Raw genomic sequence first — 55,695 nt, forward strand, 5'->3', positions numbered from 1 at the left:
TGGTGTGTATCGCTTTCGCTGCCGTAATAACAAAGACACGCTGTATCCATTGGCTGATATTAAAGAGGCGCTAGAGCAGCAGTTAGACAATTTATGTGAATTACGATTTTTAGAGGATGAACTAGAGTACTTACGTGGTTTGCGCTTTATGCGCTCAGACTTCGTTGACTATCTAGAATTGTTTAAGTTGAAACGTCGTTTTATTACCGTCAGTACGGATGATAAAGGTCGCTTATTTATCGATATCGAAGGGCCGATGATTCAAGCGATGTTCTTTGAAGTGTTTGTACTCGCCATCGTTAATGAGCTGTATTTTGATGCGCTATCGAATGCCAGTGTGATTGAAGAAGGTCAGCGCAGATTGGATGAAAAAGTCACATTGTTGCATCAATATGCGACAGAGCAGGCAAAATGTGATGCTAATACGCCGCCATTAATCATCGCTGATTTTGGTACTCGTAGACGTTTTAGCAAAGCTTGGCAAGCCCATGTGGTTGAGACTTTGCATAAAGCGGAACCAAAAATAGTGAGCGGTACTTCCAACGTGTATTTAGCGAAAAAGCTCGGAATGACGCCAATCGGTACGATGGCACATGAGTTTATGCAGGCATTTCAGGCTTTGGATGTGCGTTTACGTGATTCACAAAAAGCGGCGCTTGAAGCGTGGGTGCATGAATATCGTGGCGATTTGGGTATTGCGCTGACCGATGTCGTTGGCATGGATGCGTTTTTACGCGATTTTGATTTGTATTTCGCTAAGCTGTTTGATGGTTTACGTCACGATAGCGGCGACCCGTATATCTGGGGTGATAAGGCGATTGCTCATTATAAAAATCTTAAAATAGACCCAAGAACGAAGATTTTAACCTTTAGTGATGGCTTAGATTTGGATAAAGCTTGGGATTTACATCAGTATTTTAAAGGTCAAATAAAGACCAGCTTTGGTATTGGTACTAACCTCACCAACGATATGGGTATCACCCCAATAAATATTGTCTTAAAATTGGTTGAATGCAATGGGCAGCCAGTTGCTAAGCTGTCAGACAGTCCAGGCAAGACCATGATTAATAACGACACGTATCTTGCCTATTTGCGCCAAGTATTTGAAGTCGACGAGCCTGAATAGAATTGACTTAACTTAACTGTCGCTATTCTCTGTTTTATTTTCTTCTTCAGCAAAAGCGGCATCTAGTGCTTGCTGTACGGCATTGATACGGGTTTCGCAAACGCGATAAGCAGCAATTGACTCTTCCACTGTGGTCATCAGATTATCAATATCTGGCTCATCTTGTTGCTGTAATTCAGCGGCATTGGTTTTTAGAATATCATAAGCCGCCTTAAAGGTTTTTGGGGCGGCCTTTTTGCGTTTGCGAGTAGGGGTTGTCATAAGGTTTCCTAATTTTAAAATAAAGTCTTTGATTAAGTTGAATCGACGGTAGGTTGTACTTCTTATTTATTAATATTTACGTCAATAATCTGTGCTTTCGCTTTACCGTCCTTTAAGAGGATGTGCACCGTTTGTTCTGGATGGAGCTGCGTACCGCTGGTCAGTATTTGCTTGTCTTTTGCATCAGTAAGCATGGTATAGCCTTGCTTGAGCACCCGAGAAGGACGGTGCAGGAGCACAATATCACGCAGATGCTCGCTATCACGCTGTGCTTGTATTAACTGCTGCTGTGCCGAATGCATAATCGTTTTTTGGTTATTTTGACTGGCGCTAGTAGCCACTGTTAACTGCTGATAGGCCGCCGCTTGAATCTGTGTGCGTAGCTCACTGGTGAGTCTGGCGGCTTGCTTGACCTGTCGCTGGGCGCTTTGCTGAATACTACGCCACGCATAATCACTGTCTTTTTGCAGAGCGGTTAATTGACCAATCGTTTGTGATTGTATTTGGCTCAACTGGCGTGTCGTTTGTTGTTCAGCGGTGTTTAATTGACGCTGAGCAGCTTGTTTGATTTGCGCTTGGTATTGCAGCGTTTGAGTGACGAGCTGGGCTAAATGCGTCATGATAGCGGCAATCACCTTTGATGGGGTATCAAAGCTAGTATGCGCGACTTCATCTAAGATAACTTTATCACGCTCGTGACCAATGCCAACCCAGACAGGGATGGGCTGCTCGGCAACCAATGCTGCCAATTCATAATCATTTAGATAGGCTAAATCACCGACCGCACCGCCGCCACGAATAATGACTAATAAGTCTGGCAGGTGCTCATAAGTGCCGTAAAACTGCTGTTGGGCGTTAACGATTGCTTGGCGGATTTCGCTTGGCGCATGATTACCCTGAAAGGTCGCGTTATGATAATGGAAATGACAGGCACCTGTGCGCGCTAAGCGATCAGCGTCGGCTTGAAAATCACCTAATCCGGCGGCTTTTTCAGGGGCAATGACCAGCACATGCTCAATATCAAACGGAACAGGCAGCTGTTGATTCAGGTTTAATAAACCTTCTCCTGTCAAGCGATCGACCATCTCTGCATATTGCCGCGCCAAGTCGCCTAACGTGTAGCTAGGGTCAATATCTTCAATAGTGAGAGAGAAGCCATATTGCGCATGGAAGCCTGCGGATACTTTGAGCAATACCGTCAAATCACGATCAAGCGGCATACCTGTTGCGCGCTCAAATTTTGCTAAGACGCGTGCTGCTTTAAAGCGCCAAAGATTACCGCGGCAGCTAGCAATGACCTTACCGTCCTCATCTTTTTCTGCCAATTCAAAGTAATAATGCCCGCCTTTGCTAGATAGGTTGCGAATTTCTGCTTTCACCCATACACGGTGGTTAAAGGTCTGTTTGATAACCATATCAACGGCTGATAAATAGTCACTCAACCGCAGAACGGTATCTTCTAAATTGACTTCTATATTATTTTCTTGCTCAGCTAACTCGGCTTCCAAGGTCGCTAAATCTTTAGCAGGCGCTAATACCTTAGCTGGTTTCATATTTGACAGGTTGGGTTTGCGCATAATAATAGACCAAAAGTGAGGGAGCTTAAAAACGGGCTGTTTATAGAGTAAGAGTCATAAAAAATCAGAAAGGGTAGTTTACCCCAAAAGCGAGCACACAAAAAGAGAAGCCAACCGATCAGCGACTAATATATTCTTATCGCTGATTGGTTGGCTACATACTTTATTAAATAACAAGCCGCCAAATAAGTGCTTTATGAAATAATAATTATTTTATTGGCAACGAAAGTTGATTTTATACTCGTAATCGTCGTCACGTGATAAGTTCGGCGAGCCCGTACCAAGGATCGTACCGAGGACAGCACTGGCTTGCCCAATCATCCGACCAGTATTTTCATCTAAAATACCGTTATAAGTGACTTTGTCATCGACGATAATAACTTGCTTACCTCTGCAAGTCTTTTGTGCGCTGTCTATCGCATTTTGCTGTGCTTTTACTTTGCTATCGGCGATGCCAGTCGTCTCATAAATAGAGTTGGCACGCTGGATAACTGGTGATGAAGGCGTAGTTTGGCAAGCACTTAGGGCGAGTGCTGCCGCCAAAGTAGCAGTCAGTGCAGCGGTTTTATTAATAGTATTCATAAACGATTCCTAATGTCTGTCAGTCTTACATAAAGTTGAATATCACAGCAAAGTTGAGGATGCGCCATGCACGTATCCGTCCATAGGTGGCTCAACAACTATGATGAATCTACCCTATTCGGCTCTGGGGTGTCTAGTCGGTTATTGTGTGCGGTATTGCAGAGACCGCACATATTTATCATATATTCATAGGCGACGTTTACTTATGATGAGCGAAAATGAAAATAAGCGGTACTATGACACAGCAAATCACTTGAAATATAAACCATATCTAGGATAATTGACCTATCCATTTTTAATCAATAAGTCATTTTATGCCATTAATTCCTGCTCCTGCTGGCGTGCTCGAAGTCGACGCGCTTTGGCAACAAGACAATCCTAACAATCCAAATACTGATACAGTGGCGTTACTGTGTCATCCCAATCCGTTATTCGACGGCACGATGAATAATAAAGTGGTAACGACGATGTATCGCTTTGCTCGTGATAATGGTATGCACGTGGTACGCTTTAACTTTCGCGGTGTCGGGCAGTCGACTGGCGAGCACGATTATGCGGATGGTGAAGTCGTAGATGCAATGACCGTGCTACAATGGATTGCAGAGCAAACCAATGCGCGCAAGTTATGGTTGGGTGGTTTCTCTTTTGGCGGTTATGTGACAGCACGGGTGGCTGAGCAGGTACTTGAAGCCCCTAATATTTGGGGGCTAGGCGATTTTGAGATTACTAAAATCGCCCTTATTGCTCCATCCGTTGAAAAAAATGACAGCAGTGATATAAGCTTGCCAGCCGATAAAACTTTTGAGATTTATGGCAATGCTGATGAAGTGATTGACCCTGATAATATGCAAGCATTTGCGGAGCGATTAGGAATTGCTGTTAGCGTTGTAGATGGCGCAGGGCACTTTTTTCATGGGCGTCTGTCAGAATTGAAAGGCTTATTAGAAAAGCATACCTTTGGTAGCGACTCTTAGTTATTACCTAGGGCGTGTCATCAATTAGCACATGAATACATTTAGTGGTCTTAAAATGGCTAAATTTTGCTAAACATCGTCAGAAATTTTGTCAATATGTTCATATTAACGGCAATTTCTTCCTTGTTTATCTACAATTTTTCTCATTTTAAGCCTCACAATCTAATTGATGACACACCCTAGTAATATTAGGATAGAGAACCGCTATCAAGTAATGAGCTCTGATCGCTTCATTTTGACGAGTTCATGCAGAATCAACCATTACCTTACTATTTATTTTGTCTAATGATGAGTCGTATTATGAGTTTATCTCCATTGCAACGTTACGAGCAAGCCGTCAGTACAGATGAGTTTACTCGAGATGAGCAGCAATTTAAGGCCATGAGCTATCTTGATGAGATACATCATCAGCTCATCAATAGTGCGCCACAGAAGAAAGGCTTTTTTAGCTTTTTAAAGTCCAAGCCGACAGCACCAACGGGGTTGTATATGTGGGGCGGGGTAGGTCGTGGTAAAACATGGATGATGGACATGTTTTATGATTCATTGACCATTGATCGCAAGATGCGTCTGCATTTTCATCATTTCATGCAGCGCGTTCATCAAGAGCTAAACAAGCTGCAAGGTGAGAGTGACCCATTAGAAAAAGTCGCCGACATCATTTATGCAGAAGCGGTTATTATCTGTTTCGATGAGTTTTTTGTTTCTAACGTTTCTGATGCCATGATTTTGGGTGATTTATTTACCATGCTGTTCAATCGTGGTATTACCTTGGTCGCCACCTCAAATATTGAGCCATCAGGATTGTATAAAGACGGCTTACATCGTGACCGTTTCATGCCCGCTATCGCTGAAGTGGAGCGTCATACTACGGTGATGAATATCGATTCTGGTATCGACTATCGTTTGCGCGTATTGCAGCAGGCAGAGCTATATGAATCGCCTATGACGAAAGCGAATCATCATTGGTTAGCCAACCGTTTTGCCAGTTTATCTAATAATCAAAAAATCAGTAATGAGCCGATTACGATTAATGGTCGCGAAATTAGAATTAACGCTCGCACTGAGGATATTTTATTCTGTGATTTCCGTCATTTATGTATGGAGCCACGATCAGCATCTGATTTCATCGAAATCGCTAAGCAGTTCAGCACAGTATTGGTCAATGCCGTGCCTGCCTTAGACGATGACTTACGTGATCCGACCCGTCGGTTTATTTATCTGGTTGATGAGTTTTATGATCGCCGTGTTAAATTGCTAGTTAGAGCGCAGCAGTCGATTTTGGACCTATATCAAGGAGAGAAATTGGCGTTTGAGATTGAACGGACACGCTCGCGCTTGCTTGAGATGCAGTCAGAGGATTATCTGCGCATGGAGCATCGGGTCGATGATGCGGCATAATCAAAGCCTCTTCATAGCCGATGGTAATCTACAAGTTGTCGATTAAAGCACTCATGGTCTTCTAATTAAATCATTCACACTCAATATTGATATATATTCGTTTTACATAACGTGTTTTTTGACAGTATTGAGAGCCAACCAAAGCATTGGTTTTTTGCATAAAAGATAATAATAAATAAGGAGCGGTAATGACTACATCCGACGAAAATGATAAAAAACTGTCGACCAAAGATATCACCACAGATAGTATGCCGATTAGCAGTGAAGAAATGATTGGTTGGATCAATTCAAGGCGCAGTATGGGTAATTTGGATTTGCCCGCACCGACACATGCCCAAATCGAAACAGCGATTGAGTGTGCGGCGACAGCGCCAGATCATAAAAAACTGCGTCCATGGCGTTTTATAGTGACACAGGGGGATGCCCGTCATGAATTGGGCAATGCCTTGGTCGCAGCGGCTAAAGCAAAAGCGGTGCAAGAGGGCGAAACGCTGTCCGAAAAGGACATCGCAAAAACTCAAGCCATGCCATTAAGAGCGCCCGTCATCATCACGGTTGTCACAAAAATACAAGCGCACAAAAAAGTTCCTCCTTTTGAACAAATGCTAAGTGCGGGAGCGGCTGTACAAAACCTGATTTTGGCGCTAAAAGCTCAAGGTTTTAGTACAGTGTGGCGTACGGGACTGCTATGTAATGAACCTGCTGTTAAATCATATTTTGACGTTGGTCCAGATGATTATGTGACGGCGTTTGTTTATACTGGCACCAGCCCCAAAAATGAACCCGCCCGTAAACCGATTGATATCGAGTCTTTAGTGCGATTTGAGTCATAATATATCTAAGCGCTGTTTAGTGGCGCTTTTCTCTTGATGAATACCGCTCTCTAAAAAGACAGTCGGTCGTATAGCAAAAAGATAGATAGCCTCAATACTCTAAGCTCTAAAGCGTCATAAGTCATGATAAATAAACCATGATAAATTCTATTAATAATAAATCAGCCAATACGGATAACAGCAAATGACCAGCCCTAATGATAGCAATAAAGACATCAGTAGCGATAATGCTGAGGTGAATACGAATGCCCCTGAAAAGCAAAACAGTCTGCTGGCAGGTATCATCGAACGTGCTACCAAATCGGGTATTGGTCGTAAAAAACTCAATCCTAGCGCGGTAGAATCAGCAGTGGCAAAAAACATGGCGGATATTCACAGTAATCCTACCAAGCTACGTTTGGCGTTTTTAGGCGGTGGTAGTTTTGGCACAGCAATGGCAAACTTGGCTGCACGCAATGGCTGTGATACCACGCTGTGGGTACGTAACAAGCGTACGGTAAAGGCGATGGTAAAAACGCAGACCAATAAAAAATATTTACCAGGTTATAAGCTTGATGACAGCCTTAAATATAGCCATGACTTGGCAGCAGCCGTCAAAGATAAAGACATTATCTTTATTGCGGTGCCTGGTTTGGCTTTTCGTGAGACCCTAAAGAATATTGCACCATTTATCAGTGGTCAGTCTATTGTGTCATTGACCAAAGGTATGGAAAAAGATACTTTTGCCATGATGAGCGACATTATTAAAGATGAGCTACCTGAAGTGAATTTTGGTGTCATGTCGGGGCCAAACCTTGCGATAGAGATCATGAAAAACATGCCATCGGCGACCGTTATCGCCAGTGAGTCTGAGCCATTGCGCCATGCCGTACAAGCCGCATTACATAGTGCGTTTTTCCGAGTGTTTGCCAGTGATGATGTCAAAGGTGTGGAGCTTGGCGGTGCGCTAAAAAATATCTATGCGATTGCAATGGGAATGGCAGCGGCTTATGATGTCGGTGAAAATACCAAGGCAATGATATTGACCCGTGCTTTGGCAGAGATGAGCCGCTTTGGGGTTGAGGCGGGTGCGAATCCACTGACATTTTTAGGGTTGTCTGGTGTGGGTGATTTATACGCCACTTGTAGCTCAGAGCTCAGTCGTAACTATCGTATCGGCAACATGCTCGGTCGCGGTATGAGTATTGAGGCCGCGGTGAAAAAACTCGGTCAAACGGCTGAAGGGGTTAATACTATTCAGCAAGTGCATGAGAAAGCCACCAAGCAAGGCATCTACATGCCTATTACCCATGCATTGTATGCGGTCATTTATGAAGATAAAGCAGCATTAGGTGTGGCGTTACATCTCATGGAAGCGGGCTTCCGTAGTGACGTTGAATTTGTAATGGCGCATGATCATAGTAATGCGGCGCTAACTGCGCAGATGAAGACATCAAGCGATAGCACTGATTATGAAAGTGGCGATACTGACAGTAAGTAAAAACCCCAATGTTAAATGATGACTTTGTTCTAAGAATGATTATTCTGCAAACAACGTCATCATGATAATGCATAAAGGAAGGTTATGAAAATTATACTAGTACGTCATGGTCAAGCAGAAGATGAATCACGTCCAGACAGCGCGCGCCAGTTAACTGGCTTTGGTCAACAGCAAGCAGTGCAGACGGCAGAGTATGTGATGACTCACTATCATCCTGATTATTTTGTCGTCAGTCCTTATGATAGAGCGCAGCAGACGCTAGCAGCATTTCAAACGCGCGCGCCCAAGGTTCCAGCAATCGTACAGGAAAATATCACGCCTTCTGATGATGCGCGTCAAGCTTTAATAGATATTGCGAATATTGACGCTGAGTGTCTGGTAGTGGTGTGTCATATGTCTATCGTTGCTTATATCGCTGGTCTATTAACCGGTGATTATCCTGAATCATTTTCTCTTGCAGAAGCAAGGATGTTTGAGATGGACTTTGTAATGGCAGGTATGGCAAAAGAGATTGATCGTTTTGTGCCCGAGCAGCCGTATTGAGATTAGGTCGAATCGTCAGTGATACTGTTGGCACTTAGTCTATTGACGCTTAGTGGTGTTAAACTGGTTAAAGAATGAAATTGTCTGAATCCTACCTTTAAAACAGCTTTAATAATTAAGGACACGCTTAGTGTTACATGTTTGGTTACGAGCGCAGCATAGCCCGCTAGCTGTCTGGCATGAAGATATTCAGCAATGGCAAACGGTTGATGGTTGGCAACAGCTGCAAACGATCTATGGTAATTATAAAACCAATGCGCAGAAGACTTTGTGTCTATATTTTCCATCAAGCCATATATTGCAGGTAGATACTGAGCTGAATGCGACTCAGCTTAAACAGCTAGGCAATAGCGGCAAGCAATATTTGTTTGAAGAGACATCCTTGACCCCTGTTGAGCAATTGGCGATTCGGCAAATCAGTGAAGCCGATAATCACCAACTGTATGCACTGGCGCAAAGCGATATCGAGTCATGGCAGCAGAGTGCTAAGCTTGCTGGCATGAGCATAACGGCGTTACTGCCTGATTTTTTATTGCTGCCAACGCCGGATGAAGGGGCAGGTCAGCAAGTAACACTGTATCAAGATGAGCAAACCATGCTACTGCGTCAGTCATTGCGACAAGGTATGGCTGTCAGTTATTTGCCCTTGATTTTTGAACGTTTCCCGCATTTAAGTGAAGTGAATATATTGCCGCCCATAACGGCTTTAGATGATTTTTCAAAGCCAACAAATTCGGCAATGCCCACGAGCTTTATGACAGAAACGGCCGCGCTTGTTGCAGATCACCAGTTATTATTAACCACATTGACCACGACGCCCAAGCCTGTTGACAGCCCTGAGCGTCACGCGCTTAACTTCTTTATTAAATCAACGGACTCAAAGCTCTCACCGTATTTGCGTGTGGCAGCGATGGTCGCGTTATCGGCACTGGTATTACAGATGGCGACCGATGGCCTGGAGTGGTATCAGTATAATAAGGCGGCGGTAGCGACCAAAGCTGAGATTGCGGCGCAGTATCAAGCTTGGTTTCCAAACGAGCCATTAAGCTCGCGCACCAAACTGCAAGTGCAATTGCAACCAAAGCTGCGCAGTGACAGCCAAGCACCAGCCTCTCATATGGCAGCATTGACTCGCATATCCCCGTTAATCAAACAGTCTTCACTGCGGGCACAAGCGTTAGTGATGCAGCCATCAGCACTCAGCTTTACCTTGATTGCCCCTGATCGTAATAGTCTTGATAAATTTACGAGCACACTTGTTGCGCAGGGTTTAAATGCCAAGCTTGCACAGGTAGACAGTAATGAGCAAGGGCAGTTTAGTGGTCAAGTTACGGTGAATATGGTAGAAAATAATGACACGACGCAAACCAATGTAGCGGCATCATAATTTATTTGCCAACTAGGCAACGGTAATAAATAGGCAGTGGTAATAAAAGTCAAAAAGGTTGGAAGATGAAACGATTGCAGCGCCGCACCAAACGTAACAACATCACGTCAGAGACCAGTAACAGTATTGGAACCAATGTGCTGTCAACGCGTGTAAATAATTTTCAACAGATGCTATCGTTACGCTGGCAGGCACTTTCGCCGCGTGATCAGTTGGCACTGGCCGTACTGTCTATCTTCTTATTATTGTTCATTGGGGGCTATGGTGGTTATAGTATTCATCAAGCGGCAAATGACAGTAAGCGCGACTATCAAGAGCAAGTGGCGGATTACTTTTGGTTGCGTGCCCAAGCTGGCAATATCGATAGTAATGCGATCAATGCGGCAAACACGGCGGATGGTGAAGCCGCCATGCCACCTGCCAATATTATCAGTGCATTGTTAAACAACTCAGGTATTGCCAACGCTCAAGTCGTTGCGACGGGTGATGCTGTGCAACTGAGCTTCAATCATGCCAGTCAAGCGGTGGTCAGCACCGCACTTGGCAAACTCGAACAGCAAGGTTGGCAGTTCACTCAGCTATCGATACAGCAAGACTTGATTACCAAAGCCATTCAAGTACAGGCGACTGTCACCTCATAAATCGATATGCTGTGGAAACTGGAAGTATTTTACTCCTTATCTACTATTGCCCCAAATTAACTGATCATCAGTTTCTAAAATAACCATTTGTCATTAGCGTCATTGAAAAATTGCACGTTTGACACAATTAATTAACTATCACACAGCCAGAGATGGATATTTAAGATGAATCAATCTTCTGATCGCAAACCTGACACGCATAGCCATCAGCAGACCAGAACTGCTGAACACCAGAGTAATGCGTCAGTTGAAGCTGCATTTGATCATGAAATGACTCAGCAAAGGCAGAGCTATGGGGCGAGTGACAATATGAGCACTGGTAAGCGCCGTTCTTTAATCACTTATAATCACATTACTTATTTTTTATACGTAATCAGCTATTTTACCGCTGGATTACTGTGGGTTGTACCAATTGTGATGAACTATGCGAAGCGCCATGATGCAGAGGGTTCGTGGTTGTCCACGCATTTTGATTGGCAGATTAAAACCTTTTGGTATAGCATCGTATTTTTCTTCTTAGGCATTATTATCATTACCTTTGCATTAGGGGGTTTTGGCATCAGTATGCTGGCTGATAGCAATAATATTGCCATTGGTTCGGTATTATTAGCGGTATTTGGCCTGCTAATCATGATTTTTACCTTCATATGGCATCTTTATCGTATCGTCCGTGGTTGGATAGCCCTGACGGATGGTCGTCCTGTACCTTAGGGACTGTAGAATACACCTGTCAGTTCCTTAGCCAATATGTAGGTATAACTATTAGCACTCTAATACAGAAATTTAGCGCATGAAACTTTGCTCTTATTTCTGTTAAGCTGATATAATCGCAGCGCTTGATTTTATTCGCACTATTCACTCACTATTTCTTTCGAGCAGGGTCTGCCATTACTATGTCTTATGCCTTACTTCGCCCTTTTTTGTTTAAGATGGATCCAGAGCACGCCCACGAGATGACCTTATCTTTATTAGATAAAGCTCACAAAGCACGTGTTTTAGGTTTGGTATACGGTCAGTCAATGCAGCCCACAGACTGTATGGGCTTGCAATTCGCCAATCCGGTCGGCCTAGCGGCAGGACTGGATAAAAATGGTGATTATATTGATGCGTTGGCTGAGCTGGGCTTTGGTTTTATAGAAGTGGGCACGGTCACGCCAAGACCGCAAATAGGCAATGATAAGCCAAGGTTGTTTAGAATCAAGCAAGCGGACGCTATCATCAATCGAATGGGTTTCAATAACCAAGGTATCGATTATCTGATCGAAAACGTCAAGCGCTGTCAATACAAAGGCAATATTGGGATTAATATTGGTAAAAACGCCGATACGCCAGTAGAGCAAGCCGCCGATGATTATGTCTATTGTTTAGAGCGTGCTTATCCGCATGCCTCCTATATCACCGTTAATATCTCCTCACCAAACACTAAGAATTTGCGTGATTTACAAAGTGGTGAGGCACTGACCCAGCTTTTGCATACGATCAAAAATCGTCACAGCCAATTAGCCACTGAATATGGTTTTTATGTGCCACTGGTATTGAAAGTTGCGCCTGATCTAGAGCCGCTACAAGTGGACTATATCTCGCAGCAATTGCTCGATTTTGAGATAGATGGGTTGATTGCGACCAATACAACGTTGAGCCGTGTTGGTGTTGAAGATTTACCTGATGGTGAGCAAGCAGGTGGTCTATCCGGTCGCCCAGTCAGCCACATTAGTACCCAAATTTTACAACAGTTCTCCGATCAGCTAGATGGTAAAGTCGCTTTAATAGGCGTCGGCGGTATTGACAGTGGTGCAAAAGCCGTCAAAAAAATCGAAGCGGGTGCAGATATGGTGCAGCTCTATACGGGGCTCATTTATCGTGGTCCTGGGCTGGTACAGTCTTGTATTCAAGCAATCGGTGGCTATTACGACGCGATGGAGCTATAGCGGATTAATGTCCCTAGCTCATTACCTATCAGATACACAAGACGACTGTCTTTTGAGCTGAGTCATCAAAGATTAATGTGTCACAAAAACGAAAGTAAACATCAGATAAAAATCAATAAGGTATGAGGCGTAGAACATGAGTGGTCTGGATATCGTGATTGCTATTGTTGTTTTGATCGGCTTATGGCGCGGCTTTCAAGTCGGATTGATTAAAACAGCCGTTGGTTTAGTCGGTTGGTTTATTGCCTTGATTGCTGCCACGCGTTTGGCAGGAGTGGTTTCGCCGCAACTATCAGGCATGGTACAAAACCCTGTTTTACAAATGGCAATGGCATTTTTATTGGTAGTGATAATCATATTGGCAATCATGCACTTAGTGGCATTTGTATTTTCAGGCGTGCTTAAAACCTTACGCTTGGGTGTCGTTGACAAAATGGCAGGTGGTGTACTGGGTGCTGCTAAAAATGTACTGATGGTCTTAGTTGTGCTTAGCGTCAGTGCGCCGTTACTGGTGCAAATGCCACAATGGCAAACGTCAGTGCTCGCACCTGAGCTATTGCCTTATGCCCCGATGGGTAAAGCGTTGGTCTCAGATGTGTTAGGTATGGCTTGGGATCAAGTCAATCAGTCGTAAGTATTTTTACGGTTAACCTTTAATGTCTCAATGATTCGATGCTGATAGCTTAGGTTTATGGTGCTAGAGTTTATCGTTTCTATCATATCCTCTTGGTAAGTTATCCTTGATAAAAAATTATTTAATCGCATTTAGAGATCACAAATGCCAATAAATAGTGCATTTTGTTAATAGTCAAAAGATAAATATTCGTTAAATTCTGAACAACAATCATCAGGTCGTCGGTGAGTAACAGTACGCATTTTTGATAAGCTACTGTTAGCAGTCTTGCCACTATTGTAGTACTAATTAATGAGTCAAAATAGGATATAGCTATTATGTGTGGAGTCATTGGAGTTGCAGCTCACGAACCAGTCAATCAGATTCTTTATGACGGTTTGACGATGCTACAGCATCGTGGGCAAGATGCAGCGGGTATTGTCACTTTGCAAGATGGACGACTTTATCTACGTAAAGAAAATGGCATGGTACGTGACGTATTTATGAATCGTCATATGATGAAACTGGTTGGTAAGTTCGGTATTGGTCACGTCCGTTACCCAACAGCAGGCACGTCAAGCAGTGCCGAAGCTCAACCATTTTATGTCAACTCACCTTATGGTATTACTCTTGCACATAATGGTAACTTGACCAATGCTGAGAGTTTGGCCAAGTCTTTATACATCGAAGATCGCCGACATCTTAATACCGATTCAGATTCAGAAGTATTGCTAAACGTACTTGCCCATGAAATGCAAAACTTGGGTAAAACCAAAGCAACGCCTGCTGATATCTTTGAAGCAGTCACGGCTGTATATGGTCGCGTCGAAGGCGCTTATGGCGTGGTCGCTCTGATTACTGGTCATGGTTTGCTCGCATTTCGTGATCCAAACGGTATTCGTCCGCTTATTTTCGGTAAGCGCATGGCACCGAATGGCGGCACCGAGTATATGGTTGCCTCAGAGTCAGTTGCACTGACAGGATCAGGATTTAGTATTATCCGTGATGTAAAACCTGGCGAAGCCATATTCATTGATTTAGATCATAAATTACATACCCATCAGTGTGTTGAGCAGCAAGAATACACGCCTTGTATCTTCGAATATGTGTATTTTGCCCGTCCAGATTCTATCATGGACAACATCTCAGTTTACAAAGCACGCTTACGTATGGGTGAAAAGCTGGCTGATAAAATCCTTGCTGAATGGGGCGAAGATCACGATATCGATGTGGTGATTCCTATTCCGGATACCTCGCGTACGTCAGCGATGGAGCTGGCACTAAAAATGAATATTAAGTACCGTGAAGGGTTTATGAAAAACCGCTATATCGGTCGTACCTTTATCATGCCAGGTCAACAACAACGTAAAAAATCAGTTCGTCAAAAACTCAGCGCCGTACCACTTGAGTTCAAAGGTAAAAACGTTCTTTTGGTTGATGATTCTATCGTTCGTGGTACCACTTGCCATGAAATCATCCAAATGGCACGCGATGCTGGCGCGAATAAAGTATTTTTTGCTAGCGCCGCGCCACCAGTTAAATATCCAAATGTCTATGGTATCGATATGCCAGTACGCAGTGAGCTTATTGCCTCAGGTCATACGGTAGAAGAAGTACGCGATATCATTGGTGCTGATAGATTGATTTTCCAAGATTTGGACGACTTGATTGATGCAGTAAAAGATACCAAGTACAGCAAAGTTGAAGGTTTTGATTGTGCCGTATTTAATGGTTGCTACATCACTGGGCAGATCAATGAAGCGTATCTTGAGCATCTACAAGAGCAGCGCAATGACACTGCCAAGACGGGCAAAAAAGGCGTACAAATAGTGGCTGATACCCCAGTTGATATGATGGGCGTCGAAGAGCTTTAAGCTCTCAATTTCTTAAAAGTATCAGTTTTTTGCAGCACTTTTAGAAAGTAAAAGGCTGGATTCTCATAAGAATCCAGCCTTTTTTTATTTTAAATATAGTTCAATTACAGGGTTTAAAATTATTCATATGAACTATAGTCAGAGCACTTTTAAACCGCTACGGTGTTACCCGCCCTAGATGTACTCAGTGTACTATCTGCGGTCGGTCGCCTTGTAGCGATTCTAAAATTCCTTGACTATAGAAGCTGTTATCCATTCACGTGTTTATCAGTTTTCTAGTATCCACTTAAAAAATTGGTAAATACCCATAGTAAGCCATTAATGGCGGCGATGCCAACGACCATACTGACCAACAGCTGACGGCTGATATGATAAACGAACAACACCAAAATAAGGGCACCAATTTGTGCCATCAATAAATGTAGTTCAGCACTATTTAGCCCAGTCGTTGCCGATAAATTTTGATAAGAAAGGCTGGTCAAAATAAGCAATACCATGACTGATAGTGGCAAGCTCTCATTGAGCCGATGCAGCCAAGGTGTGTCTAACAACTTTCTGGGTATTAAGGCGGGTAGCGCGCGGGTAATAAAGGTCACGGCGGCCATCGCAAAAGTTGCAAAAATAAGGTAACTATTGGTCATTGTTGGCTCCCATCATATTACGCTGCGTCCAAAACCCACGAGCTAAAATCAATAGCATACAGATGGTGATTGCCACCAATAACAACCAATTACTAGTAAATAAGGATGCCACCGCTAAAGAAATGACAGCAATAGCAATGGGGAAATAACGTTTGATACTTTGGAACTGCTCATAAGCTAAGATTGCAAACAGACAGACTAAGGCAAAATCCAAATGTGGTACTAAATCGCTCAGAGTACTGCCGATCATGACACCAACCGTGCTCGCTAGTACCCACCAGCTTTGATTAAATAAGCTCAATGGTAGTATCAACGCTTGTCTTGACTCATTAGGTAAACTGGTCATAACAGAGAAAGTTTCATCAGTCAGGGCAAATAGGCAATAGGTTTTGGCAAGCTTATGTTCTGGTAGGTATTGCAATAATGGCATACCATAAAATACATGACGTAAATTAATAGCGGCAATATTGGTTGCGATGCTACCAATCGGTAAACCAGCGCTCAGCATCGGCAAACAAGCATATTGAGCGGCGCCCGCATACAGTACAATACTCAACATAATCGTTGCCCACACAGGGATACCAGCAACTTGTGCCAGCACACCAAAGGCGATACCCGCAGGTAAATAGCCCATCGCCACAGGTAGGCTTTTTTTGAACCCCGCCGCCCAGTCGTAGCTGGTCTCATGCTGTTGATGTAATTCTTTTGAATGAGTAGTCACATGACATCCTAATTTTTGCTGTTTTTTGGTTATTATTAATATTTTGCGGAAAGATTAATGTTAGAAAACTGGTTTTAAAATGAAGCCTAGCCCGAGCAATGGCAAAAACACCCTAGCAAAAACACACTGGATCGAAAGAACATTACACAGTCGGCTGGAGCTTTTCATAGCTGGCTGTTTGATGAGCTCGGTACAAGAAGCCACCCAAAATAATCAGCCGAAGTAATAACAAACACCACACGCTTAGCCAAATACCAGTCATATCCCACTGTTGGTAGAGCACCCAGCTGAGTGGAAAAAAGATAGCGGCGAGTATCAAAGCTGCGTTACGAATCACATTGCCGGCAGTTAAGCCAAAAAATATACCATCTAGCCAATAGGCACCAACGCCAACGAGAGGTAGTAATACTGCATAAAGGTGGTACTCATATGCCAGCGTAAAAACGGACTCGATATTGGTCATAAATTGCAAATATGTTGGCATCGCAAGCCACCATATCGCACTTAACATTATGGCTAGACCATAACTGACGATACCGGTGCGCTTGACGATAGTACGAAAACGTGGCCAATCCCGTCGTCCTGCTGCTTGACCGCTTAATGTTTCAGCCGATACCGCCACGCCATCGAGAGCAAATGCTGAGATACTTAATACTTGAAGCAAAATAGCGTTGGCGGCTAGGATGACGTCACCACTTTGAGCCGACAAGCGGGTAATCCAAGCGAAACTCAACGTCAAGATTAGAGTACGGATAAAAATATCTTTATTTAATGAAAATAGCCTAAGCATTCTGTCTTTAGAAAAATGTTGCTTGTTGACAGTGAATAAGGCTTGCCAAGATATTTGCAAATGCTGACGGCTGAGCCACAACGCTAGTATCACGCCTAGCCAAAAGGCAATAGTGGTTCCTAACGCCACCCCAACCAAGCCCATCTGCATACCGTAGACAAAAAACAAGGTTAGAATGATATTCAGCATAGCGATAAAGCCTTGCTGGTAAAGCATGTAGCGAGTCTTACCTTGACCAGCAAACCAACCAATAAAGGCAAAGTTCATTAGCTCAGCGATGACGCCCCAAAAGCGTACATCCAAATAAGTCTTTGCCGCTTGCCCACTTTCGGGGTTGGCTGATAGGGCTTGCAAGCCAAAATCTATCAACCAAGGCTTTGCCAGTAACAGAATGCTCCCGATAGCAAACGCTAATAACAAGGCACGTTGCAAGATTGATAGTAGGGGTGATGGGGTTGACGCTCTTGTGGTATGAGTAGAATTATCAACATGATTGACCGATTGTCCTAGCGCTTGAGCCGATAGCCCAGAAGACGCATATTGCAAAAAGTTAAAACTCACGAGCAATAAAGACAATAACTGTATCGCTAAGCCCATCCCAGCAAGTTTAGCCGTGTCATTCATGTTACCCACGATTGCGGTATCGATGACGCTTTGTAGTGGCATGGCTAGGTTGGCCAATAACACGGGCAACGCAATAGCAATGATACGTGTATAGCGAGTATCAATCGGTGGCATAGCACTAGGTGGCGAGGTGGTCATTGGCATTTTTGGCTCGTTTATACTTAAAACCCAACAAGGATTGAGCGTAGAATATTTGCTATTTATGACAAACACAGCTACAAAGACAAAAGCACCTAGACTCATTATTCATGAGGCAGGTGCTTTGATTTAAACGTTACTACTGTTATTTATGGCAGACTTTATAGTCAAATTTATATAAATTAAATAATACCATTAAACACTTATTCAAACATTTTTGGATCATTAAACGTGACAATTTCTTCTTCAAACTCAGGCTTTACTTTCACAATAAAGTCATCGCGTGATAGACCCATACGTAATGGAATCGAGCTTGCAATATACGTTGATGAGTAAGTACCAGCAAGCAGACCAATGAAGAGCGCTACTGAGAACCAATATAGTCCATCACCGCCTAAGAATAGCATGGCAAGTACGACCAGTAAAACAGTAGAAATGGTCATAATGGTACGGCGCAGCGTCTCTGTCAAAGACAAATCAATTGTCTGGCGCGGCGTGATACCGCGAACGCGTCGGAAGTTTTCACGGATACGGTCATAAACAACAATCGTATCGTTCAATGAGTAACCAATCAATGCCAAAATAGCAGCCAATACGGTTAAGTCAAACGGGAAGCCAAATAACGCAAAGACCCCGATGGTGACAATCGCGTCATGGAACAGCGATAGTACCGCGCCCAGTGCCAGCTTGAATTGGAAACGTAAAGCGACATACCCAAGCATACAGAGCAATGCTAATACCAGCGACATGACTGAGTTTAAGTAGACTTCGTTACCAACTTGGCTACCAATAATATTAACGTTACTGATTTCAACATTATTATTAGGCAGGGTTAATGCTTTAGTCAGGCTACTGTTAAGGCCATCTACGTTATCAGACTGTGGCGGCAGGCGTACGAGGAGTTCTTCTCGCGTACCGAGATACTGTACCACGGCATCATCAAAGCCATTATCGGCCAATGCTTGTACGACTTCAACTTGCTCGACAGGTTGCTCGTAACGCACATCTGCGGACACACCACCCGTAAAATCAAGTCCTAAGTTTAGACCGTTTACTGCAATCGCAATGATACTACCAATAACCATCAATAGAGATAAAAGTGCCATTGGCTTTTCTATCTTCATAAACGGAATAATACGCTGATTGCCAACGGCTTTGATACCGCCTTCAGCGATTGCAGCCGCATCATCAGCGGCATCACCTGATTCTACATCAGGATTGGCTGCTTGGGTGGCCAGTGCTTGACTGTCTTTACCCGCATCCTTACCACTGCTCAGAGCTTTGTCTTTTTTTGATTTAGCGGTAGTCGGGTTGTTGGCTTTGGTATTACTACCTTTACCATCACGGCGTGGTTTTTTACGGCGGCGTGTGCTGTCGTTATTTACCTCGCTGTTTGAGCCACCTGAACCATTTCGATCTGGATTGTTCTGCTGTTCTAAAGGGTTATTCTTATCGATCGCCATAATGTTCTCCTAACCGATGCTCAAACGTTTGATAGATTTACGCTTACCATAAGCAATTTGTACCAACGCACGTGTGACCAAAATCGCGGTAAACAGTGAGCTGACAATACCAATAGCGAGCGTAATCGCAAAGCCTTTAATCGGACCAGTACCAATCGCAAATAGGATAAATGCGACCAATAAGGTTGTAATGTTGGCATCGAAAATACTACTAAAGGCGCGATCAAAACCTGCCACGATGGCGGATTTTGGCCGTACCCCGTTTGCTAGCTCCTCACGTATTCGCTCAAAGATTAGTACGTTGGCATCGACGGCCATACCGATAGTCAAAACGATACCGGCAATACCAGGCAAGGTAAGTGAAGAGCCTAAGATTGACATAATAGCAATGATGATAATAACGTTCACGGCCAGCGCCACGTTGGCGATCACACCAAACAGACGATAGAAGATAATCATAAACGCAAAGACTAATAGATAACCAACCTGCGTAGAGAATAGACCTTTATCAATATTTTCTTGACCTAATGATGGGCCAATAGTGCGTTCTTCTACAAAGTACATCGGTGCGGCAAGTGCGCCTGAGCGTAGCAGTAGTGCAAGCTCGGCAGCTTCCGCGCTACTATCTAGCCCAGTAATACGGAAAGATGAGCCAAGGACCGCTTGAATATTGGCACGGTTAATGACTTTAGTCTCAGCATAAGGTGTTCTAACTTCGACAGTTTCGCCAGTCTCTGGATCTTCTTCGTAAGTGATTCTTTGCTTGTTTTCGATGAACAACACTGCCATCTGTTTGCCAACGGCGGTACGAGTGGCATTTTGCATGAGCTTACCACCAGCACTATCTAAAGTAATGCTCACTTCAGGAGAGCCGCTTTCATCCACACCAGTTTGAGCATTGGTGACTTTATCACCAGTGACAATCGCTTGACGTTCAAGCAGTACCGGCGGACCATCAAGTGTCTCAAACGGGAAAGCTTCGGTACCCGCTGGAGGGATACCGCCCGTATAGTTTTCGCTGTCTTCCGCAACCATACGGAACTCAAGGTTTGCGGTGCGCCCTAAGACACGTTTTGCCTCAGCAGTATCTTGTACGCCAGGAAGCTCGACGACGATACGACTGGCACCTTGTGATTGCACCAAGGCTTCAGTCACACCAAGCTCAGCAATACGATTGCGAAGGGTGGTCAAGTTTTGATTAACCGCATAGCTATTGATTTCATTAAGCGTTGCATCGTTGTACGCTAAAATCAGTGCAGGACCTTGCTCATCAATAGAGGATTGCAAGCTAAACGTATTGCCCATTGAGCCTTGCAAAACATTCTGTGCACGGTTACGAGCATCTGTATCAGCGAAATGTAATACCACACTTCGATCTTCGGTCTTAATGCCTTTGATCGCAATTCGCTCAGCACGTAGCTCGCGACGCATGTCACGACTGGCACTGGTCAAACGCTGTTCAAGCGCCTTATCCATATCGACTTCTAGTACAAAACGCACACCGCCACGTAAATCAAGGCCGAGCTTCATCGGTTTTGCACCGATATCACGTAGCCACTGCGGCGTCGTTTGCGCCAAGTTAAGCGCGACGACATAGTCTTCGCCTAGGTTTTGACGCAGTACTTCCTGAGCTTTGAGCTGATCGACTGGATTGTCAAGACGTACCAGTGCACTGTTGCCCTCAAAGGTTCCATCGTGGTTATTGATGCCAGCCTCTTCAAGCAAGCTTTGAGACTCAGTCAAGATACCTTCAGACAGCTGTGTGCCTGCAGCGGCGCTTGTAATCTGCACGGCAGGTTCATCAGGATAGAGGTTAGGAGCAGCATATAGACCGGCAATGATTAGCACGACGGCAATAAGTAAGTATTTCCAAGCGGGATATTGCATAATCACTTCTTTAGGTTGATAAACGACTGGCGACGTAGGCCACAAGTTAGCAGATGGGAAGTTAGCGATAGCAATGGTTGAGTGCTGTATCTAGCAGTCGTCATCATGCACCATTGCGATCATCCGCGATGATAGTAAAACAGTAGAGCAAATAATACAGACGTATCTTTATATAGTCATCAAAAATATATAGTCAGCAAAATATCACTGATAAAACCAATAAAGACAGCATGGTCAAAAGCATAAACATAAATTGTCTATACTCTATGAGACTGTTTTTACATCATTGCTCTATAGCGAAAAATGACCGTAAATAAGGTACGGTCATTCTTAGGCACTGTATTAATCACTATATTTATTAATGAAAGATGAGGGCGTGTCCTCAATTCAATCGATTACCCTCTAAATGGGCTAAAAATGGCTAAATTTTGCCAAACATCGTCAAATAGCTTATTAATATCTCGATATTATTTGCGCTACTTTCCTTGTTTAACGGCAATTTATTTCATTTTTACCACCATTTTTAAAATGAGGACATGCCCTAGTAATCATCAATAAAACGCGACTAATATTTCAATCAATCATTAAACGCTTTCGATTGTGCCAGCAGGTAACACTGAAATAACAGAAGCACGTTGTACTTTGACATCAGTATTATTGTTCAGGCTGACCACCGCATAGTCACCTTCAATGGCTTTGATACGGCCCATCAAACCACCAGCAAAAATAATTTCGCTACCGACAGTCAATGCATTGACCATGGCACGATGTTCTTTGGTACGCTTAGATTGCGGACGAATCACTAAGAAGTAAAAAATCGCAAAAAAGGCAACAGGCAATAGTATTTGACTAAATAGTGACATAGCACCAGCAGCTTCTGGTGCAGCATGGGCAGCTTGGATAAATAACAACATAATTTCTCTCAGTAAGTCATAGATAATAATAAAATTAAACGCATAGTAACAAAAAATCCCAGACTTGGTAACTGTTAATCATAGGCTGAGTATGTTTTTCTTAAGGTAATGGCATGCTAGCGGTCATTACTTTTCGCAGCAATATTTTTACCACATCATATAAGTGACGCCAAAGCGCTGAGAGTATAACAAAATTCAAGCAGCGAATGGATGCTAGGTAGTAGTAGCGTAGCAAAAGGTATGGTCAAGGATACCAAAAAACAAAGACTTAACAATAGCGTCTTATTGTGAAATGGCATCATCAATGCTACTATCAAATGGCAATAATTCCCTGCATTTAGCACACGGTTTATTAGTATATAATAGATCCTATTATCTGCTGCTAAATCAGTTTTGAGCAGCGAGTTACCATCGTTTTAGCAGATAACTAATAGCTAATTAATCATGTTTGTTTTGTTGTTTGCCTTTAATAGCTTAGTATCGTTTGCTCATTATATTATTATCCCTTTTACTTTTTTTCTGTTTAGGTTACCTAACTTGTTTACCACTTTTATGTTTGTACCTCGTTTGTGTCGTCCGCGCGCTTGTAAAGAAGCGTCTGCTAAACCTCCTCCGACATCACGCTATTCAAAGCGTCTTCGTCGTACCAATTCAATTGCTGGGTTATTAGCGCTGACGGCGATGCTGCTATTGCCATATCCAGCTTTTGCCGCTGATGCTTTAGCAGAGCCGACCGCGATCAGTGTGTTATTACTCATACTTTTTGTGGTTGTCGCCATCGGTATCTCGTTTGTCTGTTCATTGGCTGAGTCTGCATTACTGAGCATGACGCCGTCTTATATCGCTGATGTTCAAGAAAGCAATCCGAAAAAAGCAAATATGCTAAGACGCTTAAAGGTTGATAACATCGATCAGTCATTGGCGGCTATTTTGACTTTGAATACAGTGGCTCATACATTAGGTTCTATCGGTGCTGGTGCCCAAGCCACGATTGTGTTTGGTAGTGCATGGTTTGGACTGTTTTCTGCCATTATGACCTTGGCGATTTTGTTTTTATCTGAAATTATTCCAAAAACGCTTGGGACACTGTACTGGCGTCAACTAAGCGGTATGGTCGCTTATTTCGTTCGAGGCATTATTCTGCTGTTGTATCCACTTATTTGGATATCAGAAAAGTTAACCAAATTGCTAGTACGTGGCAAAGAACCCCAAGCATTCAGTCGTCGTGAATTTGCGGCACTTGCCAGTATCGGTGAAGAGTCAGGACAGATTGACCCATTAGAATCGCGCATTATTCGCAATTTGCTGGCATTTGGTGCGATTAAAGTCGAAGATATCATGACCCCGCGTTCGGTGATGTTGGCGTTTGAAGAAAACAAAACAGTCGCTGAATTATTGGTTGATCGCCCAAAACTGACATTTTCACGACTGCCAATTTATGATGGTGACTTAGATAACATCACAGGTTTTGTATTAAAAACAGACATGTTATTAGCAAAAGTAAACCATGCGATGCACAAGCCATTGACTCAGTTTAAACGTGACATTACTTTTGTTTTTTCAAAAATGAAACTGTTTGATTTGTTAGAGCTGATGCTAAAAAACCGTATTCATATTGCGATTACAGTCGGTGAGTATGGTGAAGTCAAAGGTTTGGTTACTTTAGAAGATGTCTTTGAGACTTTATTGGGACTTGAGATTGTAGATGAAATAGACCGCGTCGAAGACATGCAAGCACTGGCTCGACAAATGATGGACAGACGAGTAGAGCGATTGGGTATGAAGCTTAGTGATGATGAACAACAATACGAAGATAATAGTACGGACGCTAAGTAAGCTTCCGTTTGGCTTATTAAATTGAGATTGGATTGACAGAAAGCGATCTAAAATTAGGGCGAAAACAGAGTCGTGTACTGCGTAAGTGGCTCAGTTAGTATATTTTTTATTTATAGTAGAGATGGGCAGTGACTCATATTTTCAGAAATAATTGTGCCATATGATTGGTATTTTAGTATTCGCAATAATTACACAGGGTGTCACATAGCTGTGAGAATTGAATGATAGTCTCACTCTATGGTAAAAGTACGCTGTCATCATTAATAAGTAGGTGATGATTAAACAGATATTTTTCACAAGTAGAATGAAGAGGGCACACGCTAGCCAGTGCTTGCTTCATTTATCACGATGTTAATGAGTAATAAACGACTACTATATTTAATCAATAAAAAACGTTAGTCATCAAAAGATGGCAACAACGATAACAGCATTGCTAAGGATTATGATGAAACGATTATGGGGAAAAGGGCTTTTGGCATTATTGCTAAAAAGTGCCAGCGTGGCGGCGGTAGTGACCGTTGTAAGTACTGTGAGTATCAGTGCACAAGCGGCAGCCATGACCGAAGCTTTGGTGCAGAACTATATAGCAGCAATGAAGTCATCAGCGAATAGCCAAAATGTCAATCAGGTCGCGCGTCTTGTCTCTGACGATGCACTGATTTCATTATCTAGAAAAGGTAAGTCTACCAGTTTAGATAAAGATGCTTATTTGAAGTTGTTGCAAAATAGTTGGAATAACACCTCTAATTACCGTTATGATATTTCTGTGGATAACATCGTTATTACGGGCGATCAGGCCAAAGCCAATGTCACGACCAATGAGAGCTGGGTAAAAGATGGTAAAAATGTCTCATTTGTCACTACCTCAAGAGTGACGCTGACGTTATCGACTGGTAATGCGGTGCTGCTACGTGCCGTATCACAAGTAACGATTAATTAATCGTTACTCGACTAATAACTCAGTACTGGCTAGTCAGCAATTAGACATTATTAACAATTAGGTATTAATGGATAAGCATTGATTAAGAAATGTCTTGATCAGTGGATAATCAAATAAGATAGTGCATTAATCAGGCTCTTCGAAAGCTAAGCATTCCATCATTAATAGCTATGCAGATTCACAATGTTGAATAATTAAATGATTGATTGCATTTCGTGAATGGTCTGAAAATTGACTCAACTTATGATGATTATCTTTTTATATTAGACTGGTCTTTGCTTCACATTGCATACTATACTAGCAAGCAACTTTATCTTATCACTTTCTGTCGTTAGGAAACTTCCAATATCATGTCTACTGTGCTATCAAAATCTCACTCATTTATTGCGTTGCCATTGACGCTTGCGGTATCAACTCTACTTATCAGTGCTTGTAGCAATACCTCAGCGGTAAAAAAGGGTGCGACCAATAGCTCATCTGTTATTACTAAACGCCCAGCTACTAAAGCGCCTGCAGCAAGCAGCAGTACGGACTATTCAACGGCATATTTAGATGCAGATAGTTTGGATGAGTTAGCCGATTTACTCGAAGCCACTGACATGACTATGGTGGAAGGCAACAAACTTGCTATTCAGCAGTATGGTGATTTATGGAGTCGCTTACGTGCTGGCTATCGTATGAATGGCGGTCAGCCGACTTATAATCAGCGTATTGAAGGGCAAAAAAGCTGGTTTACCAGTCGACAAGACTATTTAAACCGTTTAACTGCACGTGCCAGTCGCTATATCTATCACACTGTACGAGAAGCTGAGCGTCGTAATATCCCGACAGAGCTGGCTTTATTACCTGTTATTGAGAGCTCTTACGATCCAAGTGGTACCAGTAGTGCAGCAGCAGCAGGCTTATGGCAGTTCATTCCAAGTACGGGTCGTATTTATGGTTTGAATCAAAGTAGTACCTATGATGGTCGCCGTGATGTCATCGAATCAACTCGCGCCGCTTATGACTTCTTGACCGCACTGCATAACCAGTTTGGCAGTTGGGAGTTAGCATTGGCCGCTTATAATGCGGGTCCTGGTCGCGTGCAAAAGGCCATTGATGCTAATAGAGCTCAGGGTTTACCGACAGATTATTGGTCTCTGAGATTGCCTACTGAAACGATGAACTACGTGCCTCGTTTCTTGGCGGTAGCGGAAATTGTTGCCAAGCCTGAGCAGTATGGTGTCTATTTGCCAGCTATTGCCAACCGTCAGCATTTCCGTAGTGTGCCAGTGAACTATGGTGTTAGCTTAGCTGAAGTTGCGCAAATGACAGGCGTGAGCTACGACGAATTAGAAAGGCTAAATACGGCCTTAACGTCAGGGCGTGTTGATTCTTCTGGTCCCCAGCGTATTATTATTCCTAATGATGTGAGTCTTAATACCGATGTTAAATTGAGCTCATTGAGAGGCAATGGTACGGGCAATATACTGGCATCGAGTAATACAAGCACACCAAGTAGCACGACCACGACGCCAAGCTATAATAACAAACCCTATACTGGCTCTTCATTACCATCGACAGGTAGCGCCTTGGCTGATTATGCTGCAAGCGCTAGTGTGCCGCAGCAAACGACCAGTTATATATCACCGTCAGTCACGCCTACTAGCAGCTCTGTCTACAGTAATAATGCCTCGGTGCGTACTGAGCCACCATTGAGTACGGCAGAAACCAACAAGATCAATGCTGAGCTAAAAAGCAGCAACAGTCTACCGACTACCTCTGCTCAAATTACACAGAATAATACGATTGTCCAAGAACCACCATTGAGCAAAGAAGAGCGTGATTTTATTGCCAATCAAATTCGCAGTAACACGCCTGAAACCAATGTAATCAATGCTGATGGTAATATTAATTTATCCGCAGTACAGACGCAGCAGTCTATTCTAGAAGCCAGTGGCGAAGAGAAAAAGCTTAGCTTTGCAAAAACATCAGTAAGCAAGCCAAAACCCCAAGGTGCACGTACCACTTATACCGTTAAGCGTGGTGATACCTTGTCTAATATCGCCAGTCGTGCGGGTGTCAGTTGGCGCGATATCGCTGAATGGAATCAAATAGATGCCAGCTCTAAGCTGCTATCAGGCAGTACCTTATACTTATACAATGCAAAAACCATCGAACCGTTGAGCACAGCTAACAATACCGTAGCAAGCCAACCAGAGAGCTATGTAGTACAAAGTGGCGATACGCTGATTGGTACTGCTAACCGCTTTGGTCTATCGGTGACTCAGTTGGCAACCTACAATAATTTGAGTAGTAGAGCGGATCTACTACGTGGTCAAAAGCTATGGCTGATACCAGGTAAGGTGACTGCGCCAGTGACCACACCTGCCGCTCCCTCGACCAAGCCAAGTAAATCAAGCACCGTTACTAAGAACTATAAAGTAAAAGCGGGCGATGGCTTGATTGCTCTCGCACGTCAGTTCAATGTTTCAACTGATACACTTGCCAGCCTCAATAATATGAGCACTACAAGCTCACTATATGTTGGTCAAACGCTAAAAGTACCTGCAAGTGTCGATTTCGATGCAGCAAACACCTCAAGCGCTAGTAGCCGTAACAGCAGCTCAAGTTCGGTGGCAACCACCAATTACAAAGTAAAATCTGGCGATACTTTGATCGGCATTGCCAATAGCGTAGGTATCAGTCCAGCTGAGCTTGCGGCGGTGAATAGCAACTTTGATGCAAAAGCACGCTTACAACGTGGTCAAACCATCAAAGTACCCGTGTCTAAAGGATTGGTTGATCGTCAGCTAAATGATAAAACTGTCAGTTATAAAGTAAAATCAGGCGATACGTTAACAGGCGTGGCGCAACGTTATAATATCGGTCTTAGTGACTTGGCAACAGCGAACAACCTGAAAACCAACTCTAATTTGATACTCGGTCGTACGATTACGATTCCTGCCAGTGGCAGCGTTGTAGTGACCTCTAGTAGCAATAACCAAAGCAGTAGTACGGCTAGTAGCACTGCCGCGACTAGCACAGCGAGCAGTGGCAAAAAATTGGGCAACACCGAGAGCTATAAAGTTAAATCTGGTGATGGTTTGATTGCTTTGGCACGTCAATTTGGTGTTTCGATAGACGACTTGGCTGCGACCAACGATCTCGCGACCAATGCCCAGTTACAGCGTGGGCAAACGCTTAAAGTACCAAAGCTCACAGTGAGCTACACCGTTGGGTCAGGAGACAGTTTGATTGGCTTAGCACGTAAATATGGCGTCTCTACGCAAGAGTTGGCTGAGATGAATAATATCGCGGCGGATACGATGCTACAGCGCGGTCAGCGCTTGACCGTACCTAATCGTTAAGAGTAAGCGGCTTAGTGAAATAATAGCCAAGTAAATACGATTAAGACAGATTATTCTGCACAAAAAAGCTGCTCTTTATAAGAGCAGCTTTTTTTTATCTGTGACATTCAATTCTCAAAATATTTAATAATATTTATCAACTAGACGGTTTGAGTTTTGATAGTCTCAAGATAACTTCTAATATTGCTAACATAATGCATCGCTTGACCATAACGACTATTGGCAGCTTTATTATCAGCTAAGTACGCATAAACGTTCGCCCAGCTTTTATCATCAATACCCTGATCTCGCAGTTTACGCTGAATACTCTTGACTGCATTTGGTCCCATGTTGTAGCCGGCAAGCGCAAACCAAATACGATCTGTCTTTGGCACATCAGCAAAGTCATCTTTCATTTGCTCTAAATAACGCGCGCCGCCGCCGATACTTTGGTAGGGATCGACGCGATCTGAGACGCCCATTGCTTTGGCTGTATTATTGGTCAACATCATAAGCCCACGCACGCCCGTTGGCGATACGGCATTGGCATCAAGGTGTGATTCTTGGTAACCCATGGCCACCAATAATTCCCAATCATGATTATAATTGCGTGCTTGCTCTTCAAAAGACGATTGATAATCAGGCAGTTTTTCAGTCAACGTTTTTTGGAAATGATCTTGGCTATAGGCGTCTTTTAGCAAGTTTTGATTGTAAAAGGCAGCAAGTTTTTGTGTGTTTTTCAGCTTAATGCTGTCACATAAAAAGTAACTGGCTTTTTGTGATAATGGGTCATTGGATGAATTGAACGTCCAACTGACTTTTGGATGTAAACCATTCTTTGTTAAGCTGGCGTCATAGCCGCAACTGATGTTGATAGACGATAAGTTAAACTTGCTCTTTAACTGTGTACTGGCCGTTGTCAATGCCATGTCTACCTCGCCCGATCTCAGCGCCTTTAGAGCAGTTTCTTCATTGGCATACGCTTTTAGATCGATATCAACGCCAAGCTCGTCAGCATAAGTACGTACCAAATCAAAACCAAAGCCATGTTGAAAACCGTCAGTCGCAAAATAAGTGCTGTCACCGGGGACGGCAGCGATGGTTAACGTGCTTTCTAGCATGACGTTATCATAGGCTGGCACTGGCGCACGCATCGTCGTCAGACTCTCAGCAGGTAAAGAGAGAAGGGCAATACTAGAAACTTGCGCCAGCTTTTTGGTTCTAGAAAAACGACTCGATGTCGTCGGGGTAACGGATGAAACGATGTTACTTTTAGTGTTCGGTAGGCGTTTAGATGGACGCAGTAAATAAGAAATACGGCGTCTAGCCCCTTGCGCAGATACTTTCACACGATAAGTAATACGCTGCATGGATGTCTCCTGATTTTAGCCATCCTGCTTACCGTAAAACGCTTGTGAATGTATGCTTATAAAGTAGTCATACATCGATGTCGCATTTTAGACAACCATGCACTTCTCAATAGGATAAGTGCGTCGTCATCTTATTTAATAATAGTGCCGCTAATGAATTTTTATCAGATGTAGCGGTGCAGTTTTTAATTAGCTGGTTATCTACTGGCGTATTCGGTGTATCAGGTAAGAGGGCTAAAAAATCTCTCAAAATATCAATATAAAACATCGATATAAAGTATCAATATAAAATATCGATATAAAGTATCAATACAAAATGATGAACGCATAACACCGCGAAGGATATAAATCGGATGATTCCTTCATCGATGCATAGATGGGGCTAAGAATAAAACAACTATATATTAAACATAGGTAAGGTCATGAACTAAGTTATTGAGACAAAACAAAGAATGAGCGGGGTGCGTATGCACTCAGCTTTTCTGTGCTGATATTAATGACCATGTCCTCTTTAAATCATTTGTAATAGAGTCAACAGTGATTAATTTTTTGTCCAGCAATAAGGGTAAGCAAGTCGCTATTTTCATTACTAATAAAAAAATGATAGAAGATTTACTCAAACATTCTATCAGTCAGCGGTTGCTAACCCAGTATCGCGACACTTAAATCAAGACATACCATGCTGCTGAAAATATATCACGCACAGTGTGTCTATTAGTAAATCGTCCAAAACCTCGTTATCTATATGACCTCAATAGCTACACAACATAGTGAGATTTTAGGCGGTTATACTCATTTAAGTACCATAACCGGAAGCTGTAATAAATGGGAAGCCTCATGACAAGACATTCTTTCTTCAGATATTAATATGCGGATATTCCTTGGATTATTCAAGTGTGGTTAAGAAATTAGCGATAAAACTTAACAATTGGGCTATAGACGGTTAAAAAGCCCCTTGTTATTGATACACTATTGAAAATTGCAGCCGCAAAAATCATGCCTATTGGGCAACCATACTGATTTTTATTAGCCTTGTTTTCCGAAAATTATTCTAAATTTAGATAGCTATTAGATAGCTATGAGTAGAGTTGAGGAAACAGTTTAAGCAGGATTATCAATATCTACAAAGGTCACGGGTATACCAAATGCTTGAGAAACTATGTGACCGAGTGCTTGAATACCGCCGCGTTCTGTCGCGTGATGTCCACAAGCGAAATAATCAATGCCTAGCTCACGGGCAATATGGGTGGTACGTTCTGATATTTCGCCAGAGATAAAGGCGTCACAGCCCATCAATGCAGCTTGTTCGATCATATCTTGTGCGCCGCCCGTACAAATGCCCACGTGTTCGATAATTCTGTTATTATCGATATGAGCGCTTGTACTATTCGGTGCGCTATAATTGGCAGAGATATGCAATGGCAATCGTCCTAGCGTCTGGGTAATGTGAGTAATGAGGCTTTGAGCATTCTGCGGGGTACAAGTGGCGATATTACCCACTGGATGCGACTCACTAGGGTATAAAGCGCCGATAACGGTCATGTTTAATGCGTCAGCCAACTTGGCATTATTACCAATGACGGGATGGGCATCGAGCGGTAGATGATAACCAATCAAAGAGATACCATGCTGCATAAGTTTACGGATACGCTGACCTTTCATACCAGTGATGGGGGCAGGTTCGCCTTTCCAAAAATAACCATGATGCACCATAATGGCGTCTGCATTGTCAGCAATAGCCGCATCAATCAACGCCTCACAAGCCGTTACACCAGTGATGATGCGCTTGATAGGTCGACCCCCATCTACTTGTAAACCATTAGGGGCATAATCTTTAAAAGCATCTGCTGATAAATAGTCATCACAGAATGTGGTCAGTGCTTGAACGGTAATGGCGGTATCTGAGGGCTCGGTTGCGATATTGTGTGTGGTCATGGTATTCCCTTATAATTGATTCAGTGGGGCAAGCATTTATGGCTAAGATATGGCTTTTGATAATGAGTATTTTAACATGTGGCTACAGTAGGATAGACAATCCTACTCACTGAAATGGTACACGATACGTTACAACTGGGTAGTATTGGCGGTTATAATTTATACATGTAAGCGTGCCGTATAGATAGTGCAAAAAAACAACCATCTAGTGGACTGTGAACGTTTGTTAAATGCTGCTCAATGCGTCCTAATATATACCATGCTTCTTACCTTATTCATTTTCGTCTGTTTGTATCAAATTTATAGAGGTTTTATATGTCGTCATCTCGGAACACCAGCAGCAAGGCGTCTGTATTAAAATGGTTACCTTGGGTTTTATTGCTAGTCGTGATTGCCGCATTTATTTGGTTGTTTGCGAGTATGAAGACGGCATCAGAGCAGGCATGGGAGCCGCCCAGAACCATGCCTGCTGAGCAGCAAGCGTCAGCACCGGTTTCTGATACACCCGCAGCGATTTCTTCTTATCATAATGCGGTTGCTCGCGCCTCACAATCAGTCGTGAATATCTACACCACGCAAACGATGGCAGAACATCCTTATATGAATGATCCTGTGTTGCGCCGCTTTTTTGAGTTCCATGGTGCACCGTCAGAAGAGCAGGGCAATACCAATTTAGGCTCTGGGGTGATTGTCTCAGAAGATGGCTATATCGTGACCAATGCCCATGTGATCGAAAAAGCCGATGAAATTACGGTCGCCTTTAATGATGGTCGTAAGAGCCGCGCTAGAATCGTTGGTACAGATCCAGACAGTGATTTGGCAGTGATTAAAGTAGATATGACCGGTTTGGCACCACTTGGTTTTCGTAAAGAACCTATCCGAGTTGGCGATGTCGCATTAGCGATTGGTAATCCGTTCGGTGTCGGTCAAACGGTAACGCAAGGGATTATCTCAGCGACAGGACGTACTGGGCTTGGGGTCAACAAGTTTGAAGACTTTATCCAGACCGATGCAGCGATTAACCCAGGTAATTCGGGCGGCGCACTCGTTGACGCTTTTGGTGAATTAATTGGTATTAATACTGCCATTTACTCACGCTCTGGCGGCTCTATGGGTATCGGTTTTGCTATTCCTACCGCTATCGTTGAGCAAGTGATGAATGCCATTATCAAAGATGGTAAGGTGAGCCGTGGTTGGTTGGGGATTGAGATACAGTCACAGTTACGTGACCCAACGCAGCTTGAAACCTCGACTGGGGTAGAAGTGCTTAATGTTGTTCCTAAGAGTCCTGCTGCTAAGAGTGGTCTGCGTATCGGCGATATTATTTTGACGATTGACGGTGTTGAGATGACGGATGCCAATACCTTGATTCAGTATGTCGCTCGTAAAGCACCGAATACCACGCTGAATGCGCAAATATTACGCCGTGGCAAAAATGCCCAAGTTAAAATCCTGTTAGAAGAGCGTCCAGCGCAAGAGCCGATGGAACGTCCGGTCATGATTCTTGATGAAAATGTTGGTGGTATAGAAGATCCAAATTTACAAGGTGAGAGACAAGACGTGCCGATGATGTCAGAAGCCGAGCGCGACCGTATGCGTGAAGAGCTGTTGCAGCTGTTTGAAAGAGATGGCGCGCCTTTATAAGGTCATTCTTCATCACATAAAGCTCAATCAAAATAAGCTTAATCAAAATGGTTTGAACGGTTTATAGACAGTAAAAAAGCGCGTTATCTTGAAGATAACGCGCTTTTTGTTTCGAATTTTTTAGCACTACTGTTGTTAGTATTACTCTATAGTAGGCTCGTGATTGATATAAATCACACCCTGCACACGGCAACAGCAGGGCAGGATCTCGTCTTCATCAATCATGGCAAGGGGCGCAAACGGATAGTCAATGACGTGTGAGCTGGCGATACGCTTTATTCGGCAACTGCCACAATAGCCTTCTTTACATTGATAATTGATATCATGTCCAGTGCGTAGCAATCCATCCAGCAAGCTTTCGTCATCATGCAAGTAAAATTGCTTCTTACTCGTCATTACCCAAGTCATAGTCTTATCCTGTTTGTTTCCCTATCATTCTGTACTTTCTAAACTATAGTCAATCCTATATAAATCAGATACGGTGTCAGGCTCGCTTAGTCTACTATTTGTAGTACTTTCGCTCGCCTTCCTTGTATCTAAATTATATGGAAACGACTATATACTCTTTTAAAAACTATTTTTTAAATGAACACATAAGCTCTAAAGCTCAAAATCATCAAAATCGCTGTCTGATAAATCTGAGTCAATCTGACCTACCAAATATGAGCTGATTTCCGTCTCTTGTGGAGCAACTTGTACGTTGTCAGAAGACAACCACGTATTAATCCACGGGATTGGGTTTGATTTAGAATTCGGGAATGCGACTGGCAAGCCAACCGCTTCCATACGTAAATTGGTGATGTATTCAATATATTGGCAAAGAATGTCTTTATTGAGACCAATCATTGAGCCGTCTTTGAATAGATAGCCTGCCCATTCTTTTTCTTGCTCAGCCGCTTTACGGAATATCTCGATGCTTTCTTCATAGCATTCTTTGGCAATGTCGACCATCTCTGGATCATCACGACCGATGCGCATGAGGTTAAGAATATGCTGCGTACCGGTTAAATGTAGCGCCTCATCACGAGCAATCAGTTTAATAATCTTGGCATTACCTTCCATTAACTTACGCTCGGCAAAGGCAAAAGAGCAAGCAAATGACACATAAAAGCGAATGGCTTCTAAGACGTTGACTGCCATCAAGCACAAGTAAAGCTGCTTTTTCAGCGATTTTAAATCGACGGTAATTTGCTTGCCATTGATCGTGTGCGTGCCTGCACCGTATAGGTTGTATAGCGATGAGTTATAATACAAGTCATCGTAGTACTTGGCGATGTCGGCGGCGCGCTCTAGGATATGATCGTTTTGCATAATGTCATCAAAGACGATAGCAGGGTCATTGATAATATTACGAATGATATGGGTATAGCTGCGCGAGTGAATGGTCTCAGAAAACGTCCACGTTTCAATCCATGTCTCAAGCTCAGGAATCGATACCAATGGCAGTAGCACCACGTTTGGGCTACGACCTTGGATAGAGTCGAGTAGCGTTTGATACTTTAGGTTACTGATAAAGATATGCTGTTCGTGTGAGGACAAATTGCCGTAGTCCATACGATCACGTGATACATCGACTTCTTCTGGACGCCAAAAGAACGACAACTGCTTTTCGATCAATTGCTCAAAGATTGGGTGCTTTTGTTGGTCGTAACGCGCCACGTTGACCGGATTACCAAAAAACATCGGCTCTGTTAGCGCATTGTTTGGCGTTTGGGAAAAAATCGAATAAGTCATGAGACTGCCTTTATCATTGATATGGTTATTAAGTTATAGGGTTTTGACTAGATTTGGTTTGAATGAATTATATTACAAGTGCTCTAAAGATATCTGTTCTGACGTCTGTCCATCATTCATATACGCTTTAAATATCTCACTCAGCTCGCTATCGTCCAAACCTTCCAATTCATCGATCGCACTCTTACGCAGCGCACTCAAGCCATCATCATCTGATAGTTGCTGCATTTCTTTCTGTACGTCTTTTTTAGTCGTTCTCTTTACTGGTTTTTTCAATACTTTTGTGGCGACTTTCTTTAATGCTTCTGGTTTTGCTGCTGTGCCTTCGCCTAATTGCTCACGGACGTCTGCGATGTCGACTTCCACTTGTACGATATGCGAGCCACCATCGTTTAGGTCTGAAAATACGTTTGGGATAAACAAACCACCGTCTTTGATGATTGCGGTATATTGCACATGACCTCCGTCGTTTTAGTTCTATCTGTATGTTTTAATTATAACAGTAGCCAATCCCGCCTACCGCTTGTATCTGCTTTGTCGCTGGCGTGCAGTCTATCGTGTCTGACCGCATTCCTGTTGTCTCGATACTACGCTCAGTCACGGACTGCATCGCCATCGTCGTCAGCAGGATATCGCTATAGTCGGGGCTAAACGACCGTGTTAGGACGTCTCTCTTTTTTCTTAATGACTCTTCCGTTTGGACGTAAGCTGTAGGGTGTGCCTCGCGCACCTTTAAACACAATTTCTATATCATCGGTGCGCTGGGCGCACCCTACAACCGTTTAAAATAATAGTTAGATGTCGAAATATTCGCTCAACCTACGCTTATTAGCTTTCAAAACAACAATTTAAAAACCTTCTTAACTTTCTATGCCTTTTACTACTTATCAAGGGCGTAAATTGTCTCATATTATCTGCACTAAACAACTTAAAGCCATCCGTAATAATACAATGAGCTTCACGAACACTATCATTTAATTTTTCATTCTCTTTGATCATTTTGCTAAGTTCTTTGAGAGTTGTCTTGTCCTCATCAAAATTATTTAAACGCTCAAGAGCTATTTTGTTATTTAGAATGATGGTTTTAATTTTGGTTCTATTAGTAAGATAGTTTAGACCTTTCAAATCACCTAAGTTATCAGAAATATAGAAAGGATTTTGAACGTCTTTTCCTGTTCTAACCTCTTCAAGCTCAATCTCAGGTTTTGTAGCTCTACGCTGTATTGCAATAATGGAGCTCTTACTATGTTTCATTTGTTCTAACTTGTCGTATAGCCCATCAAGACCTTCAGACTTTATAGCTCTATAAACGCTCTAAATCCTCTTCCAATCAGCTTCTATTTCATTTAACTTTCTATAATTTTCAGCAATATTTAATTTAGCTAACTTTATATTCTCGATTTTGTTTGAGTAATCAATCTCTTTGCTAAGTTTGTTGCTCAAGGACGTAAAGTTTTCTCCAAAATACTTCTTGCCACAGTCATTTCCTAAATTAGTCAACCTACCAGATTCAGTTTCAACAATACATCCAATGTTATGAGGTGTGCGACAATTTGATAAACCGCATTTACCCTTGTTTGGAAGTTCATATTTATTAATAACTTGCTTTAATTTTTCCTTCTTAGGATCTAATGAGTCGGTATATCCACTCATTTTATAAATATCATCCCAAGTATTAATTCTCAAAAAATGCTTTTTACTAACTGAGATATTCAAATTCTTATCCTTCTTAGCAACTTATACTTAATAGTGCTAAGGTGTCGAAGCACCCTAACACTAAACCATTGAGGTCATACCAAACACCTATGCTATTTTTCTAGCACTAGCGTGTTCAATGTTTAAGTTTATGTATCCGTTAAGTCCATTTCCTATTCTAGCTAGCTCTATCATTTTGTTAACATGATTAGAACCAGTTATAGAATAGTTATACAGATACATACCACCTTTCTTAAAACGCACAATTATAAAATCGTCACCGACCTCATATGCGCTTATACCAGAGTTACCATCGATATCACGATATTTCTCCATGCTCACTTCTCCTGAGCTGAAACATTTGCGACTATCAATTCACGGTTTATTTGGACAAGGGGTAAGTTTTAAATTAGAATAGCTGCCTAAGAACGGAACGTTATTCTATTTGCTTATCACTTGTGAAAGTCGATAGCCTTAACTTCCTGATAATGAATATTGGCGTATTTATTATCTCCAATGGCAAAGATGAGAAATCGTCTTTGCCATTTTTATTGCCTGATACTTGTAGTACCAAACAAATTTTAAAAACTTTCAACTATATAATAGTGATGGATAACGAGCTTAACCTAAACCCGCCACCCATCAGAAATTCTATTTAAAGAATTTCTCTTGCGAACCTAAAATTGCAGTGCAGTTTTTTAACGGTTCTCAAATCTTACAAGCCCCGCCAGCACAATCATCTTCCATATCCGCTTGCGCATCGTTCGCACCATCACGAGTGTTATGATAGTACAAAGTTTTCACGCCAAGCTTATACGCGTTTAATAAATCTTTAAGCAATATCTTCATTGGTACACGGCCGCCTTCATAACGAACCGGATCGTAGTTGGTATTGGCAGAGATACTTTGATCGATGAATTTCTGCATGACAGCGACCAGCCTTAGGTAACCATCATTGTTTGGCATTTGCCATAGTAGCTCATACTGATTTTTTAGCTTATCAATCTCAGGCACGACTTGCTTTAAGATGCCATCTTTTGATGCTTTGATAGAGACCAGACCGCGTGGTGGCTCGATACCGTTGGTTGCGTTGGCGATCTGACTAGAAGTCTCAGACGGCATCAAGGCGGTTAGGGTAGAGTTGCGCAGACCGTGAGTGGTGATTTCAGTACGCAGCGTTTCCCAATCGAGATGTAGCGGCTCTTGGCAGATTTTATCCAAGTCTTTCTTGTACGTATCAATCGGCAAGATACCTTGCGAGTACGTCGTTTCATTGAACGCAGGGCAAGCGCCTTGCTCTTTTGCCAATTTGTTTGACGCTTTCAAGAGATAGAATTGCAAGGCTTCAAATGTTTGATGCGTCAGACCCAATGCTGAGTCGTCTGAATAGCGCACGCCATTTTTGGCAAGGTAATAAGCATAGTTAATCACGCCCACACCTAGCGTACGACGACGCATGCTGCCGTTTTGAGCCGCTTTCACTGGATAGTCTTGATAGTCGAGCAGGGCATCAAGCGCACGGACGATGAGCTCGGCTGGCTCTTCGATGTCGCTGGCGTTGTCGACTTTACCCAAGTTGACCGCTGATAACGTACAAAGGGCGATTTCACCTTCTTCGTCATTGATGTTATCCAGTGGCTTGGTCGGTAGGGCGATTTCCATACATAGGTTTGACTGACGAATCGGGGCAACCTTTGGGTCAAATGGGCTATGGGTGTTGCAATGATCGACGTTTTGGATATAGATACGACCCGTACTCGCACGCTCTTGCATCATCAGACTGAACAAATCAGCTGCTGGGATTTGACGGCTACGAATGCTTGGGTCATTCTCGTACTTGGTGTATAACTCTTCAAACTTGTCTTGATCTTCAAAGAACGCATCATACAAGCCCGGCGTGTCACCCGGTGAAAATAACGAGATGTCTTGACCTTTGATGAGGCGAGTGTACATTGTTTTGTTTAACTGGACGCCATAATCCATATGACGCACACGGTTGTCTTCGACACCTCGGTTGTTTTTGAGTACCAGTAATGACTCAACTTCTAAATGCCATAATGGGTAAAACAACGTCGCTGCACCGCCACGGACGCCGCCTTGTGAACAGCATTTAACCGCCGTTTGGAACAGTTTATAGAATGGGATACAACCCGTATGCTGTGCTTCGCCGCCACGGATAGGGCTACCAAGGGCGCGGATGCGACCTGCGTTGATACCAATACCAGCACGCTGTGACACATAGCGGACGATTGCGCTGGTGGTGGCGTTGATTGAGTCTAGGCTATCACCGCATTCAATCAATACGCATGAGCTAAACTGACGTGATGGGGTACGCACGCCTGCCATAATAGGTGTTGGTAGTGAGATTTTGAACTGCGACGTCGCATCGTAAAAACGCTTTACGTAGTCCAAACGATCTGACTTGTTATAACGGCTAAACAAACACATACCAACCAGCATGTACAAGAACTGCGGGCTTTCAAAGACGGTCTTGTTGACGCGGTCTTGGACGAGGTATTTACCTGCCATTTGCTCAACAGCGGCATAAGCAAGGTTCATATCGCGCCAGTGATCAAGATACTTTTCTAGCTCGTCAAATTCAGCACGGCTGTAGTCAGCTAGGATATGCTGATCATATTTACCAGCGTCGGTCAGTTTTTTGACATGATCATAAAGGTGCGGCGGGGTGAATTTATTGTAAGCAATTTTACGCAGATGGAAAATCGCCAAACGCGCAGCCAAATACTGATAATCAGGCGTATCTTCAGAGATAAGATCTGCTGCTGACTTGATGATGGTCTCGTGAATATCGCGAGTCTTGATACCTTCATAAAACTGAATGTGCGACTTGAGCTCAACTTGCGACACAGACACATTATCCAAATTGTGAGCTGCCCACTCGATTACCTTATGAATTTTATCCAAATCAATAAGCTCTAATCGTCCGTCACGTTTGGTCACTTTGATTTTGTCGATGTGTGTCATGTTGCCCTCTTAAGTTGATAACTTGGTAATTATTTATAATGTTGCTTATAGTGATGCTGCACAGTCAGTAAACGGCAGGCATTCTTTATAATGCTACGATGCTTGCGCCGCGATAGGTGTTTTTTTAGGCAAAAATCTACCGCTACTCATAGTGACAATTAAATTCACTGAGTACTACATATAGCGTGTTTGTTAGTAGGTAGGCACAATATAGCGGGAAAATTTTGAAAATACTATATTGATTTTAGGGTCAAACTATGTTGCTGTGAGGTTGTGCTGTGTCCGAATTTTAGCAAAGGACGATGGGGTAAGGGTTAGACGCGATTGACTCAAATAATAAGTTTTTTGTAAAAACGGGCTGACAGTTTGCTTTTTATTCGCGAGTAAATGACCCACCAATAAGGGGACACAGAACAATAATAATGAGGGCGCAGATTGTACAGCAAACCACAAAAAATCGCCACCCGTATGAGTGACGATTTCGACGGAAAAGCGGCTGGCTTTTTTTAAACGACAATTATCTGTCTATACGACCAAACGAACTGTTTTGGCAGCGTCGAGTGAGGCATACAGCACATTGACCTGATCGGCTGCTGTAAGATATAGATTGACCCGTGCTGAATGGAAGCGACCGGTTTTAGACGGTTTCACTTCTATCGAGGCCAAATCAAAATCAGGGAACTGACTGCCCAAGATAAGCTTCACTTCATTGAGTAAGTTCTCACGCTCGCCTTCATGCCCAATGATGCTAAGTGGATAGTTCATTGGAAAGTCCCAAAGCTCAGGATTTTGAATATCCGTTCTTTTGCCTGTGATCACACCTTGATTGGGCGTTAGGTTGGTCATTTTTACTGATTTTTCATTTGTTGGTGCTTGGTTGTTGTTTTGATTGGTGCTGTCTTTTGGATCATCAGTCATGATGTGTGCCTCGCTTTATTAAATGTTAGCTATTAGCATAAGAGCTTTATTCACCATTTATAGTGGCACTAAACTTATAATTCAAGTGCTAAAATGGCAATGACAGTATGCTATGGATCACTGTGATCTGTCATAACTTTTGCTCAGTTATCCATGATAATCAAATGCTAATACACATATCAGATCATTTTTTATAAGCACAAACAGCGACATAATCCCCACGGTCATAGCCTTCGACGACTTCTTGCACCTTATCATTGGCATACATAGGATGGGTCAGTAAGGTTTGTGCATATTCAAAATCGACAAAACCATTGGCTTGCATCAGCGCGATTTTTTCATCAGAGGTGCGCCAATTTGCTGATTTAACCAGCTCAATAGGATAGGGATCAGCAGGAGAGATATGAGCAAGCAGCGGATGCTCCCAAGTATTTAATGAGCTAGCCAAATTATATAAGCTCGCAAAACCGCTTTCTTTTGGCACATCGATAACAATCAATTTGCCGCCGGTTTTTAAGGCATCAAATGCCTTTTTAATACAGATATCCAAATCGTTGATGTAGCTGACACTGCCGTTAAACATGATGATATCAAACTTATTTGGCTCAATATCGCAAGTCTCGGCAGGACTAATATCCACTTGTAAGCCGCGCTTTTTAGCGATTTCAGCCATGTCTTTTGAAGGCTCAATGCCGTGCCTGATATGGATATCATAATCCTGCGCCAATAGTGACTCAAACAGTCCGCTACCGCAGCCGATAGACAATATCTCACTATCCTTATCTAAGAAATGCGCGACCAGCTTTAGCTCACTGGTCAGTAAGTTTTGGTTGTCAAAAAACCAGCTGTCATACGCGCTTGCATGTTCATCAAATGCTGCCATGGTGTCTCTCCTTAAGTGTGTCCATTATTATGTTTAGGGTTAAGTTAAATTTTATTTATAATAAATATGGTATATAAAAGTATTTGCCATAAAGCTAGCACCTTGCATAGGGGCTAGGACAAATCAAGCGCTTGTTGCCAAAAATTCACTTCCATACGTGAAGCAGTATTAAATAACTGTTGGAACTTGTCTGCCTGAGTGGGGTTAGCCTGTGCTAGTAGCGTATTAATCTGCGCTTCATTCTGCGCGGTAATTGCTTGAAATTCGTCACTGGCAAAGACATCAATCCATGGCTGGTAAGGATTGTCCGCGACAAAACCTTGTTCTTTAATGCATTTGCCAATTTCGCCATAACCCATCAAACAAGGAGCAATCGCCGCATAAAGCTCAGCCAATGAGCCTGACATCGCAGCGTCCAATAGGTAGCGGCTATAGGCAATGGTCACGGCAGATTCAGGGGCGCTTTCTACTTCTTTAAGTGGGATGTCCCACTTATGACATAAATCGAGATACATGCCAATTTCCATATCGAGCATGGCATTGATGCCTGCTTGACCGACACGCATTTGTGCCAGCGTATCACTCTTATACACGCTCAACGCCATCACACGGGTATAGTGAATAAGATATAAATAGTCTTGCACAAGGTAGTGACGAAAGCTGTTAGGGGTGAGCGTACCAGCCGTTAGCTGTTTGACAAAATCATGCTGAATGTAGTCACCCCATGTTGGGCAATTGTGGCGTAATGTTTGGTAGTTCATAGTGTTCACTTACTGTTATAAAATGCAAGTAAGCAAAGAGTAGGGGGTGAGCAGTGAGCAGGCACAAAAAAAACCTTACCAGATTATGTGAATAAACTGGCAAGGCTTGCTTAGCAATAGATGCTTAAGAGGTGTACTATAAAATGTCACGCTTGTTTCCTACGTCAGTGCTAACTGCATCAGGTTCGCGGGTAACTCTCAGCCATGATTTTGAATTGTAGTTAAAGCATCAAAAATCAAAGCACCCCGACAAGGTTTATTTTTCAGAAATAAATATAAAGTTTACATAAGTTTAAACTGCTCGTACTTAAGTAATCGGCTCTATGGTAGACGAATTCAGCCATCATTAGCAAGTGATGCGCAAAAAACCATGAATAAAAGTTGTCTTGCAAGCGTAAATAGGCAAGTTTTTACCTTTTATTAAGCTAGTCAAATGCCACGATAATGGCGAGAGAAATCACTGTTTTCAAATGCATTCTGTATTCATAAACGCTCTACTATTGCCTATATTATTTATCTACCCGACGGTAGGATATATAAAAAATATCTCATAAATTAAGGCAACACGTTTATGGGACACTGTCTCATTTAGCATTGATTGCTTTATGATTTATAGGTGTTCAGCTAAGAGGCTATGGTAAATAGCCATTGATAGGAGTGATCTCAGGCGGAATATCTGCCTCTTCTAGTGCTTCTCGCAGATTGATCTCGATAGTACGCGATAATGCAGTCAGGGGTAGTTTGTTGGCGGCTAAGCCGAAAGGCTCTTCTAGCTCTTCACTGAGGGCATCCAAACCAAAAAAGGTATAAGCGATCACGGCACAAATCAGCGGGGTCACCCAACCGAGCGAGGCCACCAAGCCAAAAGGCAACATGATGCAATACAGATAGGTCGTGCGATGGACCAGCAGCATATAAGCAAACGGCAGCGGTGTATTATGAATGCGCTCGCAGGCTGCCAATACAATGGTCATAGACGTCAGGCGCTCGTCCATGTTCTGTATGACTTGCTCTGATACCAGTCCTTGACGCCGAATGTCGCCGAGCTGCTTACCCATGAGGCGCATGATGTAATCAGGTAGATTGCGCGCTTGACACATACTATCATGGTGTTTCGATGCGACAAAAGGCTCGACATCATGCCAAGGTGACGATCCGCGCAGGCGATGGCGCACAGCATGCGCAAAAGCAATGGTCAGGTAAACCATCGTTCGCCCAGTCTCGTGCCCATTCTCGGTATCAGTATCTATAAAAGAAAGTACTTGACGGGTTAAGCTACGCGCATCATATACCAACTGACCCCAAAGCCCTCGAGCTTCCCACCAGCGTTGATAACTGGCATTGTTACGAAAACCAAGAAATAGCGACAACGCGATTCCTAGCAAGGTAAAAGGAGCCATACCATAATAAGGAAAAGAGTCAGGAAGCCAGTGCTGAATAATTGTTATAAGTGTGCTGAGAAGCGCGATCAGCAAAATTTGCGGATAAATTTTTGGAATGACAGAGCCGTGCAGGGTAAAAAGTATCTTGAGAGCGTTTGGGGTTTGCCGGACAATCATGTCGGTTTCCTATCGATGGCATATATAAAAAAGCGATGGCAGAGGTATCAATCAGCGTATACTCAAATCATCGCGACCTATGATATCAGTAGTTACCAATATGGCAATAATAAGATGCTACTTAAATACTTAAATCACTTTTGTATTGCGCAGCAGCAAGGAAAACTGTAAGCACGCTCTAAAGGGTCTCTTCTTCACGCAGCGTCAGCACCTCATAACCATCGGCAGTCACCGCGATGGTATGTTCCCATTGGGCAGAAAGCTTTTTGTCTGCAGTCACCACCGTCCAGCCGTCTTTTTTCATTTTTACTTTGGCTTTGCCTTGATTAATCATTGGCTCAATAGTAAAGGTCATGCCTTGTTCTAAGACCAAGCCTGCACCTGCGCGACCATAATGTAAAACTTCAGGCTGTTCGTGCATTTCGCGACCGATACCATGCCCGCAGTATTCTCTAACGACAGAGTAACCGTGCTGTTCGGCATGGCTTTGAATGGCATGCCCGACATCACCGAGCGTTGCGCCCGGCTTGACCACACGGATACCTGCCCACATGGCCTCATAAGTGTTATCGACGAGGCGTTTTGTTAAGGGCATCACATCGCCAATCATATACATTTTGCTAGAATCGGCAATAAAGCCGCCTTTTTCTAAAGTAATGTCCACATTGATGATGTCGCCTGATTTTAGGACTTGGTTGCTTGAGGGTACACCATGACAAACCACTTGATTGACAGAAGTATTGAGCACGTATTGGTAGCCGTATTGACCTTTGCTGGCAGGTCGTGAGTGTAAAACATCCACAATATAGCGCTCAACTAAATCATTGACAGTCATTGTGGAGATGCCAGCGACCATGTGCGTATCTAGGTAAGCAAAAACCGATGCCAATAAGCGTCCAGACTCACGCATGATGGCTAACTCTTCAGGTGTTTTTAGCGCGATTTTAGCCATCGATAAGATTTCCTATATTAACATCTGCTCGTTTTAACTGCTCGCTGATGATATCGGTATAAGATGCGTGAGGATTGGCCTCGGCCAACATACCTATCTTTATCCAATACTCTGCCTGCGCGTTAATCGAACGTACCATTACCGCACTGGCTTTACGAAGCTCTTCGTGTAGTGTGTCATCAATTTTAACAATACCCATTGTTTTACCTAGTATATGAAATGTATGCGAATCATATATATTGTATAGTGCCATTGCAAGTTTGTTCTTGTATTCCTTGATGCAGATATGTAGTTATAGCACTCGAGCCATCAAATCGATGACACAGAAAAGCCGAGATAAACTCGGCTTTTTTATTGGTGCTTAGTTTGCTTTATTATTAATCATTCTCTAAGAACGAACGCAGATGCTCAGAACGTGACGGATGACGCAATTTACGCAGTGCTTTTGCCTCAATCTGACGAATACGCTCACGTGTTACGTCAAACTGCTTACCCACTTCTTCCAAGGTATGGTCAGTTGGCATGTCGATACCAAAGCGCATTTTTAGCACGCGTGCTTCACGCTCAGTCAGATTGCCCAATACATCACGAGTCGCTTCACGCAGACCTGCCGCTGTCGCATCATCAACAGGGCTTGAGATCGTACCATCTTCGATGAAATCACCTAGATGTGAGTCTTCATCATCACCGATAGGGGTTTCCATCGAGATAGGCTCTTTGGCGATTTTCAGTACTTTACGGACTTTAACTTCGTCCATCTCTAAGCGTTCACCTAATTCTTCAGGCGTTGGCTCGCGTCCCATTTCTTGTAGCAACTGACGAGATACACGATTTATTTTGTTAATGGTTTCAATCATATGCACAGGAATACGAATGGTACGCGCTTGGTCAGCGATAGAACGGGTAATCGCCTGACGAATCCACCAAGTGGCATAGGTCGAGAATTTATAACCACGGCGGTATTCAAATTTATCAACCGCTTTCATCAGACCGATGTTACCTTCTTGGATTAAATCCAAGAACTGTAGACCACGGTTGGTATATTTTTTGGCGATAGAAATAACCAAACGCAGGTTAGCTTCGACCATTTCTTTTTTGGCGCGGCGAGCTTTTGCTTCACCGACTGCCATACGGCGCGCGACATCTTTCATATCGTGGATTTTCATGTCGAGCTGTTGCTCGTAGTCACGAATGCGACGTTGCAATAAAATAACATCATCAGTGACTTTTTCTAGCGTACCAGCAAACGCAGGCTTACCTTTAATACGTTCAATCAACCAATCAACGTTGGTTTCGTTGCTAGGGAAAGTCTTACGGAACTCTTCACGTGGCATACGACCACGGCGAATGACCAAACGCATGATTTGACGTTCTTGCTTACGCACATCATCATAGACATCATGCATGATAGCCATGACTTGATCTGACAAGCGATTGTTCAACTTTAGCATCATAAAGCGTTCGGCAAGTAGGGCATAAGCAGTATTTGCTTCTGTGCTACCACGGCCATAATCTAGCAAGGCTTGCTTGGCTTTGATAAATAAGTGTTCGATTTCTTCTAGACGCAGACGTACTTCTTCAGGATCGATACCGCTGGTTTCTTCTTCAGCTTCCTCTTCAACATCGTCTTCATCCTCGTCCTCATCATCAAGCGCCGCTGCTTTGGCTTTTGCTTTGATCACAGGTGGATTTTCTTTTTCTTCTTTGATGCGTTCACGTTCTTCTTTTGCTGCCTCTTTCGCTTCTTGGGCAGCGATTTTGTCTGCTTCGGTCTCAGGATCTAAAAAGCCAGTGATGACATCAGAAAGCTTTTTCTCGCCATCTTGTACTTTTTGATACTCATCAAGGACGAACTGTACGGTGCCCGGCCAGTAAGACATCGCATGCTGTACGTCACGAATGCCTTCTTCGATACGCTTGGCAATGGCGATCTCACCTTCACGGGTCAATAGATCAACCGTACCCATTTCACGCATATACATACGCACAGGGTCAGTGGTGCGACCCGGCTCAGTCTCAACAGAGGCCAATACCGCCGCTGCCTCATCCGCTGCCATGTCATCATCGCTTGAATCGTCGTTCATCAAGATGTCATCGGCATCAGGCGCAGATTCAAAGATTTTGATACCAACGTCGGTCAGCATTTGCACAATATCTTCGATCTGATCGCTTTCGGTAATAGAGTCGGGCAGTTGGTCATTCACCTCAGCATAGGTGAGATACCCTTGCTCTTTACCCATTTGGATTAAGGTGGCCAGTTGAGATGTGGACTTAGAAACTGACTTATCGTTCATAAATACTCGCTTACTTGCATCGGACATTTTTATATTGTGACGCGCTATCGCTCGCTCAGTGCGTTGATATAATCAATCGATTCATCAAAATATGGCGTAGAGGTTGTCAATAATATCAAAAATGAGTTGATATGAATAAAGGCTCAAGATACTACAATTACAATGCTAAAAAACTGCTAGAAATTAGTAACGCTAAAAACTCTTCAAGATAACATTATCTAAAAAGTAATATATAAAAATAACGGTACCTAAAAACGGATACTTCAAAATAATATCTAAAATTTGTGCTTAATGAGGCGGATTTATCGTCATCTATTAAATCGGGCTATAAATAGTTAGCGACACAGTTTAACACACACCAGCGTAATCAAGCACGAGGTAGTGATATCTACCGACCATTTTTTACCGATTATTTTATATCAGCCAAATGATTAAATGGCAATACATGCTATTGGGCATAATCATTAGTAGTGGGGGCAGCCGCTATACTTTTAAAGGGTTGGAGATTTTTTAGCAAAAATAATGGCAAACGTTAAGATTTCACCGTCGCCATCTGCGCTGACTGCTCAGCTTGCTGCGCGCGTAACCAGTCATTTAATAATTGCGACTGCTTACGGACAATCGCCAGCTTGATATGATCAGGATTTTTGATGAGCTCTTGCATCTTTTTTTGCAGATGTAACTTGAGCAACTGCATCACCAAGTTTTCGATCAACTCATCCAAGCTCAAAATATTTCTGCCAATTAATGTCTTATAAAATCCGCCCCAGCTACGGCTAAGTGTTTCTTGGGTGATTGGTTTGACATTAGACAATATAAAGTGTGCGGCGGCGTTGGCATCTTTGGGTAAATGATTCAGGCAGCGTTTGATGGTGCTAACGATATCCAGCAAGGCGATATCTTGCAAATCTTCCCAAGCCAGCGGACGCAAGATGTCAGGCGCGGCTTTTTGCTTGATATGTGCTGGCAGCTGTAAATCATTAATACCTGCCTGCTGCCAAATGGCTTCGATAGGGTCTTCAATTAAGGCGCGTGGCTGAAACAAAAAACAAAGCTGCAATTGCTGACTGATGGTCATGTCACCATCAAAATCTAGCAGCGCATCTTTGGCTTCGATATTTTGGCTACGTTTACCACCCAGCTTCTGATAGACGTCATTGTTCAGCAAATAGCGAAAGCTACTGCCTTTAGGTAATGCAGTGGTCAAGGCACGTACTTGCGACATGAGCTTGGCTTTGCCTTCTGCCAAGGTTAAATCGTAACGCTCGCTTAAATAGGCAAAAATATACTGTGACAATGGCATGGCATTCGCGATTTGCTCACGCATGGCATCGCCGCCCTGACTCTTAATAAACGTATCAGGATCATGATTATTAGGTAGGGTCAAAAACCGCAACTCTTTATCATCGGCCAGTACTGGCAAAGCCACTTCAAGGGTACGCCAAGCCGCTTTTTGTCCCGCGCTATCGCCATCAAAGCTCAAGGTTAGGGTAGGGTTCAGCGTCAGTAATCGTGATATTTGACTCTCATTGATCGCCGTACCCATCGAAGCGATAGCGCCATAAATACCCGCTTGGTAAAGGGCAATCACATCCATATATCCTTCGACCACCAGCCAGCTGTCGGCACGTTGTTGGCGTGATTCATAATAGCCATACAGCACATGCTGTTTATGAAAAACGGGCGAGTCAGAGGAGTTGATATATTTGGGTTTTACCTCGTCATCAAGCGCGCGACCACCAAAACCAATGGTGCGACCTTGATTGTCTCGAATCGGGAAAATGACCCGATCACGGAGTAGATCATAATCGCGTCCAGACTCTGATTGGCGCACCAAACCAAGCGCCTTTAGCCCTTCAATATCTTGTGGAAACTGATGCTCAAGATGTTGCCACCCAAAGGGCGCATAGCCTAAGCCAAAGGTCTCAAAGATGTCTTCTGTGATACCACGCGATAAAAAATAATGCTTGGCATGCGGATGAAGGGTAAGATTGTGCTGATAAAACTGCTGGATTTGCTCTAACAGCTCATACAGGTTACCGTCTTTATCGGAAGCGCTATGATCATCGTACAATGCCGCAGCGTCAGTATCTCCACCTGTCAACCATGCTGGCGGATAGCTATTATCATCTTGGTAGTCTGCACCATAAGAATCTTCTGGATAAGACGCTGAGTCGTAAGCATCTAGCGGTGGATACTCATCGTAGCCATTGCTACTGTCGTGATAAACGGGTTGATCGGTATCGCCGTACTGGTTTTGTTGCTGGATAGCCGAAGTAGCGTTAATAGAAGGCGCATTAATTGTTTGAGCAGGACTTTTAGCGTCGATAGTTGGATTAGGTGTTGGCGGTGGTGCAATCGGTTTTGGTGCACGGCGCTGGTAGCTGACGTTTTGTTGTTCTTCTTTTGGGACTTCGATGCCCGTCTGCTTTGATAGCTCATTAACCGCTTCAATAAAAGTTAAGTTTTCATAATCGCGTAAAAAACTGATGGCATTACCGCCGACGCTACAGCCAAAGCAATGATAGATATTTTTTTGTGGATTGACATAAAAAGAGGGCGACTTTTCACCATGAAATGGACAGCAGCCTTTAAACTCACTACCAGCACGTTTAAGCGTCGTATGACGCCCAATGATACTGATTAAGTCAGCTTGGCTATTTAATTGGTCGAGAATATGATTTGGAATACTCATGCAAAAAACAGTTTACCATAGGTGTATTATCTTAAGCATAGGCAATATTGGGCGCAAACAATATTAGGCATAGATAATGAAACAGAAACAGAAAAAATAAGGCCAACTCTGTCGTTGACCTTATTTTTTTCATGATGTGCGTTGATGTACTAAAAAGAAGAAACGTTCTCTTAATTAAAGAAAAGACGTTGCCTCAAATCCAGCGCATTTATTCATCATTCATATCGACATCTGATGGCAGGATATCAATCCCTTGAACAGGCAATGTCGTACGGCGTACAGGATTGGTGTTTTGCGGATCGACATTGGCTTCTCTTGCTGTAGAGCCAGTGCTCGATTGGCTAGTAATACGCTCAGCGGATGCTTCAGGCAGACCTAAGCCGACATTGATGCCAGTATTGGCGCGCACAGGTGAAGTACCTTGCGCTGCACTGGCTGCTGCTGCATTATCGCTTGGCAGTCTCAATTGACTGGCGTTACGAATAACCTGAGTTTTGGTTGCGCCGTTATAGTCGCCTGTCGCAACTGATGAAGTATCTTTGTTAAAACGACTTAACTGTCCAAAAGTCAATTTGTTGATGAAAGAACGCTCACGTTTGGTGTCGAGTTTAACGCGTCCATCAGCACTTAACATGTTGGGATAATTAATCTGCAATAGAGTTTTGTATTCTGCTGCCAAATCAGACATACCCAATTTGTCATAGCTATAAGCTAAGACCGCGATTGCGTCAGGGATGGATTCACTAAGTGGATAGTATTGAAACACCCATTTGGCACGGTTAACAGCAGCGACATAAGCTTCGCGCTCGATATACCAGTTGGCGGCACTCATCTCACTTTCAGCAAACTGATTGTAAATGAAAGTCATGCGCTGAGCGGCATCTGGCGCGTAAGGGCTGTTAGGGTACTTGTTAATAAGCTCTTGAAAGTTAGCGAAGGCAATACGTAAATAGGCGGTATCACGCTCAGCTTGATTGAGCTTAAACAGTTTTAGACCTTCTGATGAGCCTTGCATGTTGGCGACGCCGCGCACATAGTAAGCGTAGCTGACTTGCGGATTAGAGGGATATAGGTTAATAAATTGCTCAGCGCTGGCAGCTGCCATTTCATACTTACCACTGGCATATTGTGCGTACATCATGTCGAGTAATGCTTGCTCAGCGTACTGTCCAGTAGGATAAAAAGTGCGCAGATTGGTCAAATCTTCGATGGCTTGTGTATAGCGGCCTTTATCAATCTGGGTAATGGCATCGTTATAATAGTTCTGCTCTGATTTTTCGGCAGTTTCTACCGCATCGACGTCTTTACCGCCAGTCAGATTTTTGAAAGTCTGACAGCCCACTAAGTTTACGCTTAGTGCAAGTAGGGTTATTGAGGACAGTTTGATAAACGTATTGCCAACAGCTTGCATACTTCTTCTCCGACACAAGACGTATAATAGCAGCGACGCTATCATACTAGATATTAGGTTAATGATAAAAAACGATGCGTAGGCATCGATAGTGGTCTGTCATCTACTATGTCAATCATCGGACATACCAGTTATCGTTATTAAAAAACGCTTGATGGCATAGGGTTTATATCAAACCAAATGCTTTTAATAAAAATTCGATAAGCATACAGTGGCATAGCATACAGCAAAATATGGCTATACTTTATAGAATAACGTTTGCTTCGTCTATTTTTTCGCCATCTATATTGTACTTAATCCAATCGTGCTCATCGGATTTGAGTCAGTATCGTACAGTTATTAGTCTACTGCAACGCATATACGATATGCTGCTGCTCGCAATGAGCTGTATACCAGCGCATGTCAGTTTGGCATTTTAACATGAGCTGCTGTCACGAGCGATATCGAATGTCGCTGACACTGACAAATATACAGTAAATTACAGCAATGTCATATTTTAGAGAGTTAAGTACGGCGCTGACGCTCGCTGCGGTATAATCAAAAAATGACAGATAACACACAGCTTCTATAGGGCTTAGGCGCTTGGCATGCTACACTAGCATGGTATTGCCTCCGCTTTTTTCGACGACGATCGCTTTTATGATAAGTGATTGATAGCGAATGGCCTTTCGTTTTTTATAGCGTTACGCTTAACACTTTATTAGAAATTTCTCAAAAGCTACCTTTCAAAACCATGTCAGGCGCTTTGCCATATATAAATCTGCTATGAATAATAATGCTATGACTACCCATTTACCACCGAATCAATCACGACAGACTGATTCATCAGCACAAGAGTCACCGATGCCAAATGACGTTTTAAATAATAGTGAATTACCTGACGATAATCAGTCGATGCTTGATGAGCAAAGCCATAGCGATCATGTTTTAGAAGACGCTGTGTTAAAAGATAGTGATGTGCTTGACGACGATATGATAGATAGCAGCGATGAAGATGCTGACGACATTGATGATAGCGACGATGATGAAGCGTCAGCCGCCGGTCAAGTGGTGCCAGTAATTATTAATATGACGCATACGGTTATAGAAGACGAAGCAGGTTTACGTATTGATAAATTGGCTTCAAAAATATTTACCGATTTCTCACGTGTTCAATTACAAGGTTGGATCAGTGATGGCAGCCTGCTGTATAACGGTGGCGTGCAAAAACCGAAAATTCGTGTCAGAGCGGGTGATGTGCTGCAGTTAACCACCACATTAGAGCAGCATAGTGAAGATCAACCAGAAAATATAGACATCGATGTGGTCTATGAAGATGATGACGTATTGGTCATCAATAAACCTGTTGGCATGGTAGTGCATCCTGGTGCGGGCAACCAAACCGGCACCTTGGTCAATGCACTGCTGTATCACTATCCGCAGCAGCACCATCTGCCGCGTGCAGGTCTGGTGCACCGTATTGATAAAGATACCTCAGGGCTATTGTTGATTGGTAAAACCAAGCCAGCACAGCTTGCGCTGATGGAGCAACTAAAGGACAAGTCGGTCTATCGTCATTATCAATGTGTGGTAGCAGGGGATGCAGCGAGTCTATCGCGCCATCGCCGTATTGACGCCCCAATCGGTCGTCACCGTAATCAGCGTACTAAAATGACGGTAATGACGGCAGGACGCGAAGCTGTGACTCATTTACTGAATGTGACCGCGCTTAATGGCAATTATTGCCTGTTGGATGTAGGTCTTGAAACGGGACGCACTCACCAAATTCGTGTGCATTTAAGTCATGTTACTTATCCGATAGTGGGTGATCGTGTCTATGGTGGTCGTCGTCAACTGCGGGCAGGACTGACAGAAGCACAACGTCAAGCGATTAATAATTTTCCACGTCAAGCCTTACATGCCTACACACTGGGTTTCGTGCATCCAACGACTGGTGAAGATATTGAAGTCACCACACCACTGCCTGAAGATATGCAGCAGTTAATGGCTGTGCTAAGTGATGGCTATGATGACGAGTAGACCGCTCCTTGTAGGCGAGAGCGTAAAGTCGCTTGTAAAAAACAGAGCCTAGTAGTAAATAGCGATCCGTGACATAAAAATGACTCATTAAGACGGTAAATCAGCCATGACTCATCAGTTTCCTATGACATTGCTCGCACAGATTGATGATGTGGCTGTTTTTCAAACAGCTGCCTTTTCAAGCGATGATGTTGACTCACAAGACCAGCCCACAGAACAGCTAGTACGACAGCAACGTCAAGCGAATTACGGTGAGCTAAATTTAGGTTTGCATGTCAATGACGATGCTGCAAAAGTACTGAGCAATCGCATGCGTTCATTATCTGCCATCAATGAGCAGCTTGCACCCTTATCGTCGACATGCCAACACGTACCCATCAAGCGCTTACACTGGGTTAACCAAGTTCACGGTAAGCAAATTCATGATATTGATGGCACAGCGCTAGGTATGACGCCAATGTCTGCTGACGCGATGGTCAGTCGGCAACAAGGGCTTGGGCTTGCGATAATGACGGCTGACTGCGTGCCGATAGTTTTATATCAGCCAGCTAGTGGTCAAATAGCAGCGATTCACGCGGGTTGGCAAGGTCTGGCTTGCGGGGTTATTCAAGCGACTGTGCACTGTTTTACGCAATCGGGACAAATCAAAGCTTGGATTGGTGTTTGTATCAGTCAAGACAGCTATGAAGTTGGCGCTCAAGTTCGCAATCAATTATTGAAAGGTTGCACAGAAAATAAGTTATTGAACACAGCCAGTATTGAGCATTTTGATTCGTTATATGTCATAGATTCTGTGGCTATTATTAAAGGCGATAGCAATACTCAACATGTACAGGATACGGTTGATAAGCTGTCAAGCTGTGACAAAGTTGACACAATGAAAATCAAGCTAAACTTACCAAAGTTGGCAGCGGATCAGCTTAGTGCGGCGGGCGTTATAGTAGATGACACATTATCTAGCAGCTGTAGTTATGCTGATGACCACTATTACTCTTATCGGCGTCAAACGCATTTGCAGCAGCCTGCTACAGGTCGAATGGCGCTGGTCATTGTACGTGGCGCTGCGTAGGATTACGCTATTTGCTGTTGCGCGCGAGTAACTGTTGAACTTATATTGTTTTTATCTAACCATTTATAGCCATTATTAGAGTTTGTATGAATACATCTGCCAAATCGTCCATTACTGATAGCATACCGACTGTATCTATTGCTGTTATTTATCATAGCAACTACGGTCATACCAAGCGCGTGGCTGAAGCGATCGTTAAAGGGGCGCATCAGCAATTGCCAGCAGCACAGGCCAAAGCCGTTGATGTCCACAAGGTTGACTGGGATTATTTGGATCAGGCGGATTTGCTGGTTTTCGGTAGTGCCGTATATATGGGTAGTGTCACTGCTGAATTTAAGACTTTTATGGATGAAACCTCAAAGCGCTGGTACCATCGTAAATGGGAAGGCAAGTGGGCAGCCGCTTTTGCCAACTCTGGTGGACTGAGCGGTGATAAGCTGGCGGTATTGCAGCAGATTTCTTTGTATGCGATGCAGCATGGTATGAACTGGATTGGATTACCGCTGATGCCGACAGGTCATGAGGCTCATGATTTAAACCGTTTATCTAGCTTTTTGGGCTTGATGACCCAGTCGCTTGATGGTCCTCCTGAGGAAACGCCAGGACGTGGGGATATTGATACAGCTATTTGGTTCGGCGATCATTTGGCTAAGACAATTATCAAGCATCAGCCAGCGGCGCGCCCTTGAAATGAATGGCTATTGAGTCATTCAAGGTAATTTATTAAACATTAGAGGCAGATATCAAACCGATATCTGCCTTTTTTTTGCTTATTTTATGAATGTGATGGCACTATTTTTGATTTTTTGTACTGGTAGTATTTTGAACCTGCCCAGTGGTGGCAGGCATATTTTTGACCAAGATGCTATTGGTAGGGGTGGTATTCACAGGGATAGGGCTGTCGACAAACTGAAATGATTGGCAGCTTGTCAGTAACAGGGCTGATGTAAGTATATAAGCAAGAATCGGTAACTTCATAGTGGTGTCTCAGGCGGCGATCGGCAACGTGGAAATAGCGCCTATCATAAAGAAAATATGGTGCGTTGCAATAGCTTGTTTCATAGCATTATAAAAATTTGACTGGTAAGAAAAGCGAGTGCTAACTTAAGTCTATGTATCTATTATGTACAACTAAAATCGATGATGACAAAAAATGAAGCGCATATATGACAATTATTCACAATGATAGGTTTTCTATAAAAGATATGCGCCCAAAAAATAGAACTTTAGTGACTGATTTTAAAGATATTATTCAAATAGCTTATTAT

General features: G+C 43.2%; 48 protein-coding genes and 1 riboswitch (1 of these 49 running past the window's edge). Of the genes, 19 read left to right on the forward strand and 29 right to left on the reverse strand.

The window, feature by feature from the left end:
- Positions 1 to 1,126, forward strand: partial view of a nicotinate phosphoribosyltransferase gene (pncB, locus tag JMX82_RS01165; protein ID WP_201539010.1) — the 3' portion only. 116 nt of this gene lie to the left of the window's left edge; only the last 1,126 of its 1,242 coding nucleotides appear in the window; the start codon falls outside the window, past its left edge; its stop codon occupies positions 1,124 to 1,126.
- Between the two features lie 12 nt (positions 1,127 to 1,138).
- Here the strand turns inward: pncB and xseB are convergent, their stop codons facing one another.
- From xseB to JMX82_RS01180, 3 genes are all read right to left on the reverse strand, one after another.
- The gene (xseB, locus tag JMX82_RS01170) at positions 1,139 to 1,387 is read right to left on the reverse strand and encodes an exodeoxyribonuclease VII small subunit (RefSeq protein WP_201539011.1); all 249 of its coding nucleotides are present in this window, start codon (positions 1,385 to 1,387) and stop codon (positions 1,139 to 1,141) included.
- A gap of 62 nt (positions 1,388 to 1,449) precedes the next feature.
- A complete protein-coding gene (gene xseA, locus JMX82_RS01175) occupies positions 1,450 to 2,964 on the reverse strand; it encodes an exodeoxyribonuclease VII large subunit (RefSeq protein WP_201539012.1) in 1,515 nt (504 codons plus the stop codon).
- Between the two features lie 213 nt (positions 2,965 to 3,177).
- Positions 3,178 to 3,546 (reverse strand): hypothetical protein, encoded by a 369-nt coding sequence (locus JMX82_RS01180; protein WP_045446124.1) that lies wholly within the window; start codon positions 3,544 to 3,546, stop codon positions 3,178 to 3,180.
- A gap of 314 nt (positions 3,547 to 3,860) precedes the next feature.
- Between JMX82_RS01180 and JMX82_RS01185 the strand changes: the two genes are divergently transcribed.
- The 11 genes from JMX82_RS01185 to purF all read left to right on the forward strand — a co-directional run bounded on the left by JMX82_RS01185 (position 3,861) and on the right by purF (position 15,220).
- Positions 3,861 to 4,520: an alpha/beta hydrolase gene (locus JMX82_RS01185; protein ID WP_201539013.1), complete on the forward strand. Its 660-nt coding sequence runs from the start codon at positions 3,861 to 3,863 to the stop codon at positions 4,518 to 4,520.
- A gap of 300 nt (positions 4,521 to 4,820) precedes the next feature.
- Positions 4,821 to 5,921 carry a cell division protein ZapE gene (gene zapE, locus JMX82_RS01190; RefSeq protein ID WP_193007911.1) on the forward strand — a complete coding sequence of 367 codons (1,101 nt, stop codon included), beginning with the start codon at positions 4,821 to 4,823 and terminating at the stop codon, positions 5,919 to 5,921.
- A gap of 248 nt (positions 5,922 to 6,169) precedes the next feature.
- A complete protein-coding gene (locus JMX82_RS01195) occupies positions 6,170 to 6,754 on the forward strand; it encodes a nitroreductase (protein ID WP_413786749.1) in 585 nt (194 codons plus the stop codon).
- A 184-nt stretch (positions 6,755 to 6,938) separates the two neighbouring features.
- A complete protein-coding gene (locus tag JMX82_RS01200; RefSeq protein ID WP_201539015.1) occupies positions 6,939 to 8,234 on the forward strand; it encodes an NAD(P)H-dependent glycerol-3-phosphate dehydrogenase in 1,296 nt (431 codons plus the stop codon).
- Positions 8,235 to 8,318: 84 nt separating this feature from the next.
- Positions 8,319 to 8,777, forward strand: a complete 459-nt coding sequence (locus JMX82_RS01205; RefSeq protein WP_201539016.1) for a SixA phosphatase family protein — start codon at positions 8,319 to 8,321, stop codon at positions 8,775 to 8,777.
- A 130-nt stretch (positions 8,778 to 8,907) separates the two neighbouring features.
- The gene (gspL, locus tag JMX82_RS01210; RefSeq protein WP_201539017.1) at positions 8,908 to 10,164 is read left to right on the forward strand and encodes a type II secretion system protein GspL; all 1,257 of its coding nucleotides are present in this window, start codon (positions 8,908 to 8,910) and stop codon (positions 10,162 to 10,164) included.
- 65 nt (positions 10,165 to 10,229) lie between these two features.
- Positions 10,230 to 10,805: a type II secretion system protein GspM gene (gene gspM, locus JMX82_RS01215; RefSeq protein WP_201539018.1), complete on the forward strand. Its 576-nt coding sequence runs from the start codon at positions 10,230 to 10,232 to the stop codon at positions 10,803 to 10,805.
- 165 nt (positions 10,806 to 10,970) lie between these two features.
- Positions 10,971 to 11,516, forward strand: coding sequence for a DUF4870 family protein (locus tag JMX82_RS01220; protein WP_227676244.1), 546 nt, complete (start codon positions 10,971 to 10,973; stop codon positions 11,514 to 11,516).
- 182 nt (positions 11,517 to 11,698) lie between these two features.
- Positions 11,699 to 12,733, forward strand: a complete 1,035-nt coding sequence (locus tag JMX82_RS01225; protein ID WP_201539019.1) for a quinone-dependent dihydroorotate dehydrogenase — start codon at positions 11,699 to 11,701, stop codon at positions 12,731 to 12,733.
- A 136-nt stretch (positions 12,734 to 12,869) separates the two neighbouring features.
- A complete protein-coding gene (locus tag JMX82_RS01230) occupies positions 12,870 to 13,367 on the forward strand; it encodes a CvpA family protein (protein ID WP_045446136.1) in 498 nt (165 codons plus the stop codon).
- Positions 13,368 to 13,684: 317 nt separating this feature from the next.
- The gene (purF, locus tag JMX82_RS01235; protein WP_055124190.1) at positions 13,685 to 15,220 is read left to right on the forward strand and encodes an amidophosphoribosyltransferase; all 1,536 of its coding nucleotides are present in this window, start codon (positions 13,685 to 13,687) and stop codon (positions 15,218 to 15,220) included.
- Between the two features lie 275 nt (positions 15,221 to 15,495).
- Here the strand turns inward: purF and JMX82_RS01240 are convergent, their stop codons facing one another.
- From JMX82_RS01240 to yajC, 6 genes are all read right to left on the reverse strand, one after another.
- Entirely contained in the window at positions 15,496 to 15,861 is a 366-nt protein-coding gene (locus tag JMX82_RS01240; protein ID WP_201539020.1) for an AzlD domain-containing protein, read from the reverse strand.
- The gene (locus JMX82_RS01245; RefSeq protein ID WP_227676245.1) at positions 15,851 to 16,582 is read right to left on the reverse strand and encodes an AzlC family ABC transporter permease; all 732 of its coding nucleotides are present in this window, start codon (positions 16,580 to 16,582) and stop codon (positions 15,851 to 15,853) included. Before JMX82_RS01245 ends, JMX82_RS01240 begins: the two co-directional genes overlap by 11 nt.
- A gap of 142 nt (positions 16,583 to 16,724) precedes the next feature.
- Positions 16,725 to 18,140 (reverse strand): MATE family efflux transporter, encoded by a 1,416-nt coding sequence (locus tag JMX82_RS01250; protein ID WP_201539021.1) that lies wholly within the window; start codon positions 18,138 to 18,140, stop codon positions 16,725 to 16,727.
- A 197-nt stretch (positions 18,141 to 18,337) separates the two neighbouring features.
- Positions 18,338 to 19,597, reverse strand: coding sequence for a protein translocase subunit SecF (gene secF / locus JMX82_RS01255; protein WP_201539022.1), 1,260 nt, complete (start codon positions 19,595 to 19,597; stop codon positions 18,338 to 18,340).
- A gap of 9 nt (positions 19,598 to 19,606) precedes the next feature.
- Positions 19,607 to 21,484: a protein translocase subunit SecD gene (gene secD, locus JMX82_RS01260; protein ID WP_201539023.1), complete on the reverse strand. Its 1,878-nt coding sequence runs from the start codon at positions 21,482 to 21,484 to the stop codon at positions 19,607 to 19,609.
- 584 nt (positions 21,485 to 22,068) lie between these two features.
- Positions 22,069 to 22,398, reverse strand: a complete 330-nt coding sequence (gene yajC, locus JMX82_RS01265; RefSeq protein ID WP_045446152.1) for a preprotein translocase subunit YajC — start codon at positions 22,396 to 22,398, stop codon at positions 22,069 to 22,071.
- Positions 22,399 to 22,950: 552 nt separating this feature from the next.
- Between yajC and JMX82_RS01270 the strand changes: the two genes are divergently transcribed.
- The 3 genes from JMX82_RS01270 to JMX82_RS01280 all read left to right on the forward strand — a co-directional run bounded on the left by JMX82_RS01270 (position 22,951) and on the right by JMX82_RS01280 (position 28,524).
- Positions 22,951 to 24,234, forward strand: coding sequence for a CNNM domain-containing protein (locus JMX82_RS01270; protein WP_201539053.1), 1,284 nt, complete (start codon positions 22,951 to 22,953; stop codon positions 24,232 to 24,234).
- Between the two features lie 445 nt (positions 24,235 to 24,679).
- Complete coding sequence (locus tag JMX82_RS01275) at positions 24,680 to 25,174, forward strand: nuclear transport factor 2 family protein (RefSeq protein WP_060490899.1); 495 nt, start codon at positions 24,680 to 24,682, stop codon at positions 25,172 to 25,174.
- A gap of 350 nt (positions 25,175 to 25,524) precedes the next feature.
- Positions 25,525 to 28,524, forward strand: a complete 3,000-nt coding sequence (locus JMX82_RS01280; RefSeq protein ID WP_201539024.1) for a LysM peptidoglycan-binding domain-containing protein — start codon at positions 25,525 to 25,527, stop codon at positions 28,522 to 28,524.
- A 140-nt stretch (positions 28,525 to 28,664) separates the two neighbouring features.
- Here JMX82_RS01280 and JMX82_RS01285 read toward each other — a convergent pair whose 3' ends face one another.
- Entirely contained in the window at positions 28,665 to 29,873 is a 1,209-nt protein-coding gene (locus tag JMX82_RS01285) for a transglycosylase SLT domain-containing protein (RefSeq protein ID WP_201539025.1), read from the reverse strand.
- A gap of 1,101 nt (positions 29,874 to 30,974) precedes the next feature.
- A complete protein-coding gene (locus JMX82_RS01290; RefSeq protein ID WP_201539026.1) occupies positions 30,975 to 31,808 on the reverse strand; it encodes a Nif3-like dinuclear metal center hexameric protein in 834 nt (277 codons plus the stop codon).
- A 315-nt stretch (positions 31,809 to 32,123) separates the two neighbouring features.
- Here JMX82_RS01290 and JMX82_RS01295 point away from each other — a divergent pair, with 315 nt between their 5' ends.
- Complete coding sequence (locus JMX82_RS01295) at positions 32,124 to 33,452, forward strand: S1C family serine protease (protein ID WP_201539027.1); 1,329 nt, start codon at positions 32,124 to 32,126, stop codon at positions 33,450 to 33,452.
- Positions 33,453 to 33,593: 141 nt separating this feature from the next.
- Here JMX82_RS01295 and yfaE read toward each other — a convergent pair whose 3' ends face one another.
- The 17 genes from yfaE to JMX82_RS01380 form a co-directional block, all read right to left on the reverse strand.
- Positions 33,594 to 33,860 carry a class I ribonucleotide reductase maintenance protein YfaE gene (gene yfaE / locus JMX82_RS01300; protein ID WP_045446158.1) on the reverse strand — a complete coding sequence of 89 codons (267 nt, stop codon included), beginning with the start codon at positions 33,858 to 33,860 and terminating at the stop codon, positions 33,594 to 33,596.
- Positions 33,861 to 34,052: 192 nt separating this feature from the next.
- Positions 34,053 to 35,186 carry a class Ia ribonucleoside-diphosphate reductase subunit beta gene (gene nrdB / locus JMX82_RS01305; protein WP_045446160.1) on the reverse strand — a complete coding sequence of 378 codons (1,134 nt, stop codon included), beginning with the start codon at positions 35,184 to 35,186 and terminating at the stop codon, positions 34,053 to 34,055.
- Positions 35,187 to 35,258: 72 nt separating this feature from the next.
- The gene (locus JMX82_RS01310) at positions 35,259 to 35,642 is read right to left on the reverse strand and encodes a hypothetical protein (RefSeq protein ID WP_201539028.1); all 384 of its coding nucleotides are present in this window, start codon (positions 35,640 to 35,642) and stop codon (positions 35,259 to 35,261) included.
- Positions 35,643 to 35,676: 34 nt separating this feature from the next.
- Positions 35,677 to 35,916 (reverse strand): hypothetical protein, encoded by a 240-nt coding sequence (locus tag JMX82_RS01315; protein ID WP_201539029.1) that lies wholly within the window; start codon positions 35,914 to 35,916, stop codon positions 35,677 to 35,679.
- Positions 35,917 to 36,014: 98 nt separating this feature from the next.
- Entirely contained in the window at positions 36,015 to 36,440 is a 426-nt protein-coding gene (locus JMX82_RS01320; RefSeq protein WP_201539030.1) for a hypothetical protein, read from the reverse strand.
- 60 nt (positions 36,441 to 36,500) lie between these two features.
- Positions 36,501 to 36,902 carry a hypothetical protein gene (locus tag JMX82_RS01325; RefSeq protein ID WP_201539031.1) on the reverse strand — a complete coding sequence of 134 codons (402 nt, stop codon included), beginning with the start codon at positions 36,900 to 36,902 and terminating at the stop codon, positions 36,501 to 36,503.
- A gap of 87 nt (positions 36,903 to 36,989) precedes the next feature.
- Positions 36,990 to 37,217: a hypothetical protein gene (locus JMX82_RS01330; RefSeq protein ID WP_194197488.1), complete on the reverse strand. Its 228-nt coding sequence runs from the start codon at positions 37,215 to 37,217 to the stop codon at positions 36,990 to 36,992.
- Between the two features lie 372 nt (positions 37,218 to 37,589).
- Positions 37,590 to 39,866: a class 1a ribonucleoside-diphosphate reductase subunit alpha gene (gene nrdA / locus JMX82_RS01335; RefSeq protein WP_201539032.1), complete on the reverse strand. Its 2,277-nt coding sequence runs from the start codon at positions 39,864 to 39,866 to the stop codon at positions 37,590 to 37,592.
- Positions 39,867 to 40,391: 525 nt separating this feature from the next.
- Positions 40,392 to 40,712: a YbeD family protein gene (locus JMX82_RS01340; protein WP_045446256.1), complete on the reverse strand. Its 321-nt coding sequence runs from the start codon at positions 40,710 to 40,712 to the stop codon at positions 40,392 to 40,394.
- A gap of 256 nt (positions 40,713 to 40,968) precedes the next feature.
- Positions 40,969 to 41,667: a class I SAM-dependent DNA methyltransferase gene (locus JMX82_RS01345; protein ID WP_201539033.1), complete on the reverse strand. Its 699-nt coding sequence runs from the start codon at positions 41,665 to 41,667 to the stop codon at positions 40,969 to 40,971.
- A 113-nt stretch (positions 41,668 to 41,780) separates the two neighbouring features.
- The gene (gene tenA, locus JMX82_RS01350; protein ID WP_201539034.1) at positions 41,781 to 42,428 is read right to left on the reverse strand and encodes a thiaminase II; all 648 of its coding nucleotides are present in this window, start codon (positions 42,426 to 42,428) and stop codon (positions 41,781 to 41,783) included.
- 139 nt (positions 42,429 to 42,567) lie between these two features.
- Positions 42,568 to 42,687, reverse strand: a riboswitch (TPP riboswitch).
- A gap of 373 nt (positions 42,688 to 43,060) precedes the next feature.
- Positions 43,061 to 43,987: a bestrophin family protein gene (locus JMX82_RS01355; protein WP_201539035.1), complete on the reverse strand. Its 927-nt coding sequence runs from the start codon at positions 43,985 to 43,987 to the stop codon at positions 43,061 to 43,063.
- A 178-nt stretch (positions 43,988 to 44,165) separates the two neighbouring features.
- Positions 44,166 to 44,939 carry a type I methionyl aminopeptidase gene (map, locus tag JMX82_RS01360; RefSeq protein ID WP_201539036.1) on the reverse strand — a complete coding sequence of 258 codons (774 nt, stop codon included), beginning with the start codon at positions 44,937 to 44,939 and terminating at the stop codon, positions 44,166 to 44,168.
- The gene (locus JMX82_RS01365; protein WP_060490914.1) at positions 44,932 to 45,138 is read right to left on the reverse strand and encodes a ParD-like family protein; all 207 of its coding nucleotides are present in this window, start codon (positions 45,136 to 45,138) and stop codon (positions 44,932 to 44,934) included. Before JMX82_RS01365 ends, map begins: the two co-directional genes overlap by 8 nt.
- 178 nt (positions 45,139 to 45,316) lie before the next feature.
- Entirely contained in the window at positions 45,317 to 47,233 is a 1,917-nt protein-coding gene (gene rpoD, locus JMX82_RS01370) for an RNA polymerase sigma factor RpoD (RefSeq protein WP_201539037.1), read from the reverse strand.
- A 532-nt stretch (positions 47,234 to 47,765) separates the two neighbouring features.
- Positions 47,766 to 49,928 (reverse strand): DNA primase, encoded by a 2,163-nt coding sequence (locus JMX82_RS01375; RefSeq protein WP_201539038.1) that lies wholly within the window; start codon positions 49,926 to 49,928, stop codon positions 47,766 to 47,768.
- 208 nt (positions 49,929 to 50,136) lie between these two features.
- Positions 50,137 to 51,339, reverse strand: a complete 1,203-nt coding sequence (locus JMX82_RS01380; RefSeq protein WP_201539039.1) for an outer membrane protein assembly factor BamD — start codon at positions 51,337 to 51,339, stop codon at positions 50,137 to 50,139.
- 780 nt (positions 51,340 to 52,119) lie between these two features.
- On the opposite strand from JMX82_RS01380, the gene JMX82_RS01385 reads away from it, so the two are divergent.
- The 3 genes from JMX82_RS01385 to JMX82_RS01395 all read left to right on the forward strand — a co-directional run bounded on the left by JMX82_RS01385 (position 52,120) and on the right by JMX82_RS01395 (position 55,116).
- Positions 52,120 to 53,358, forward strand: coding sequence for an RluA family pseudouridine synthase (locus JMX82_RS01385; RefSeq protein WP_201539040.1), 1,239 nt, complete (start codon positions 52,120 to 52,122; stop codon positions 53,356 to 53,358).
- Positions 53,359 to 53,464: 106 nt separating this feature from the next.
- On the forward strand, positions 53,465 to 54,427 hold the full coding sequence (locus JMX82_RS01390) for a polyphenol oxidase family protein (protein ID WP_201539041.1): 963 nt from the start codon (positions 53,465 to 53,467) through the stop codon (positions 54,425 to 54,427).
- Between the two features lie 86 nt (positions 54,428 to 54,513).
- Entirely contained in the window at positions 54,514 to 55,116 is a 603-nt protein-coding gene (locus JMX82_RS01395) for a flavodoxin family protein (protein ID WP_201501385.1), read from the forward strand.
- A 103-nt stretch (positions 55,117 to 55,219) separates the two neighbouring features.
- Here the strand turns inward: JMX82_RS01395 and JMX82_RS01400 are convergent, their stop codons facing one another.
- Positions 55,220 to 55,405 (reverse strand): hypothetical protein, encoded by a 186-nt coding sequence (locus tag JMX82_RS01400; RefSeq protein WP_201539042.1) that lies wholly within the window; start codon positions 55,403 to 55,405, stop codon positions 55,220 to 55,222.
- Positions 55,406 to 55,695: the final 290 nt, after the last annotated feature.

The sequence above is a fragment of the Psychrobacter sp. 1044 genome (genome assembly GCF_904846525.1).
Taxonomy (GTDB): domain Bacteria; phylum Pseudomonadota; class Gammaproteobacteria; order Pseudomonadales; family Moraxellaceae; genus Psychrobacter.

What these genes read in the sequence shown, in the direction of transcription:
- xseB (WP_201539011.1), bottom strand. Translation starts at nt 1,387, where the DNA reads ATGACAACCCCTACTCGCAAACGCAAAAAGGCCGCCCCAAAAACCTTT.
- xseA (WP_201539012.1), bottom strand. Translation starts at nt 2,964, where the DNA reads ATGCGCAAACCCAACCTGTCAAATATGAAACCAGCTAAGGTATTAGCG.
- JMX82_RS01180 (WP_045446124.1), bottom strand. Translation starts at nt 3,546, where the DNA reads ATGAATACTATTAATAAAACCGCTGCACTGACTGCTACTTTGGCGGCA.
- JMX82_RS01185 (WP_201539013.1), top strand. Translation starts at nt 3,861, where the DNA reads ATGCCATTAATTCCTGCTCCTGCTGGCGTGCTCGAAGTCGACGCGCTT.
- zapE (WP_193007911.1), top strand. Translation starts at nt 4,821, where the DNA reads ATGAGTTTATCTCCATTGCAACGTTACGAGCAAGCCGTCAGTACAGAT.
- JMX82_RS01195 (WP_413786749.1), top strand. Translation starts at nt 6,170, where the DNA reads ATGCCGATTAGCAGTGAAGAAATGATTGGTTGGATCAATTCAAGGCGC.
- JMX82_RS01200 (WP_201539015.1), top strand. Translation starts at nt 6,939, where the DNA reads ATGACCAGCCCTAATGATAGCAATAAAGACATCAGTAGCGATAATGCT.
- JMX82_RS01205 (WP_201539016.1), top strand. Translation starts at nt 8,319, where the DNA reads ATGAAAATTATACTAGTACGTCATGGTCAAGCAGAAGATGAATCACGT.
- gspM (WP_201539018.1), top strand. Translation starts at nt 10,230, where the DNA reads ATGAAACGATTGCAGCGCCGCACCAAACGTAACAACATCACGTCAGAG.
- JMX82_RS01220 (WP_227676244.1), top strand. Translation starts at nt 10,971, where the DNA reads ATGAATCAATCTTCTGATCGCAAACCTGACACGCATAGCCATCAGCAG.
- JMX82_RS01225 (WP_201539019.1), top strand. Translation starts at nt 11,699, where the DNA reads ATGTCTTATGCCTTACTTCGCCCTTTTTTGTTTAAGATGGATCCAGAG.
- JMX82_RS01230 (WP_045446136.1), top strand. Translation starts at nt 12,870, where the DNA reads ATGAGTGGTCTGGATATCGTGATTGCTATTGTTGTTTTGATCGGCTTA.
- purF (WP_055124190.1), top strand. Translation starts at nt 13,685, where the DNA reads ATGTGTGGAGTCATTGGAGTTGCAGCTCACGAACCAGTCAATCAGATT.
- JMX82_RS01240 (WP_201539020.1), bottom strand. Translation starts at nt 15,861, where the DNA reads ATGACCAATAGTTACCTTATTTTTGCAACTTTTGCGATGGCCGCCGTG.
- JMX82_RS01250 (WP_201539021.1), bottom strand. Translation starts at nt 18,140, where the DNA reads ATGCCAATGACCACCTCGCCACCTAGTGCTATGCCACCGATTGATACT.
- secF (WP_201539022.1), bottom strand. Translation starts at nt 19,597, where the DNA reads ATGGCGATCGATAAGAATAACCCTTTAGAACAGCAGAACAATCCAGAT.
- secD (WP_201539023.1), bottom strand. Translation starts at nt 21,484, where the DNA reads ATGCAATATCCCGCTTGGAAATACTTACTTATTGCCGTCGTGCTAATC.
- yajC (WP_045446152.1), bottom strand. Translation starts at nt 22,398, where the DNA reads ATGTTGTTATTTATCCAAGCTGCCCATGCTGCACCAGAAGCTGCTGGT.
- JMX82_RS01270 (WP_201539053.1), top strand. Translation starts at nt 22,951, where the DNA reads ATGTTTGTACCTCGTTTGTGTCGTCCGCGCGCTTGTAAAGAAGCGTCT.
- JMX82_RS01275 (WP_060490899.1), top strand. Translation starts at nt 24,680, where the DNA reads ATGAAACGATTATGGGGAAAAGGGCTTTTGGCATTATTGCTAAAAAGT.
- JMX82_RS01280 (WP_201539024.1), top strand. Translation starts at nt 25,525, where the DNA reads ATGTCTACTGTGCTATCAAAATCTCACTCATTTATTGCGTTGCCATTG.
- JMX82_RS01285 (WP_201539025.1), bottom strand. Translation starts at nt 29,873, where the DNA reads ATGCAGCGTATTACTTATCGTGTGAAAGTATCTGCGCAAGGGGCTAGA.
- JMX82_RS01290 (WP_201539026.1), bottom strand. Translation starts at nt 31,808, where the DNA reads ATGACCACACACAATATCGCAACCGAGCCCTCAGATACCGCCATTACC.
- JMX82_RS01295 (WP_201539027.1), top strand. Translation starts at nt 32,124, where the DNA reads ATGTCGTCATCTCGGAACACCAGCAGCAAGGCGTCTGTATTAAAATGG.
- yfaE (WP_045446158.1), bottom strand. Translation starts at nt 33,860, where the DNA reads ATGACTTGGGTAATGACGAGTAAGAAGCAATTTTACTTGCATGATGAC.
- nrdB (WP_045446160.1), bottom strand. Translation starts at nt 35,186, where the DNA reads ATGACTTATTCGATTTTTTCCCAAACGCCAAACAATGCGCTAACAGAG.
- JMX82_RS01320 (WP_201539030.1), bottom strand. Translation starts at nt 36,440, where the DNA reads ATGAAACATAGTAAGAGCTCCATTATTGCAATACAGCGTAGAGCTACA.
- JMX82_RS01330 (WP_194197488.1), bottom strand. Translation starts at nt 37,217, where the DNA reads ATGGAGAAATATCGTGATATCGATGGTAACTCTGGTATAAGCGCATAT.
- nrdA (WP_201539032.1), bottom strand. Translation starts at nt 39,866, where the DNA reads ATGACACACATCGACAAAATCAAAGTGACCAAACGTGACGGACGATTA.
- JMX82_RS01340 (WP_045446256.1), bottom strand. Translation starts at nt 40,712, where the DNA reads ATGACCAACCTAACGCCCAATCAAGGTGTGATCACAGGCAAAAGAACG.
- JMX82_RS01345 (WP_201539033.1), bottom strand. Translation starts at nt 41,667, where the DNA reads ATGGCAGCATTTGATGAACATGCAAGCGCGTATGACAGCTGGTTTTTT.
- tenA (WP_201539034.1), bottom strand. Translation starts at nt 42,428, where the DNA reads ATGAACTACCAAACATTACGCCACAATTGCCCAACATGGGGTGACTAC.
- JMX82_RS01355 (WP_201539035.1), bottom strand. Translation starts at nt 43,987, where the DNA reads ATGATTGTCCGGCAAACCCCAAACGCTCTCAAGATACTTTTTACCCTG.
- map (WP_201539036.1), bottom strand. Translation starts at nt 44,939, where the DNA reads ATGGCTAAAATCGCGCTAAAAACACCTGAAGAGTTAGCCATCATGCGT.
- JMX82_RS01365 (WP_060490914.1), bottom strand. Translation starts at nt 45,138, where the DNA reads ATGGGTATTGTTAAAATTGATGACACACTACACGAAGAGCTTCGTAAA.
- rpoD (WP_201539037.1), bottom strand. Translation starts at nt 47,233, where the DNA reads ATGAACGATAAGTCAGTTTCTAAGTCCACATCTCAACTGGCCACCTTA.
- JMX82_RS01375 (WP_201539038.1), bottom strand. Translation starts at nt 49,928, where the DNA reads ATGAGTATTCCAAATCATATTCTCGACCAATTAAATAGCCAAGCTGAC.
- JMX82_RS01380 (WP_201539039.1), bottom strand. Translation starts at nt 51,339, where the DNA reads ATGCAAGCTGTTGGCAATACGTTTATCAAACTGTCCTCAATAACCCTA.
- JMX82_RS01385 (WP_201539040.1), top strand. Translation starts at nt 52,120, where the DNA reads ATGACTACCCATTTACCACCGAATCAATCACGACAGACTGATTCATCA.
- JMX82_RS01390 (WP_201539041.1), top strand. Translation starts at nt 53,465, where the DNA reads ATGACTCATCAGTTTCCTATGACATTGCTCGCACAGATTGATGATGTG.
- JMX82_RS01395 (WP_201501385.1), top strand. Translation starts at nt 54,514, where the DNA reads ATGAATACATCTGCCAAATCGTCCATTACTGATAGCATACCGACTGTA.
- JMX82_RS01400 (WP_201539042.1), bottom strand. Translation starts at nt 55,405, where the DNA reads ATGAAGTTACCGATTCTTGCTTATATACTTACATCAGCCCTGTTACTG.